Source organism: Streptomyces sp. NPDC041191, from assembly GCF_055591945.1.
This window is the reverse complement of the sequence record NZ_JBVIZC010000005.1, coordinates 228075-284806: the sequence shown is the minus strand read 5'-3', so window position 1 is coordinate 284806 and position 56732 is coordinate 228075. Positions and strand designations below refer to the sequence as shown.

Here is a 56732-nt window from a genome sequence, read left to right as displayed (position 1 = left end):
GTTCGTCCAGGGGCGCGAGGAGGGTCCGGGCGTGGGCGGCGGCCTCGTCCGGGTCCACGAGGGACGCGAGGCCGCCCGGGCGGTGGCGCACGAGCACCGACCGGGTGGCCTCCGCGCGGCGCAGGGCCCGCGCCGCCTGCCGGTCGGCGGCGGGGAGGTCCCCGGCCCCGGCCGGGGCGGAGACGCCCAGAAACCAGCCGGGCCGGGCGGTGACGGGGACGGAAGCGGGCAGGAGGAGCCGTACGGAGGCGGGGGCCGCCCCGGAGACACGGGCCGCTCCTGCCTCCCCAAGGGCCTCCCCGGGCTCCTCTCCCGGGACTGCGGACGGCCCCGTCTCCACCAGCCCCGTCCCCAGCGACGCCGCCAGGTCCGCCGCCGCGAACGGGGTGCCGTCGCCGCCCCTCGCGTGGACCACCGTCCACGGCCCCGGACCCAGGGCGGCCGCCGCCTCCGCCGGGGAGGCGCCCAGGAGCAGCCGGACCAGGGCCCCGTCCCGCGCCGCCGCGTCCGCGCCCCGGTGCGGGGCCGTCAGGAGGGAGAGCAGGACCACCGCGACGCCCGCGACCGTGTGGTCGCCGGGGCCGAGCCGTTCCGTCGCCACACCGAGCGCCGGGCCGTCCCCGCCGCCCAGCGCGTAGGCGGCGAGCCGCAGTCCCTCCGCCTCCCCGCTCGCCGAGGCTGGTCCGCCCGGCCCGCCGGAGACCAGCCCCGCCAGCTCCGCGAGTCTCCCCGCCGCCTCTGCCGGAACCTCCCGGCCGGCCGCCGCCGCCACCGCGCCGTCCGTCCCGAACAGGACCGCCCGGCCGCCCAGCCGCGAGGCGAGCGCGCCGAGGACCGCCGGGACCGGGGCCGGCCGGGCCGCCGCCGTCGCCAGGGACTGCTGCGCCTCCGTCACCCGGCGCAGCTCGCGCAGCCGGGCCTCCGCCATCAGCCGCCACACCGCCCGCGCCACCGCCGTGAACGGGGTGCGCGGCGGGACTTCGAGCAGGGGGAGCCCCGCGCGGGCGCAGGCGTCGACCAGCTCCGCCGGGACCGTGTCGTACACCGGCGTCACCCCGAAGGCGAGCGCCGCCGCCCCGGCCTCCACCACCCGTTCCACGTACCGCGCCGGATCGGCGAGCTGCACGCCCGCCGTCATCAGGAGCTCGCCGCCGAGCAGGTACGGGTACGGGTCGGCCATCTCCGAGGTGTGCACCCAGTGCAGGGGGGCGTCCCCGGGCCCGGCGAGCAGCCGCAGGCCCAGGTCCCGGCGGGCGAGCAGGGCGGCGAGCGGGACCGGGGGAGCGGGCGGGGAGCCGGGGCCGGCGGGGTGGGTGCTCATGGACCCTTCGTACACCAGGCGCTCGTACAGTGGAGGAAACGCACACTTCTGCCCGGCTTTCCCGGCGCCTACCGTCGTGCCGGAGAACCAAGCCGGAGAACCCGTCCGGACAACCCCCTCGCCCCCCCGGAGGACCCGACCATGAGCAGCAGCGACCAGAACGCCTTCCGCGGCCCCATCGACTCGTCCCGCGTCCCGCGGTACGCGGGTCCCGCGACGTTCGCCCGGCTGCCGCGGCTGGACGAGGTCGGCACCGCCGACGTCGCCGTGGTCGGCGTCCCCTTCGACAGCGGCGTCTCCTACCGCCCCGGCGCCCGCTTCGGCGGCAACGCCATCCGCGAGGCGTCCCGCCTGCTCCGCCCCTACAACCCGGCGCAGGACGCCTCCCCGTTCGCCCTCGCGCAGGTCGCGGACGCCGGTGACATCGCCGCCAACCCCTTCCACATCAACGAGGCCGTCGAGACCGTCGAGGCCGCCGCCGACGAGATCCTCGGCACCGGCGCCCGCATGATGACCCTCGGCGGCGACCACACCATCGCGCTCCCGCTGCTCCGCTCGGTCGCCAAGAAGCACGGCCCGGTCGCCCTGCTCCACTTCGACGCGCACCTCGACACCTGGGACACGTACTTCGGCGCCGAGTACACCCACGGCACCCCGTTCCGCCGGGCCGTCGAGGAGGGCATCCTCGACACCGAGGCGCTGTCGCACGTCGGCACGCGCGGCCCGCTCTACGGCAAGCAGGACCTCACCGACGACGAGAAGATGGGCTTCGGCATCGTCACCTCCGCCGACGTCTACCGGCGCGGCGCCGACGAGGTCGCGGACCAGCTCCGCCAGCGCATCGGGGACCGCCCGCTGTACATCTCCATCGACATCGACTGCCTCGACCCGGCCCACGCGCCCGGCACCGGCACCCCCGAGGCGGGCGGCATGACCTCCCGCGAACTCCTGGAGATCCTGCGCGGCCTGTCCTCCTGCAACCTGGTCTCCGCCGATGTCGTCGAGGTCGCCCCGGCCTACGACCACGCCGAGATCACCGCCGTCGCCGCCTCCCACACGGCGTACGAGCTGACGACGATCATGGCCCGGCAGATCGCGGCCGGCCGCGCGGCGCGGTAGCCGACGGACGCGCGGGGCGGGGCGCGACCCCGCCCCGCGCGACACTTGTGGCTGCCGGCCGTACCCGCCCCACCACACCACCGCCCCGAGGGACCCGCCATGACCCACGACCACGACCTGGTCCTGCGCCCCACGCCCGCCCAGACCGAGGCGGCCCTGAACCCGCCCCCGGGGCGGACCGGCGGCGACCTGGTGATCGAGACCCTGGCCGGGCTCGGCGCGACCACCGTCTTCGGCCTGCCGGGGCAGCACGCGCTCGGGATGTTCGACGCGCTGCGCCGCTCCTCCCTGCGGTACGTCGGCCTGCGCGCCGAGAACAACGCGGGCTTCGCCGCCGACGCGTACGGGCGGATCACCGGCGAGGCGGCCCCGCTGCTGCTCTCCGCCGGACCCGGCGCCCTCATGGCGCTCCCCGCGCTCCAGGAGGCCGCCGCCGCCTCCGCCCCCGTCGTCGCGATCGCCGCCCAGGTCCCGGTGGCCGGGCTCGGCGGCGGCCGGCACGGCCACCTGCACGAGCTGCGCGACCAGCGGGCGTCCTTCCGGGACGTCGTGAAGTCCGTCCACACGGCCCGCACGCCGTCCCAGATCCCCTCCGCGATCGCCGCCGCCTGGGAGTCGGCGCTCACCGCCCCGCACGGGCCCGTCTGGGTGGAGGTCCCGCAGGACGTGCTCGCGGCGGAGACGGTCCTGCCGGTGGTCACCGCGATGGACGCCACCCCCGAGGACATCGTCCCGCGCCCCGAGCTGACGGCCCTCGCGGCCCACCTGCTCGCGGGCGCCGAACGGCCCGTGATCATCGCGGGCGGCGGGGTCGTCCGCTCCGACGCGTCGGGGAAGCTGCGGGCCCTGGCCGAACGGATCGACGCGCCCGTGGTCACCACCTTCGGCGGCAAGGGCGCCTTCCCCTGGACGCACCCGCTGTCCCTCCAGTCCTGGCTGGAGGACCGGCACACCACCGACTTCCTGGAGGACGCCGACGTCCTCCTCGTGGTCGGCTCGGGGCTCGGGGAGCTGTCCTCGAACTACCACACCCTCGCCCCGCGCGGCCGGGTGATCCAGATCGAGGCGGACGCGGGGAAGCTGGAGTCCAACCACCCGGCGCTCGGCATCCACGCCGACGCCCGGCTCGCGCTCCAGGCCCTCCTGGAGACGGTCGGGGAGCGCGCCGACCCGACCGCCCCCGAGCGGGTCGCGGCCGTCCTCGGCAAGGTCCGGGACCGGATCGCCGCGCAGGACCTCGACCTGGAGCAGCGGGTCGTCGCCGCCGTGCGCGAGGCGCTCCCGGCGCGGTCCCCGAGCTTCTGGGACATGACGATCCTCGCGTACTGGGCGTGGTCGGCCTTCGACGCCCGGCACCCGAACACCATGCACTCCGCCCAGGGCGCCGGCGGCCTCGGCTACGCCTTCCCCGCCGCCCTCGGCGCGGCCGTCGCGGACCCCTCCCGGCCGGTCCTGGCGGTCTCCGGCGACGGCGGCGCGATGTACTCGCTCGCGGAGCTGGCCACGGCGAAGCAGCACGGGCTCGACGTGACGTGGCTGATCGTGGACGACGGGGGGTACGGCATCCTGCGGGAGTACATGAACGACGCGTACGGCGAGGCCACCGGCACCGAGCTGACCCGCCCGGACTTCGTCGCCCTCGCGGAATCCTTCGGCGTCCCCGGCGTCCTCACCACCCCCGGCACCCTGGCCGCCGACCTCGCGAAGGCCCTCGCGGTCCCGGGCCCCTCGGTGGTCGTCCTCCCGGCGCTCCTGAGGATGTTCGAGCCGACGCACCTGTGAGGCACCGCCCCGGCGCAACCCTCCCGCCTCCTCGCGGGTCCTCCTCCCCGGGGGCCCGCGGGGCCGTGCCGCACGCGAGGGAGGGAACGCCGCATGAGGACCGTCCGCAGAGTGACCAGGGGCGTCAAGGAGTTCCTGCTCGAAACGGTCGGTGAGGCCGTCGCCGAACTGGTCCTCACCGTCCTCGCCTGCGCCCTGCTCGCGGGCCTGCTGCTGCTCGCCGGGCTGAGCTGGTCCTTCAGCCCCCGCCTGACACTCGCGGGCGCCGCGCTGCTCGCCCTGTTCCTCGCCCACGGCGCCTGGACGGTCTTCCGTGACCCCGCGAAGAAGCGCGCCGGGCGGCGACTCGCCGCCGCGAGCACGGCGGGCTTCTCCCTCGCCGCCGGCACGGCCGTGTTCCTCCTCTTCTACGGGACCGGCTGCCCTTGCTGAACGACCGTCCCCACCGCCCTGCGCGGCGCGTTCGCCGCCCCCCGGTTCAGACGACGAGCGCGGCCCACCTCTCGCGGTAGCGGGCGGTCTGCTCCTCGTAGCCCCGCCGGAACTCGGCGATCTCGTCCGGGCTCAGGTTCTTGTCGTGCATCCGCCCCGGCGGCACGAGTCCCATGACGTCCCCGACGAGCATCCGGGCGGCCTCCGCGTGCGTGCCGCCCCGCTCCAGGGCCACGAGCAGGTGGGGCCCGGCCGCCTCCAGCATCCGCAGGACGTGCTTCCGCGGGGTGTCCGTCGTGTTCCTCAGCCGGGCCGGGGCCCTCAGCCCGCTCCTCCCGGTCGCCAGTTCCTCCAGTACGCAGAGGGCCGCGTGCAGCTGCCCCCACCCGTATGCCCGTCCTTTTCCGTCCCGCGTCACGAACTCCCCTTCCGGCCGATCCGTGCGACGACCGCACGCGGTCCTCCTACCCGTCCGCGGGGCCGTTCGCGCGGACGGACGGCGTCCGCCGTGCCGCCCTCCGGGCATCCGCACGGGCGTTCGGGGCCGCCGCCCGCGCACCGGGACGGTCCCCGGGACCGGGACCGGAGACCGAGTCCCCTCCGACTTCCGTCCCGGTCTTCGTAACGGCGGGATGAAATCGCACGTCGGCCGTGTTGGGCCTTCCGGCAGAACAGGACGAACGGGAGGCACCACGTGGCGGCGGTCGGGGAGAAACAACAGGGCTGGGCCCGGCGGCTCGCGGGCTACGCCTGGCGGTACAGGGCGAACGTGATCCTCGCGCTCGGGTCGTCCCTCCTCGGCATGGCGGTGCTCGCCCTCGTGCCGCTCGTCACCAAGGTGATCATCGACGACGTCATCGGGACGAGGACCCGGTCCCTCGCCACCTGGACCGGGTTCCTGATCGCCGCCGCCGTCCTCGTCTACCTCCTCACCTACGTCCGCCGCTACTACGGCGGACGGCTCGCCCTCGACGTCCAGCACGACCTGCGCACCGACATGTACGCCACCATCACCCGGCTCGACGGGCGGCGGCAGGACGAACTGTCCACCGGGCAGGTCGTCGGGCGGGCCACCAGCGACCTCCAGCTCATCCAGGGGCTCCTCTTCATGCTCCCGATGACGGTCGGGAACGTGCTGCTCTTCCTCATCTCGCTGGCCGTCATGGCCTGGCTGTCGGTCCCGCTCACCCTCGTCGCGCTCGCCGTCGCCCCCGCGCTCTGGTACGTCGCCAAGCGCAGCCGTGCCCGCCTCCACCCCGCCACCTGGCACGCGCAGCAGCAGGCCGGCGTCGTCGCCGGCGTCGTCGACGGGGCCGTGACCGGCGTCCGGGTCGTCAAGGGCTTCGGCCAGGAGGACCAGGAGACCGGCAAGATCCGCGAGGCCGGGCGGAAGCTGTTCGCCGGCCGGCTGCGGACGATCCGGCTGAACGCGAGGTACACCCCGGCCCTCCAGGCCGTGCCCGCCCTCGGCCAGGTCGCCGTCCTCGCCCTCGGCGGCTGGCTCGCCTACCGCGGCGAGATCACCCTCGGCACCTTCGTCGCCTTCTCCGCCTACCTGGCCTCCCTCGTCGGCCCGGTCCGCATGCTCGCCATGGTCCTCACCGTCGGCCAGCAGGCCCGCGCCGGCGTGGACCGGGTCCTCGACCTCATCGACACCGAGCCGGTCGTCCGGGACGGCACCGAGGAGCTGCCGGCCGACGCCCCCGCCACCGTCGAGTTCGACGACGTGTCCTTCGCGTACGAGGGCGGCACCCCCGTCCTCGACGGCTTCTCCCTGGAGATCCGCCCCGGCGAGACCGTCGCCGTCGTCGGCGCCTCCGGCTCCGGCAAGTCCACCGTCTCGCTCCTCCTGCCCCGCTTCTACGACGTCTCCCGCGGCGCCGTCCTCGTCGGCGGCCACGACGTCCGCGACCTCACCCTGGACTCCCTGCGCGCCGCCGTCGGGCTCGTCCCCGAGGACTCCTTCCTCTTCTCCGACACCGTCCGCGCCAACATCGCGTACGGATTCCCGGAGGCCACCCAGGAGCAGGTCGAGGCCGCCGCCCGCGCCGCCCGGGCCGACCGGTTCATCGCCGAGCTGCCCGAGGGGTACGACACCAAGGTCGGCGAGCACGGCCTCACCCTCTCCGGCGGCCAGCGCCAGCGCGTCGCGCTCGCCCGCGCGATCCTCACCGACCCCCGGCTGCTCCTCCTCGACGACGCCACCTCGGCCGTGGACGCCAAGGTCGAGCACGAGATCCACGAGGCCCTGAAGTCGGTGATGGCGGGCCGCACCACCCTGCTGATCGCGCACCGCCGCTCCACCCTCCACCTCGCGGACCGCATCGCCGTCCTCGACGGCGGGCGCCTCGCGGACATCGGCACCCAGGCCGAGCTGGAGGAGCGCTCCCCGCTCTTCCGCCGTCTGCTCACCGACCCCGAGGAGCTGGGCGCCGCCTCGCCCGGCCACCCCGCGCCGACCGGGCCCGCCGGGGACGACCACGCGCTGCGGGACGAGCTGGACGCCGAGTTCGACGCCGAGCGGGGCGTCACCCCCGCCCTGTGGGAACGGGACGGGGCCGCGGACCGGGAGAGCGCCCCGCCCGGGGCCACCCCCGAACTGCTCGCCGCCGTCGAGGCCCTGCCGCCCGCCACCGACACCCCGGACGTGGACGAGGCGCGGGCCGTGGCCCCCGAGGAGTCGTACGGACTGCGCCGGCTGCTCCGGGGCTTCGGGCTCCCGCTGCTCGTCAGCCTCGGCCTGGTCGCCCTCGACGCCGGAGCGGGCCTGCTGCTGCCCGTCCTCATCCGGCACGGCATCGACGAGGGCGTGAACCGGCTCGCGATCGGCGCCGTCTGGGCGGCCTCCGCGCTCGCCCTGGTCACCGTGCTCGTGCAGTGGGCCGCGCAGACCGCCGAGATCCGGATGACCGGCCGCACCGGCGAGCGGGTGCTCTACGCGCTGCGCCTGAAGCTCTTCGCCCAGCTCCAGCGGCTCGGCCTGGACTACTACGAGCGCGAGCTCACCGGCCGGATCATGACCCGGATGACGACGGACGTGGACGCCCTGTCCACCTTCCTCCAGACGGGCCTGGTCACCGCCTTCGTCTCCGTCGTGACCTTCTTCGGGATCATGGTCGCGCTGCTCGTGCTCGACCTCCAGCTCGCCCTGGTCGTCTTCGCGACCCTGCCGGTCCTCGCCGTCGCCACGTACTTCTTCCGCCGCTCCAGCGTGAAGGCGTACGAGCTGGCGCGCGAGCGGATCAGCGTCGTCAACGGCGACCTCCAGGAGTCGGTCTCCGGGCTCCGGATCGTGCAGGCGTTCCGCCGCGAGCGGGCGGGCGCGGCCCGGTTCGCCGGGCGCAGCGACTCCTACCGCGAGGCGCGCGTCCGGGGCCAGTGGCTCATCTCGGTCTACTTCCCGTTCGTGACGCTGCTGTCCTCGGTCGCCGCCGCCGCCGTCATGATCGTCGGCGCGCACCGGATCGAGGCGGGCACGCTCACCACCGGCGCGCTCGTCGCCTACCTCCTCTACATCGACCTGTTCTTCGCCCCCGTGCAGCAGCTCTCCCAGGTCTTCGACGGCTACCAGCAGGCCACCGTCTCGCTCGGGCGGATGCGGGAACTCCTCCAGGAGCCGACCTCGACGGCCGCCGCCGACGCGCCCCTGGAGGTGCCCCCGCTGCGCGGCGAGATCGCCTTCGAGGACGTCTCCTTCGCGTACGGGGGAGAGGACGGGGCCACGAAGAAGGAGACCGCCCTCACCGGCATCGACCTCCGCATCCCCGCCGGGCAGACCGTCGCCTTCGTCGGCGAGACCGGCGCCGGGAAGTCCACCCTGGTCAAGCTGGTCGCGCGGTTCTACGACCCGACGGGCGGCCGGGTCACCGTCGACGGCACCGACCTGCGGGACCTCGACCTCGCCGGGTACCGGCACCGGCTCGGCGTCGTCCCCCAGGAGGCGTACCTCTTCGCCGGGACGGTCCGCGACGCCATCGCCTACGGGCGTCCCGGGGCGACCGACGCCGAGGTGGAGGCGGCGGCCCGCGCGGTCGGCGCGCACGACATGATCGCCACGCTGGAGGGCGGCTACCTCCACGAGGTGGCCGAGCGCGGCCGGAACCTCTCCGCCGGGCAGCGCCAGCTCATCGCCCTCGCCCGCGCGGAACTGGTCGATCCGGACATCCTGCTCCTGGACGAGGCCACGGCGGCCCTGGACCTGGCGACCGAGGCCCAGGTCAACCGGGCCACCGACCGGCTCGCGGGGCGCCGCGCCTCCGGTTCCGTGCCGGGCGCGGGGCCGCGCACGACCCTGGTCGTCGCCCACCGCCTGACCACGGCGGCCCGCGCGGACCGGGTGGTCGTGATGGACCACGGCCGGGTCGTGGAGGACGGCACCCACGGCGAACTCCTCGCCCGGGGCGGACGGTACGCGGAGCTCTGGAAGACCTTCGCCGGGGAGCCGGAGCCGGAGCGGGTCCGGGCCTGACGGCGGACGGGCCGAGGGCCGACGGCGGACGGGTCCGGGCCCGGCGGCGGACGGGTCCGAGGCCCGACGGCGAGCGGTCCGAGGCCCGGCGGCGGACGGGTCCGGCCGGTCCCGGGGCAACCGGTCGGGGGCCGGGCGGCCGGTTCCGGGGCAACCGTTCCGGGGCCGGGCGGCCGGTCCCGGGGCAACCGTTCGGGGGCCGCGGGCGTCGTAGAACCGTACGCCTGTACGGCGTTTCGCACGGGAGGGAACCCGCATGGCCATGGACGACACGACCGCACGGCCCGTCCGGCGGTCCGCCGCCAGAGCCCTCGCGCCCCTCCTCGCGGCCCTCGCCCTGATCCTGCTCCCCGTGCCCGGCCCCGGCTCCGGCACCGCCGAGGCCGTCTCCGTCTGCCAGGGGCGGCCCAGCCGGACGGTCGCCTTCCCCACCGGGGAGCTGCGCCTCTACCGGACCCGGCAGTACGTGTGCGCCGTCACCGTCGCCCGGCGCCCCGGCCCCCGGGTGCCGATGGCCGTCTCGCTCCAGCCGCGCGGCGGGCGCGCCGCCGTCCGGAGCGGGCGGTTCGACCGGCAGACCGGGCCCGTCACCGTCCACGCCCTGCACCGCTGCGTCCGGGCGTCGGGCTCGGTGGCCGGGAAGGGGACGTCCACCGGGTGGATTCTGTGCTGATGTGCGGGAACGTCCCGCCGTAAGGACCAACTGGGGCTGGCGGTCCCCACGTTGCCCCCGCTAGGTTCACGTCACCGTTGTGAACCAAGGGGAGGGTGCATGCGCAAGTCGCTCAGGTTGCTGCTGTCGCTTTCGGTGCTCATAGGCACCGTGGGCCCGGCCGGCGTGGCCACCGCCGCGGACACGGACACCGGCAGCACGTCCGTCACCGGCTCGCAGAGCGGGGAGACCGCCGAGGACATCAAGGACCGCATCCTGGCGATCCCCGGGATGACCCTGATCGAGGAGAAGCCGTACGCCGGGTACCGCTTCTTCGTCCTGAACTACGAACAGCCGATCGATCACGCGCGCCCGTGGAAGGGCACGTTCCAGCAGCGGATCTCGGTCCTCCACAAGGACACGGACCGCCCCACCGTCTTCCGCACCAGTGGCTACGGGCTGAGCACCACGCCGAGCCGGTCCGAGCCGACCCGCATCGTCGACGGCAACCAGATCTCCATGGAGTACCGCTTCTTCACCCCGTCCCGGCCGCAGCCGGCCGACTGGTCGAAGCTCACCATCTGGCAGGCCGCCAGCGACCAGCACCGGATCTTCACCGCCCTGAAGAAGATCTACGGCAAGAAGTGGCTCTCCACCGGCGCCTCCAAGGGCGGCATGACCGCCACCTACTACGAGCGCTTCTACCCGCGCGACATGGACGGCGTCGTCGCCTACGTCGCCCCGAACGACGTGGTGGAGAAGGAGGACTCGGCCTACGACCGGTTCTTCGCGAACGTCGGCACCAAGGAGTGCCGCGACCGCCTGAACGCCCTGCAGCGCGAGGCCCTCGTCCGCCGCGCGCCGCTGCAGAAGAAGTACAAGGAGTGGGCCGCGACCGAGGGCGCCACCTTCAACACGGTCGGCACCCTCGACAAGGCGTACGAGGCCGTCGTCCTCGACTTCGTCTGGGGCTTCTGGCAGTACTACGGCGAGGACGTCTGCGACCAGATCCCGGACGCGAGGACCGCGAGCGACGACGCCGTCTACGACACGATCGACGCCTACTCCGGCTGGGCCGCCTACACCGACCAGGGGCTGGAGGGCTACACGCCGTACTACTACCAGGCGGCGACCCAGCTCGGCTCGCCCAGCATCCGGCAGCCGCACCTCGACGGCCTCAGCCGCTACGGCTACCAGCCGGCCCGCAACTTCGTGCCGCGCGAGATCCCCATGAAGTTCCAGCCGCAGGCCATGCGGGACGTCGACAACTGGGTCCGCAACAACGCGCACCAGATGCTGTTCGTCTACGGCGGCAACGACCCGTGGGGCTCCGAGCCGTTCCACCTCGGCAAGGGCGCGCGCGACAGCTACGTCTACACCGCGCCGGGCGCCAACCACGGCGCGAACGTGGCCGGGCTCGTCGACGCCGAGCGCGAGAACGCCACCGCCCGCATCCTGGCCTGGGCCGGCGTCCCCGCCCCGGCCGTCCGGGCGGCGCAGCCGCTGGCACGCTTCGACGCCCGCCTCGACAGGGCGGTCGACGAGGAGGCGACGCGGGAGCACGGCCTGAGGCCGTGATCCCCACCGGAACGGAGTGAGGGGGTGCGCCCGGACGGGCGCACCCCCTCCTCGTCCGTCAGCGGTACGAGAGGCCGTACCCGACCGGGTACAGCGTCCGCTCCGGATCGTCCGCGCTCCGCACCGGCACCGGCAGGCGGCCCCGGGGCTCCGCCCGCCCGGCCAGGACCCGCACGGCGGCCCGGAGCTCCACGTCGGTCCAGGAGTACGTGGCCAGGGTCGCCCGCTGGCCCGTCAGACGGGCGACGTCGTACGGGTTGCGGATCGCGATCGTCACCACGGGCACCCCGGTCGCCACCAGCCGCTCCACCAGGGTGCGCTGGGTGCCGGTCGCGGTGACGTTGTACGTGGCGACGACCACCACGTCCCGGCCGGCCGCCGCCGCCACCGCCTCCTCGATCCGCGCGGCCGTCGGCGCGGTCCCGGTGGAGAGCGCGGTCGCGGTGAACCCCAGTTCGCCCAGGGCCGTCGCCAGGGTGGTGGTGGGCGGCCCGGTGGTGCCGGAGGGCGAGGCCGGATCGGCGCCGACGACCAGGACCGAGCGGTGGCGGGAGGGCCGCAGGGGCAGGAAACCGCCCTCGTTGCGGAGCAGGGTCGTGGTCGCCTCGGCGATCCGGTCGGCCCGCGCCAGGTGGGAACGGGTGCCGACGGTCCGGTCGACGCCCTCCGGCGCCACGTACGCCTGCCGGAACAGGCCCCGCCTCGCCTTCAGGCGCAGGACGCGCAGGATCGATTCGTCGAGCCGGGCCTCCGTCAGCTCGCCGTCCCGCACGGCCTTCAGGACGGCGTTCCAGGCCACGTCCAGCCTCGGCGGGTTGAGGAGCTGGTCCACCCCGGCCTTCAGGGCGAGCACCGGGACCCGCTCGTCGCCGTACTTGGTGCGCACGCCCTCCATGCCGAGCGCGTCGGTCACCACCACGCCGTCGTAGCCCAGCCGTTCGCGCAGGATGCCGGTGAGAATGGGCCGGGACAGGGTCGCCGGGTCCCCGCTCGGGTCGAGCGCGGGGACCACGATGTGGGCGGTCATGATCGAGTCGATGCCGGCCGCGATCGCGGCCCGGAACGGCGGGGCGTCCAGCTCCTCCCACTGCTCCCGGGTGTGGGTGATGGTCGGCAGCCCGTAGTGGCTGTCCACGGCGGTGTCGCCGTGGCCCGGGAAGTGCTTGGCGGTGGCCGCGACCCCGGCGCCCTGGTACCCCCCGACCTGGGCGGCGACGAGACCGGCGACCGCGCCGGGTTCGGAGCCGAAGGAGCGGACGCCGATGACCGGGTTGGCCGGGTTGACGTTCACGTCGGCGTCCGGGGCGTAGTTCTGGCGGATGCCGAGGGCGGCGAGTTCGGCGCCCGCGATCCGGGCGGCCTCGCGGGCGTGGGCGCGCGAGCCGCCGGCGCCGAGGGCCATCGCGCCGGGCAGCAGGGTGGCCGGCTTGCCGACCCGGCAGACGATGCCGTGCTCCTGGTCGGTGGAGATGAGCACCGGGACGGGGCGGGGCCGGGCGAGGGCGGCCCGCTGGATGCCGTTGGAGAGGGCGGCGATCTGGTGCGGGTCGCGGGTGTTGTGGGCCCAGGCGAAGTAGATGATCCCGCCGACGTGGTAGCGCTCGACCAGCTCGGCGGCCGTACGGACCCCGAACTCGGCGAGGTTGGCGTCGGCGTCGGCCGGGTCGGGGTCGGTCGCGGAGTGTCCGTACACCCGCGTCACGAAGAGCTGGCCGACCTTCTCCTCCAGCGGCATGCGGTCGATGATCCGGCGGAGCCCGCGGTCGCTCGTCTCCCCGCGGGCCGCGCGGGCCGCGTGGGCCGCGGGGGCGGTGGCGCCGGTGACGGCGGCCGCGGCCGCCGCGGCGGTCACCGTGAGGAGGGTGCGTCGGGAGGGAGAGCAAGAAGGGGGAGGGGAAGGGGAGGGGGAGGGTGCGGTGGCGCGGTGGTGCACTGGTGCTCCTTCCGGCCGTGCGAGGTTGAAGGAAACTTCCAAGGAGTCACGGATAGCCCGAAAGTAACTGCCAGGTCAAGGATCCGCGCAGGAATCGCCCGCGCGCACCTCACCCGGCGTACGCCCGGCGCGGGGACCGGGGCCGTCCCGGGGGGGGGCGAGCCCGGCGGGCGTGCCGGGCCGCCCCGGAGACGGGTCCGGCGCACGGGCCGGGGCCGTCCGGGGGCCCCGGCAGGCCAATGCGGTTGTCTTTGAGTTGCGGGGGACCGTCACCTTGTCCGTGGCGGAGTAGGGCGCGGGTCGGCAGGTCGGACACGCTCCGTACCATCCCTGGGTGATCAACCCGTTCTTCCACACGCCCAGACGCCGTTTCGTCACCCTGGCCGCGCTGGCTGCCGTCGTCGCCTTCGGGTGGTACGCCGTTCAGCCGGTCTATCCACGATGCGCGACCTACGCAGTCGGCTCAGGGTCCCTCGTGTCCGCCGACACTTCGGCGGAAGGGAGGGAAGCCGTAGCCCGGCAGGCTTACGAGGACGCCTTGGCCGACGGCACATGCGGACCGTCCCACGCCCGATTCCGAGACTGGATCGGCTGACCCGAGCCCGCATCCCCGAAGCGCTGAGGCCCTTGGTTCCCTGGTGGGGGCCTCGGGCTGCAAGCCCGTCAGTGCTGGGAGGCAGACCGCTGTGCATGACTTCGGCGACTGCGCGGGATTACGCCTGGATACGCTCCTCCCGGATGTTCGGCGACGCGATGACGGGCGGATACGGCCTGGCCCTCGTCCACGGCACCACCCCCACCGACGTACTGCGTCTGATGGAGGCCGAGCCGAAGGGCACGGGTGAGGGACTGGACGCTCTGGCCGAGGAGCACCTGGAGCATCGCGCTGCGACGGATTACTGGGACGACTCCTTCGTCGCGGGCGCTTTCACCGTGCCGGGCACAGAGGGCGAGTGGACGCTCGTCTTCGACTTCAACGGGGGCGCAGGGATGTCACGGTTCATGCCGTCCCTGTCGCAGAACGGGCGCGCCGTGTCGCATTCCGCCAACGGGGGCGCGCCGGTCGACCTTTTCGACTGGTTTGAGGACGGTGAGCTGCGGACCGGCTTCGAACGGCCCACGAACAGGTATGGCAGCACCCCGGACGAGCTGGTCCCGATGATGCGTGAGATCGGCTTCGACCTGACCGAGGACGAGGACGACACGGGCCCGGGCACCGATACCAAGGCGGCGGTGCTTGCCCTCACCGAGCGTCTGACGGGCGTACGGCTCACAGAGGAACTTCTCAAAAATGCCGAGTACCACCTCGGACACGTTCCGGAGGCGCCCGCCGCGGAGTGGACCAAGGTGGTCGTCGACGTCACCGGCGCGGACGGGGAACGGTTCTGCGAAGAGGTCACCCGCGAGGAGGTGGAGGCCGCCACTGCCCTCGCCCGGGCCCGAGCCGAGGAACCGATCGTGATCCTCGGTCCCTCGTCACCCACTCCTTGGGCGGTGACGGGGCTCGGGTTCCCCTGAGCACCGGTCTTCCGGCCCGGCGGTTGCTCCTCGGCTTCGTGGTCCGGTTGTGGGCCCAGCGGCCGGGCTGGACCGTGTCTCGTCCGGCCCGGGTCCTCAGGACGGGCCGGCGGTTCGGCTTCTTGCGGCGCGGGCCGGGTTCACCCGGCGGCGGTGATCGCGGGCCACAGCTCCCGGAGCGTGCGGACCGTCTCCCGGATCGCCGGGCGCCGGGCCGCGCCCGTCCGCCACACCGCGTACAGCCGTCGCGTCGGCACCGGGTCGAGCCGCACCGGCACCACCTCCGGCGGCAGCGTCCCCCGGCCCAGGCGCGGCACCAGGGCGATGCCCAGACCGGCCGCCACCAGGGCCACCTGCGTGTGGTTCTCCTCCGCCCGGTGGACGATCAGCGGCTCGTACCCCGTCGCCCGCAGTGTCCGCACCAGCCAGTCGTGGCAGACCGTCCCCGGCGGCTGCGCGATCCACCGCTCCGCCGCCAGCTCCTCCCGGCGCACCGGCCCCCGCGCCGCCAGCGGGTGGTCCCGGTGGACGAGGAGGTCGCACAGGTCGTCCCCGATGACCGCCTGCTCGACCCCCGGGGGCGCCGGGAGCGGTGCGATGTCCCAGTCGTGCGCCACCGCCAGGTCGAGCACGCCCCGCGCCACCAGGTCGACCGAGAGGTGCGGCTCCACCTCCGAGAGGCGGGCGTCGAGCTCGGGGTGGAGCCGGGCCAGTTCCGCGAGTGCCCGGGGCATCAGGCCGCGCGCCGCGCTCGCGAAGCAGCCGATCGAGAGCCGTCCGGCGGGCCGGTCGCGCCGCTCTTCGAGCCGCACTTCGGCCTCCTCGACCAGCAGGAGCAACTCCCTTGCCGTGTCCGCGAGTTGGTTGGCCTCTTCGGTGAGGCGGACACCGCGTCCGCTGCGTTCGAGCAGGGTCGTACGGGTCTCCCGTTCCAGCTTCGCGATCTGCTGCGAGACGGCGGACGGGGTGTAGCCGAGGGCGGTCGCGGCGGCGCCGACGCTGCCGTGGACGGCGACGGCGTGCAGGGCGCGAAGGCGGCCGAGGTCCAGCACGGGCAACTCCCGGACGGAGGAGGTGGATGAAGGAGCGCTTCATTCCACCATGAAGGAACCCGTGCTGGTGCTACACGGTCGGCGGCGGCCATGCTCGACCGCATGCACCCCGCACCCACCGCTCCGGCCGGTTCCGGCCCGGACCGCTTCGCCCCCTCCCACGTCGTCCTCGCCGTCCTGGTCGCCGCCGTCTGGGGCGTCAACTTCGTCGTCATCGAGATCGGCCTCGACCACTTCCCGCCGCTGCTCTTCTCCGCCCTCCGCTTCCTCGCCGCCGCCCTGCCGGCGGTCTTCCTCGTCGGCCGCCCGAAGGTCGCCCCGAAGTGGATCGTGGGCGTCGGACTCGCCCTCGGCGTCGCCAAGTTCGGCCTGCTCTTCACCGGCATGGACCTCGGTGCCCCGGCCGGGCTCTCCTCCCTCGTCCTCCAGGTCCAGGCCGTCTTCACCGCCCTCTTCGCCTTCGCCGTCCTCGGTGAACGCCCGGGGCGGCTCCAGCTCGCCGGGATGGCGGTCGCCCTGGCCGGCATCGGCGTCGCCGCCGTCGACGAGGGGGCGGCGGCCTCCACGACCGGCTTCGCCCTGGTGATCGCCGCGGCGGCCTGCTGGGGCGTCTCCAACGTCCTGACCCGCAGGGCCGCCCCGCCCGACGCGCTCAACTTCATGGTCTGGGTCAGCACGGTGCCGGTCCTGCCGCTGCTGGCCCTCTCCCTTCTCCTGGAGGGACCCGAGCGGGACCTCGAAGCCCTGCGGAACCTGGACTGGGCCGGCGCGGGCGTCATCGTCTACGTCGCCTGGATCACGACCGTCTTCGGCTTCGGCGCCTGGGGCTGGCTCCTCCGCCGCCACCCGGCCTCCTCCGTCGCCCCCTTCTCCCTCCTCGTCCCCGTCTTCGGCATGTCCTCGGCGGCGCTGTTCCTGGGGGAGGGCATGAGCCCGCTCCGCTGGTGCGCGGCCGTCCTGCTCGTGGGAGGGGTGGCGCTGACGTCCGTACGGAGGAAGGCCGTTCGGGGACCGGGGGCTAAGGTGCTGGTGCCGATGCCGAACGGGGGAGCGACACCATGACCCATCCGCAGCCACCGCAGCCGTACGGGCAGCCGGGGCCCCACGGATCTCCGTACCCGCCGCAGCAGCCGTACGGGCAGCCGCCGCAGCCGTACGGGCAGCCGCCGCAGTCCTACGCCTACGCGCCGCCGGGACCTCACGTGCCACCGGGCCCCTACGCGCCGCCGGGACCTCACGGGCAGGGGTACCCGCCCCACGGCGCGGCCGCCCCGGGAGGGTGCGAGGTGTGCGGTGCGGGGCCCGCGGTGGCGGCGACCGTCCGCGCGCACCAGGGCATGATCATCATCATGCGCACGGTCACCCGGCGCGGCGTCTTCTGCCGCACCTGCGGCCTCGCCGTCTACCGGCGGATGACCTCGAACACCCTGGTGACCGGCTGGTGGGGCCTCCTGTCGTTCTTCTTCACGCCGTTCGTCGTCCTCGGGAACGTCTTCGGCGCCCGCGCCGCGTTCCGGCGCCTGCCCGAGCCGTACGGCGCCCTGCGGCCTCCCCTGGACCCGGGCCGGCGGGTGCTGCTCCGCGCGCCCGCCCTGCTGGTGCTCGTCCCGCTCACGCTCCTCGTGGCGGCCGTTCCGGTGCTCGCCCTCATCGGACTGCTCGCGGGCTCCGACGGCGACGGCGGCCGGCCGGGGCTCTCCGTCGGCGACTGCGTGGAGAACACGGTCGACTGGCCCGACCAGGCGCTCCGGAAGGTGGACTGCGGTTCGGCGTCCGCCGAGTACCGCGTCGAGGACGGGCCCTCCTGCGGACCGGGGGACTACCTCCTGCGCCCCGAGTACGTGACCGGCTCCCCGGGGAGGCCGGGCCACTGCGTCAAGCCCCTGTGACCGTGCCCCGCCGGGAGGGGCACCCCGCATGACCTTCGAGAACGTCACCGTCGACAGCGACGCGCCCGCCCCCGGCGCCGTCCTGCCGGTCCTCGCGGCGACGGGCCTGACCGGCGCGGCGAACGCTCCTCAGGGCGACGTGAAGCCGAACGGCCCTGTCGGCCCGTAGCGTTCGCGGACGCCCCGGACGCCCCGGACGCCTTGGGTCGCACCCACCGGCGGGTGCGACGCGCTCAGTCTCCGGAGCGGGGGAAGCCGTCGGTTCGCACGACGATCTCGCGCCCTTCGAGGGGCAGGACGAGGTCCTCGCCGAAGGGGATCGTCTCCCGCCCGGCGTAGACGCCGGTGCGGGCGGGCCTGCTGTGCACGGTGCAGACGTTCTCGGACGGGTCGATGATCACGTAGAGCGGGATCGCGCACTCCGCGTACATCCGGAGCTTCTTCTCGAAGTCGTTGTCTCGCGTACTGAGCGAGATGATCTCCAGCACGGCCTCCAGGCTGTGCCACTCGAAGCGGCCGCGCCTGTTCCGCTCGGAGCCCGGGGCGATGATGGCCAGGTCGGGAGCGTAGCCGTAAAGGCTCGACGGGAAATCGATCATGACGTCGGACAACACCTTGCCATGGCCCGCGAGCTGCTTCTTGATCTGTGGGGCAGCCTCGATGAGGACGTCGGACTGACTCTCGCCCTGGGGCGTCATGATGATCTTTCCGTCCGTGATCTCTACGCGGTAGCCCTTGGGCAGGGAGACGCCGTCCAAGACGTCCCAGGCGCTGGAAAGGTCCATCAGTATGGTCGTCATGCGATCCTCCATGTGGCGCTCGTCACCACGATAACGGCCACCTACTCCCGAGGCGCCCCCGTCGACCCCCGCACCACCAGCTCCCCCGGGACCGTCTCCTCGCCCCCGGCCGGAGGCTCCTCCGTGCCCACCGCCAGGCGGCCCGCGCGGGCCCCCGCCCCGTGCAGGGGCAGCCGTACGGTCGTCAGGGCCGGGACCGCGTCCACCGAGAACGGGAGGTCGTCGAAGCCCGCGACCGACACGTCGCCGGGGACGGACAGGCCCCGCTCCCGCAGGGCCGCGCAGACGCCGAGCGCCACCGTGTCGTTGGCCGCGACGACGGCCGTGAGGTGCGGGTCGCGGGCGAGGAGTTCGGCGACCGCCCCGTGGCCGGAGCGCCGGTCGTACGGCCCGTGGACCGTCGGTCCCTCGGCGACCCCGGCCGCCGCGAGCGCCTCCCGGTGGCCCTCCAGGCGGTGCCGGGTGGTGGTGCGGTCGGCCGGGCCCGCCACGTACCCGATCCGCCGGTGGCCGAGGCCGAGCAGGTGCCCGGTGAGCTGCCGCGCCCCGGCCCGGTTGCCGAAGACGAGCGCCGCCGCGCCGGTGTCGCCCGGTGCCGGGGGCCGCCCGCACAGCACGATCCGCGTCCCGGCCTCCGTCAGCTTCGCCAGTTTCCCGGCCGTCGCCGCGAGGTGGTCCGGGTCCTCCAGGGAGCCGCCCATGAGGATCACGGCCGCGGCCCGCTGCCGCTGGAGCAGGGTGAGATAGGTCAGTTCGCGCTCGGGGGAGCCGCCGGTGTTGCAGACGACGGCGAGCTTCCCGCCCCCGCCGCGCCCGGTGGCGCTCTCCCCGATCGCGCCCTGCGCCGCGCTCGCCATGATCCCGAAGAACGGGTCGGCGATGTCGTTGACGAGCACGCCGACCAGGTCGGAGGTGGCGGCGGCGAGGGAGCTCGCGGGGCCGTTGAGGACGTAGTCCAGTTCGTCCACGGCCCGCAGCACCCGTGCGCGGGTCGAGGCGGCGACCGGGTAGTTGCCGTTGAGGACGCGGGAGACGGTGGCGGGGGAGACCCGTGCTCGGGCGGCCACGTCCGCCAGGGTGACGGTCATCGTGTGCGTACCTCCGGGGCCCTTGTCGGCGGTGATGTCGGCAGGCTAGCGTCATCGCCGATGGAAAACGCTTTCTATCCGAGGATCGGAGGCGCGGAGCACCCCGGAGAGGAACGTTTCGTGACACGCAGGACAGTCCGCATCGCCATGAACGGCGTCACCGGACGGATGGGACACCGCCAGCACCTCGTCCGCTCGATCCTCGCCCTGCGCGAACAGGGCGGCCTCGACCTCGGCAACGGCGACACCCTCTGGCCCGAGCCCGTCCTCGTCGGCCGCCGGGAGCACGCCCTGCGCGCCCTCGCCGAACGCCACGGCCTCACCGAGTGGTCCACCGACCTCGACGCCGTCCTCGCGGACGACACGATCGACGTCTACTTCGACGCCCAGGTCACCTCCGCCCGCGTCGACGCGCTCACCCGGGCCATCGCCGCCGGCAAGCACGTCTACACCGAGAAGCCCACCGCCGCCGACCTCGCCGGCGCACTCGAACTCGCCCGCCTGGCACGGGAGAAGGGCATCAAGCACGGCGTCGTCCAGGACAAGCTCTTCCTCCCGGGCCTGCTCAAGCTCAAGCGCCTGATCGACGGCGGGTTCTTCGGCGAGATCCTGTCCGTGCGCGGCGAGTTCGGCTACTGGGTCTTCGAGGGCGACTGGCAGGACGCCCAGCGCCCCAGCTGGAACTACCGCGCCGAGGACGGCGGCGGCATCGTCGTCGACATGTTCCCGCACTGGGAGTACGTGCTCCACGAGCTCTTCGGCCGGGTCACCGCCGTCACCGCCCACGTCGCCACCCACGTCCCGCGCCGCTGGGACGAGCGCGGAAAGCCCTACGCGGCCACCGCCGACGACGCCGCGTACGGCATCTTCCAGCTGGAGGGCGGCGCCGTCGCCCAGATCAACTCCTCCTGGGCCGTCCGCGTCCACCGCGACGAACTGGTGGAGTTCCAGGTGGACGGTGTGCACGGCTCCGCCGTCGCCGGCCTGCGCGGCTGCCGCGTCCAGCACCGCTCGGCCACCCCGAAGCCCGTCTGGAATCCCGACGTCCCCGTCACCGAACCCTTCCGCGACCAGTGGCAGGAAGTCCCCGACAACGCCGTGTTCGACAACGGCTTCAAGGCCCAGTGGGAACTCTTCCTGCGCCACGTGGTGCTCGACGAGCCGTACCGCTGGGACCTCCTCGCCGGTGCCCGCGGCGTCCAGCTCGCCGAACTGGGCCTGCGCTCCGCCGCCGAGGGCCGCCGCCTGGACGTCCCCGAGGTGACCCTGTGATCCGGCTCCCCGGAACCGGCGGCGGCGTACGGGAGTACGCGCCCCGCGCCGAACCGCTCGCGTTCGCCCCGGCCGCCCCGCCCGCCTCCCGTACGGTCTTCTCCGCCGCGCACGTCGTCGCCGACCCGTACGCCGACACCACCCCCGACGGCCCCGCCGCCGTCGACTGGGACGCCACCCTCGCCTTCCGCCGCCACCTCTGGTCCCACGGCCTCGGGGTCGCGGAGGCCATGGACACCGCCCAGCGCGGCATGGGCCTCGACTGGACCGGGGCCGCCGAACTGATCCGCCGCAGCGCCGCGGAGGCCCGCGCCGCCGGCGGACGGATCGCCTGCGGCGTCGGCACCGACCAGATCACCGGCGGCACCCCGGCCGAGATCCGCGCCGCCTACGAGGAACAGCTCGCGGTGGCCGAGGAGGCGGGCGCCCAGGCCGTCCTCATGGCCTCCCGCGCCCTCGCGGCCACCGCGACCGGCCCCGACGACTACCTCGACGTCTACGGCCACCTCCTGCGCCAGGCGGGCGAGCCGGTGATCCTGCACTGGCTCGGCCCGATGTTCGACCCGGCCCTGGAGGGCTACTGGGGCTCGGCCGACCTGGACGAGGCCACGGAGACCTTCCTCGACGTGATCGCGGCCCACCCCGACAAGGTCGACGGCGTCAAGGTCTCCCTCCTCGACGCCCGGCGCGAGGTCGCGCTGCGCCGCCGCCTCCCGGAGGGCGTCCGCTGCTACACGGGCGACGACTTCCACTACCCGGAGCTGATCGAGGGCGACGACCGGGGCTTCAGCCACGCCCTGCTCGGCATCTTCGACCCCCTGGGCCCGCTGGCCGCGCAGGCGGTCCGCACCCTCGACACGGGCGACACGGCGGCCTTCCGGAAGCTCCTCGACCCCACGGTCGCGCTCTCCCGCCATCTCTTCCACCCGCCGACCCGCTTCTACAAGACGGGCGTCGTCCTCCTCGCCTGGCTCGCCGGCCACCAGGACCACTTCACGATGGTCGGCGGCCTGCAGTCCGCACGCTCCCTCCCGCACCTCGCGCGCGCGTACGAACTGGCCGACGGCCTCGGCCTGTTCCCCGACCCGTCCCTGGCGGAGTCCCGCATGAGGTCCCTCCTCACGGTCCACGGAGTCCCGCAGTGAACCTCGACCGGCTCAGCGTCAACCAGATGACGGTCAAGCAGCTCTCCCTGCCCGAACTGGTCGCGCAGTGCGTCCGGCTCGGCGTCCCGGGCGTCGGCCTCTGGCGCGAACCCGTCCGGGAGTACGGCGTGGAGGCGGCGGCCCGCCTCGTGCGGGAGGCGGGCCTGGAGGTCACCACCCTCTGCCGGGGCGGCTTCTTCACCTCGGACGGCTGGGAGGCGGCCAACCGCGCGGCGGTCGACGAGGCCGTGGCGCTCGGCACCGGCACCCTGGTCCTGGTCTCCGGCGGTCTGACCCCCGCCTTCCCGGACCTCCCCTCCGCCCGCGCCCGCATCGCCGACGCGATCGGCGCGCTCGCCCCGTACGCGGCGGAACGGGGCGTGCGCCTCGCCGTCGAGCCGCTGCACCCGATGTACGCCTCCGACCGCTGCGCCGTCTCCACCCTCGACCAGGCCCTGGACATCGCGGAACGGTTCCCCGCCGACCGGGTGGGCGTGGTGGTCGACACGTACCACCTCTGGTGGGACGACCGGGCCCCGGCGGCGGTGGAACGGGCGGGCGCGGCGGGCCGCCTGCACGCCTTCCAGCTCGCGGACTGGACGACCCCGCTGCCCGCCGGGGTCCTCAACGGCCGGGGCCGGCTGGGCACGGGCGCCATCGACCTCCGGGCCTGGGCCGGCCTGATGGAGCGGGCCGGGTACACGGGCCCGGTGGAGGTCGAACTCTTCAACGACGACCTGTGGGCCCGCGACGGGGTGGAGGTCCTGGAGGAGACGCTGGAGGACTTCCTGGCGGTCTGAGGCCCCCGCCCCGGGACCCGGCGGGGACCCCGCCGCCGGTCATCCCTTCGTCCCGCCGCCCAGCAGGCCGCCGAGGCCGCCCGTCGCGCCGCGCTTCCCCGCGCGCCGGGTGAGGACCGCCAGGACGGCCGGGACGAGGAGTTCGACCGCGCGGTGCGCCGTGGCCGGCGGGATGCCGGTGCGTTTCGCGACGGCGTTCGCCGCAGGCTTCGCCAGCCTGGTGAGCACCCCGGCCATCAGGCCGCCGCTCATCAGCCCGCCGAGCGCGGCGACGCCCCGCAGGGGCGGCTCGGGCGAGGCCACCTCGTCCACGGCGGCGCGCACCTCGTCCGCGCTGCCGGGCTCGGCCGCGGCCCGCCGCAGTTCGCCGGACAGCTCCGCGACCGAGCCGCCCACGATTTCCTGCGCCCCGGCGGCGTCCGTACCGAGCAGCCCGGCGATCTCGTGGAGCCGGTCGGGGCCGAGTTCGTTCAGGACGTCGTCCCGGAAGGAAGGTTCGCTCATGCCGGAAACGCTACGTTCGGCACCTCCGGCCGGCATCCGGAGCCGGTGTCCCCCGCCGCCGCCCGCACTGTCCGTCCCCTTCGCTACGGTCGTCGCATGTCCAACAAAGGGGCCGACGAAGGCCGCGGTCCGGCAGTGGTCGAAGGGGTCCTGGAGCGGATCACCTACGCCAACGAGGAGACGGGGTACACGGTCGCCCGGGTCGACACCGGGCGCGGCGCCGGGGACCTCCTCACGGTCGTCGGCGCGCTGCTCGGCGCCCAGCCGGGGGAGTCGCTGCGGATGGAGGGCCGCTGGGGCTCCCACCCGCAGTACGGCAGGCAGTTCACCGTCGAGAACTACACGACCGTCCTGCCCGCCACCGTCCAGGGCATCCGCCGCTACCTCGGCTCCGGCCTGGTCAAGGGCATCGGCCCCGTCTTCGCCGACCGCATCACCCGGCACTTCGGGCTCGACACCCTCGACATCCTCGAAGAGGCCCCGGGCCGGCTGATCGAGGTCCCGGGGCTCGGGCCCAAGCGGACCAGGAACATCACCGCCGCCTGGGAGGAGCAGAAGGCGATCAAGGAGGTGATGGTCTTCCTCCAGGAGGTCGGCGTCTCCACCTCGGTCGCGGTGCGGATCTACAAGCAGTACGGGGACGCCTCGATCTCCGTCGTGAGGAACCGGCCGTACCGGCTCGCCGCCGACGTGTGGGGCATCGGCTTCCTCACCGCCGACCGGATCGCGCAGGCCGTCGGCATCCCGCACGACAGTCCCGACCGGGTGAAGGCCGGCCTCCAGTACGCCCTGTCGCAGTCCGGCGACCAGGGGCACTGCTTCCTGCCCGAGGAGCGGCTGATCGCCGACTCGGTGAAGCTCCTCCAGGTGGACACCGGCCTTGTCATCGAGTGCCTGGGCGAGCTGGCCGAGGACCCCGAGGGGGTCGTGCGGGAGACCGTGCCCGGCCCCGAGGGGACGCCCGTCACCGCCGTGTACCTGATCCCCTTCCACCGGGCCGAGCTGTCCCTCGCCGGGCAGCTCCGGCGGCTGCTGCGGGCCGAGGAGGACCGGATGCCCGCCTTCCGGGACGTGCCCTGGGACAAGGCCCTGGCCTGGCTCGCGACCCGTACCGGGGCCTCGCTCGCGCCCGAGCAGGAGGAGGCCGTACGGCTCGCCCTGACCCGCAAGGTCGCGGTCCTGACCGGCGGCCCCGGCTGCGGCAAGTCCTTCACGGTCCGCTCCATCGTGGAGCTGGCCCGTGCCAAGAAGGCCAAGGTGGTGCTCGCCGCCCCCACCGGGCGGGCCGCCAAGCGGCTCGCGGAGCTGACCGGCGCCGAGGCGTCCACCGTCCACCGGCTCCTGGAGCTCAAGCCCGGCGGGGACGCCGCCTACGACCGGGACCGGCCCCTGGACGCGGACCTGGTCGTCGTGGACGAGGCGTCCATGCTCGACCTGCTCCTGGCGAACAAGCTGGTCAAGGCGGTGGCTCCGGGCGCCCACCTGCTGCTCGTGGGGGACGTGGACCAGCTTCCCTCGGTCGGCGCGGGCGAGGTCCTGGGCGACCTGCTCGCTCCCGGCAGCCCCGTGCCGGCCGTCCGGCTGACCCGGATCTTCCGGCAGGCCCAGCAGTCCGGCGTGGTCACCAACGCGCACCGGATCAACGCCGGCACGCCCCCGCGCACCGAGGGCCTGCCCGACTTCTTCCTCTTCGCGGAGGAGGAGACCGAGGACGCGGCCCGGGTGGCCGTGGAGGTCGCGGCCCGCCGCATCCCGGCCAGGTTCGGCCTCGACCCCCGCCGGGACGTGCAGGTCCTCGCCCCCATGCACCGGGGCCCGGCGGGCGCGGGCGCGCTCAACGGCCTCCTCCAGCAGGCCATCACCCCGGCCCGCCCCGACCTCCCGGAGAAGCGGTTCGGCGGCCGTGTCTTCCGCGTCGGCGACAAGGTCACCCAGATCAGGAACAACTACGACAAGGGGGAGAACGGGGTCTTCAACGGCACCGTCGGCGTCGTCACCGCCCTGGACCTCGTCGAGCAGCGCCTGACCGTGCGGACGGACGAGGACGAGGAGGTGCCGTACGACTTCGACGAGCTGGACGAGCTGGCCCACGCGTACGCGGTCACCATCCACCGCTCGCAGGGCAGCGAGTACCCGGCGGTGGTCATCCCGGTCACCACGAGCGCCTGGATGATGCTCCAGCGGAACCTGCTCTACACGGCCGTCACCCGGGCCCGGAAGCTGGTCGTCCTCGTCGGGTCCCGCCGGGCGATCGCCCAGGCGGTGCGGACGGTCTCGGCGGGCCGCCGCTTTACCGCACTCGCCCACCGGCTCACAGGACCCGCCCTCGTGTGAAAGATCACGGAGGGGTACCGGAACCGGGGCGAACGGGGCAGGATATGAAGGTTGGCGGCACTGAGTGCCGCCGATTGGCCCAATGGTCGACCCCGAGTGCACTCTCCTGAGCCAAATGGGGGATGGTAGAGACAGTCAGGGCACCTCGAAGAAGAGGCACTACGTCGGTGAGGGATGACGTGAGCGACAACTCTGTAGTACTGCGGTACGCGGACGGTGAATACACCTACCCGGTGGTCGAGAGCACCGTCGGCGACAAGGGCTTCGACATCGGAAAACTCCGGGCCCAGACCGGACTGGTCACCCTCGACAGCGGATACGGCAACACCGCCGCCTACAAATCCGCGATCACCTACCTCGACGGTGAGCAGGGCATCCTGCGGTACCGCGGCTACCCCATCGAACAGCTGGCCGAGCGCTCCACCTTCCTCGAGGTGGCGTACCTGCTGATCAACGGTGAGCTGCCCAAGGTCGACGAGCTGGCGACCTTCAAGAACGAGATCACGCAGCACACGCTGGTCCACGAGGACGTCAAGAACTTCTTCCGCGGCTTCCCGCGGGACGCCCACCCGATGGCGATGCTGTCCTCGGTGGTCTCCGCGCTGTCCACCTTCTACCAGGACAGCCACAACCCGTTCGACGAGGAGCAGCGCCACCTCTCCACGATCCGGCTGCTGGCCAAGCTGCCGACGATCGCGGCGTACGCGTACAAGAAGTCGATCGGTCACCCGTTCGTCTACCCGCGCAACGACCTCGGGTACGTCGAGAACTTCCTGCGCATGACCTTCTCGGTCCCGGCGCAGGAGTACGAGCTCGACCCGGTCGTCGTCTCGGCGCTCGACAAGCTGCTCATCCTGCACGCGGACCACGAGCAGAACTGTTCGACCTCCACCGTGCGCCTGGTCGGCTCGTCGCAGGCGAACATGTTCGCCTCGATCTCCGCCGGCATCTCGGCCCTCTGGGGTCCCCTGCACGGCGGCGCCAACCAGTCGGTCCTGGAGATGCTGGAAGGCATCAAGGCCAACGGCGGCGACGTCGACTCCTTCATCCGCAAGGTGAAGAACAAGGAGGACGGCGTCCGCCTGATGGGCTTCGGCCACCGGGTGTACAAGTCCTTCGACCCGCGCGCCAAGATCATCAAGGCGGCGGCGCACGACGTCCTCTCGGCGCTCGGCAAGTCCGACGAGCTGCTGGACATCGCGCTCAAGCTGGAGGAGCACGCGCTCTCCGACGAGTACTTCGTCTCGCGCAACCTCTACCCGAACGTGGACTTCTACACGGGCCTGATCTACCGCGCCATGGGCTTCCCGACCGAGATGTTCACCGTGCTCTTCGCGCTCGGCCGCCTTCCCGGCTGGATCGCCCAGTGGCACGAGATGATCAAGGAGCCGGGTTCCCGCATCGGCCGCCCGCGCCAGATCTACACGGGCGAGGTCCTGCGCGACTTCGTGCCGGTCGAGGGCCGCTAGTCCGGCGGTCCCCGGTAGTCCTCGGTAGGCCGGTGGTCCCCGGTGGTCCGGTGGCACCGGCCGTCCGGTAGCCCCGGCAGCCTCGCGGAAGCGAAAGAGAAAGCGCCCCGCCGCCGATCCCCCCACGGGTCGGCGAGCGGGGCGCTTTCCATATCCCCGGTGCGGATTCCCCCCACGGGATCCGGGCCGGGCGTCTGCCGGCGTCGGCCGGAGGCCGCGCGGTCGGGCGCGACGCGGTCCGCCGGGGTACGTACGGGAGGGCCGCTCAAAGCTCCCCGGTGCACGTGCCCCGGCCGACGCTTGCCTGGAACGTCCCCCAAGACATCCCACGAACGTCCCCCAAGACGTTCTTCGGCGTCGTCCACTTAGACCCACGAACAGCCCAGATGGTTACCCCACAATATCTGTGATCTAGATCTCGGTGTGAAGGTTCTGTGCGTCACACCGAGATGAATTCGCGTGAACCACCGGGGTCGTGAGCCGCAGGACGCGACGAAGGCGGACGAAAGGGCCGTCGCGCCCCGCGCCCGTCGCGGAGCGGGCGATCCGGCCGTCCGTGCGCCTGCCGGTGCGGCGGTCGCGGATGCCGGGGCGCCTCCCCCGAGGGCCCCTACGGGAACGGGGCCGCACCCGGACGACGGTGTACGGCCCCGCGCGGTGTTCGCGCCCGGACGGTCAGACCAGCTCGTAACCGGCCTCGTCCACGGCGGCGCCCACGGCCTCGCGGTCGAGCGGCGCGCCGGAGACGACGGTGACCTCGCCGGTCGCGGCGACGGCCGTGACGGAGGTGACGCCGGGGAGGGCGGAGATCTCGGCGGAGACGGCGCCCTCGCAGTGCCCGCAGGTCATCCCCTTGACCTGGTAGACGGTGGTGACTTCGTTCTTCGTCTCTGCGGCCATGGCGCTGCTCCTTCTGGGGGTTCGGGCCGTACCGGATCAGGTTATACCCCTAGGGGGTATGAATTCCACTCGGGACGGGATCAGTCGCGCCGGGCCCGGTTGCCCGGCCGGCTCGCGACCCAGGCGCGGATCGTGCCCGCGTACCAGAAGGGCCTGCCCGACTCGACGTGGTCGGGCGGCAGGAGCAGCCCGTACTTCCGGCAGGAGCGGACCGTGTCCGGCCGCACCTGGATGTGCGCCGCGATGTCCTTGTACGACCAGAGTCTTCTGTCCGTCATGCCTGGAGCCTCCCCGCGCACCGCGCAGCGGCGGCGGGGTGCCGTTCGGGGGCGCTGCGGGCGGGCGTCGGTGATCACAGGCCCCCTGCCCCTCGCGGCGGTCCCCTCGGACGGGAGGAGAGCGGTTGTCGGGCACCCGTGACGGGAAACCCGCGCAACGGAGACACGGGTGACGGAAGAGAGAGGAACGTGACAGAAGCGGAGCGGTACGACTCCGGCGTGTCCGCGCGTGCCGTCACGGTCCGGGAGGGTATGCGCCGGCGGTACGCGCGCGCCGTCCGGGGGAGCCCGCGCGCCGGGGAGCGGGAGGAGCGCCGGGCGTGGCGCGATCGGTCCGGTCGTTCGGATGTCCGAACATGTCGTTGACACGCCTCCCGGTGGACGGTTAGACCGGACGGTCGGACCTGGGGCGGGCCCGAGGCGGAAGGTGACGCGTGGAGACCGAACCGTACGACCTGATCACCATGGGGCGCCTCGGCGTGGACCTGTACCCGCTCCGGGCGGGGGTCGGGCTCGACCGGGTCGAGACCTTCGGCAGGTTCCTCGGCGGCTCCCCGGCCAATGTCGCCGTCGCCGCCGCCCGGCTCGGCCGCCGCGTCGCGCTCGTCTCCCGCACCGGCGCCGACCCCTTCGGCACCTTCCTGCGCCGGGCGCTCGGGGAGTTCGGCGTGGACGCCCGCTGGGTGACCGAGGTCGCCGCGTACCCCACCCCCCTCACCTTCTGCGAGGTCTTCCCGCCCGACGACTTCCCCCTCCACTTCTACCGGCTGCCCAAGGCCCCGGACCTGGAGATCCACCCGCACGAACTGGACCTCGACGCGATCCGGGCCGCCCGGGTCTTCTGGGCCACCGGCACCGGCCTGTGCGCCGAGCCGAGCCGCGGCGCGACCCTGGAGGCCCTGCGGGCCAGGTCCGGCCGGGGGACGACCGTCCTCGACCTGGACTGGCGGCCGGCGTTCTGGACCGACCCGGCGGAGGCCCGCCCGTACTACGCCGAGGCCCTGCGCCACGCCACCGTCGCCGTCGGCAACCCCGACGAGTGCGAGGTCGCGACGGGGGAGCGGGACCCGGAGGCCGCCGCCCGCGCCCTGCTCGCCTCCCCCGGCGGCACCGTCCGGCTGGCCGTCGTCAAACGGGGCCCGAAGGGCGTCCTCGCGCTCGCCGCCGACGGGACCCGCGCCGAGGTGCCGCCGCTGCCGGTGGAGGTCGTCAACGGCCTGGGGGCGGGCGACGCGTTCGGCGGGGCGCTCGTCGACGGCCTCCTCGCCGGCGGGGACCTGGAACGGACCCTGCGCCGCGCCAACGCCGCCGGGGCGATCGTCGCGGGCCGGCTGGCCTGTTCCTCCGCGATGCCGGACCCGGCGGAGATCGCGGAGGCGCTGGCCCGGGGCACGGGCACGATCCCGGAGAAGGGGTAGGGGGAAGGGATGTCCGGCACGAGCCCGCACCCCGAACGCCCCTCCGTCCCGGAGGGGCCCTCCGCCCCCGAGCGTCCCTCCGTCTCCGAGCACCCCTCCGCCCCCGAGCGCCCCGCCGCCCTCCACCTTCCCGCCGGGACCGCCGCCCGGGGCCCGTACGCGGTGGACATCGACCCCGGGCGCGCCGGATGGACGTACTCCGCGCTCCGGGTCCTCGTCCTCGGACCGGGGGAGAGCCACTCCTTCGGGAGTGGGGATTCCGAATGGACGGTGCTTCCCCTCGCCGGTGCCTGTAGCGTGCGCGTCGACGGGGAGACCTTCGAACTCCGGGGCCGCGCGGGCGTGTTCGACGGGGCGAGCGACTTCGCCTACGTACCGCGTGACGCCCACGCCCAGATCGCCTCCGGCGCGGGAGGCCGCTTCGCTTTGGCAGGAGCGAAGTGCGAGCGACGACTCCCCGCCCGCTACGGCCCCGCGCCGGAGGTTCCCGTCGAGACCCGGGGCGGCGGCAACCGCGCCCGCGAGGTGCGGAACTTCGCCTCCGCCGACGTCTTCGCCTGCGACCGGCTCATCGCCGTCGAGGTCGTCACGCCCGGCGGCAACTGGTCCTCCTATCCGCCGCACAAGCACGACGAGCACCTCCCCGGCGCCGAGTCGGTCCTGGAGGAGATCTACTACTACGAGGTCGCCGGCTCGCACGGCCTCGCCTACCAGCGGATCTCCCCCTCCCGGCCCGGCGGCGCGGACCTGCTCGCCGAGGTCCGCGACGGCGACGCCGTCCTCGTCCCCGACGGCTGGCACGGCCCCTCGGTCGCCCAGCCGGGCCACGACCTCTACTACCTCAACGTCATGGCGGGCCCCGGGCCCGAACGGGAGTGGAAGATCCGCTTCCACCCGGAGCACCCGGAGGGGTACGCATGAGACTCACCGTCGCCCAGGCCCTCGTCCGCTTCCTCGCCGCCCAGTACGCGGAACGCGACGGCGAACGGCACCGCCTGATCGCCGCCACCTGGGGCGTCTTCGGCCACGGCAACGTGGCCGGGATCGGCCAGGCCCTGGTCGAGAACGCCCCGCGCATGCCCTTCCACCAGGGCCGCAACGAGCAGGCCACGGTGCACGCCGCCGTCGGCTACGCCCGGCAGTCCAACCGGCTCTCCGCGCACGCCGTCACGACCTCCATCGGCCCCGGCGCCACCAACCTCGTCACCGGCGCCGCCCTCGCCACGATCAACCACCTGCCGGTCCTGCTCCTCCCCGGCGACACCTTCGCCGGCCGCCCCGCCGACCCCGTCCTCCAGCAGCTGCAACTTCCCCGCGCGGGGGACGTGTCGGTCAACGACTGCCTGCGCCCCGTCTCGGTGTACTTCGACCGGATCACCCGCCCCGAGGCCCTGGTCCCGGCCGCCCTCGAAGCCGTACGGGTCCTGGCCGACCCCGCCGCGACCGGCGCCGTGACCCTCGCCCTGCCCCAGGACGTCCAGGCGGAGGCGTACGACTGGCCCGAGGAGTTCTTCGCCGACCGGACCTGGCACGTCCGCCGCCCCCGCCCCGACACGGCCGAACTCGACGCGGCCGCACGGGCGGTGAGGTCCGCCGTCCGCCCGCTGGTCGTCGCGGGCGGCGGAGTGCGGTTCAGCGGCGCCGAGGACGCCCTGCGCGCCTTCGCCGAAAGCACCGGCATCCCCGTCGTCACCACCCAGGCCGGCAAGGGCGTCCTGCCGTACGACCACCCCTGCGAGGCCGGCGGCGTCGGCCACACGGGCAGCTCCACCGGCAACGCCCTGGCCCGCACCAGCGACCTGGTCATCGGCGTCGGCACCCGCTACACCGACTTCACCACCGCCTCCGGCACCCTCTTCCCGGCGGGCACCCGTTTCCTCAACCTCAACATCACCGCCTTCGACGCCCACAAGCAGAACGCGCTGCCGCTCGTCGCCGACGCCCGCGAGGGCCTGACCGCCCTCACCGGGGCGCTCGGCGGCCACCGGCAGGACATGTCGCAGTGGATCTTCTCCAAGCGGGAGTGGCAGGAGCACGTCGACGCCGCCTACGCCGTCCCCGACGAGGACGCCCGCCCCACCCAGGCCCAGGTCCTCGGCGTGCTCGACACCCTGGTGGACGGGAGCGACATCCTGGTCAACGCCGCCGGCTCGCTCCCCGGCGACCTCCACCGGCTGTGGCGGACCCGGTCGTCCGACCAGTACCACGTCGAGTACGGCTACTCCTGCATGGGATACGAGATCCCCGCCGCGATCGGCGTCCTCCTCGCCGCCCCCGGCCGGCCCGTCTGGGCGCTCGTCGGCGACGGGACGTACCTGATGAACCCCACCGAGATCGTCACCGCCGTGCAGGAACGCCTCCCGCTGAGGCTGGTCGTCCTCCAGAACCACGGCTACGCCTCCATCGGCGGCCTCTCGGAGGCGGTCGGCGCCGAGCGGTACGGCACCGACTACCGGTACCGGGACGCGGACGGCGGCTTCACCGGACCGCCGCTCCCCGTCGACCTCGGCGCCAACGCGGCCTCCCTCGGCATGCGGGTGCTGCGCCCCCGCACCGTGCGTGACCTGCGGCAGGCCCTCGCGGACGCGCGGGCCGCGACGGTCCCCACATGTGTCTACGTCGAGACCGAAACGGCAGACACAGTGTCGGGCCCGCCCTCCGCCCGGGCGTGGTGGGATGTGCCCGTGGCCGAGACCTCGACCCGCCCGTCGGCGGTCAAGGCCCGGGAGGAGTACGACCGGCACGCCGCCGCCCGGCGCCGCCATCTCTGAAGGAGCATCTCGTCATGACGCACACCGTCAAGACCGTCGGCCACTGGATCGGCGGCAGGGCCGTCGAGGGCACGTCGGGCAACTGGGGGCCGGTCACCGACCCGGCCACCGGCGCCGTGACCACCCGGGTCGCGCTCGCCTCCGTCGAGGAGACCGACGCGGCGGTGGCCGCCGCCAAGGCCGCCTTCGCCACCTGGGGCACCTCCTCCCTGGCCCAGCGCACCACGATCCTCTTCAGGTTCCGCGCGCTGCTCGACGCCCACCGCGACGACATCGCCGCACTGATCGTCGCCGAGCACGGCAAGGTGCACTCGGACGCGCTCGGCGAGGTCGCCCGCGGCCTGGAGATCGTCGACCTGGCCTGCGGCATCACCACCCAGCTCAAGGGCGAGCTCTCCACGCAGGTGTCGAACCGCGTGGACGTGGCGTCGATCCGCCAGCCCGTCGGCGTCGTCGCCGGCATCACGCCCTTCAACTTCCCGGCCATGGTGCCGATGTGGATGTTCCCGATCGCCATCGCGACCGGCAACACCTTCGTCCTCAAGCCGAGCGAGAAGGACCCCTCCCCGTCCCTGAGGATCGCGGAACTCCTCGCCGAGGCGGGCCTCCCGGACGGCGTCTTCAACGTCCTGCAGGGCGACCGGACGGCCGTGGACCGGCTCCTGGAGCACCCGGACGTCTCCGCCGTGTCCTTCGTCGGCTCGACCCCGATCGCCCGGCACATCCACACCACCGCCTCCGCCAACGGCAAGCGCGTCCAGGCGCTCGGCGGCGCGAAGAACCACATGCTGGTCCTCCCGGACGCCGACCTCGACGCGGCGGCCGACGCGGCCGTCTCGGCGGCGTACGGCTCCGCGGGCGAGCGCTGCATGGCGATCTCGGCGGTCGTCGCCGTCGGCTCCGTCGGCGACGAGCTGGTCGAGAAGATCCGCGAGCGCGCCGAGAAGATCAAGATCGGTCCCGGCACCGACCCGGCCTCCGAGATGGGCCCGCTCATCACGGCCGCCCACCGCGACAAGGTGGCCTCCTACGTCCGGGGCGCGGCGGACGAGGGCTGCGAGGTCGTCCTCGACGGCACCGGGTACACCGTCGAGGGCCACGAGGACGGCCACTGGATCGGCCTGTCCCTCCTGGACCACGTGCCGACCACGGCCAAGGCCTACCGGGACGAGATCTTCGGCCCGGTGCTCTGCGTGCTGCGCGCCGGGACGTACGAGGAGGGCCTCGCCCTCATCAACGCCTCGCCGTTCGGCAACGGCACCGCGATCTTCACCCGCGACGGCGGCGCGGCCCGCCGCTTCCAGCTGGAGGTCGAGGCCGGCATGGTCGGCGTCAACGTCCCGATCCCGGTGCCGGTGGGCTACCACTCCTTCGGCGGCTGGAAGGACTCGCTCTTCGGCGACCACCACGTCTACGGCAACGACGGCGTGCACTTCTACACCCGCGGCAAGGTCGTCACCACCCGCTGGCCCGACCCCTCCGAGGCCCCGGCCGGCGTCGACCTGGGCTTCCCGCGCAACCACTGACGACGCGGACGGACGACGACGGGCGACGGCCCCGGGGCGCACCGCGCTCCGGGGCCGCCGCCGTGCCGCGACCGCGCGGGAGGCGCGGGAAGCCGGGCGTTCCGGCGGGGCGCCCGTGCCGGGCCCCGGGCCCCGGCCGCGTTCCGCCGGGCACCGCCTAGGCTCGGCGGCATGCGACTCCGACTTCCCCGGTGGGCCGCGGTCACCGCCGTGCTCACCGTCCTCGCGGGTGCCGGCACCTGGACCGCCGTCGCCTCGGACGATCCACCGCCCGTGCACCGCGCGGACCGGACGCTCGACGGCGACGGCGTACGGCTCGACACCTCGTACTTCACCGGCGACGGGGACGGGCGCAGGCCCGCCGTCCTCCTCGGGCACGGTTTCGGCGGCTCCAAGGAGGACGTCCGCGCCCAGGCCGAGGGGCTGGCCCGGGACGGATACGCCGTTCTCACCTGGTCCGCCCGGGGGTTCGGCGCCTCGACCGGCGAGATCGGGCTCAACGACCCCGCACACGAGGTCAGGGACGTCAGCCGGCTGATCGACTGGCTCGCCGCCCGCCCCGAAGTCCTGCTCGACAAGGCCGGTGACCCGCGCGTCGGCGTCACCGGCGCCTCCTACGGCGGCGCGATCTCCCTCCTCGCCGCCGGGCACGACCCGCGCGTGGACGCGATCGCCCCCCGGATCACGTACTGGAACCTCGCCGACGCCCTCTTCCCGAACGGCGTCTTCAAGAAGCTCTGGGCCGGGATCTTCTTCTCCTCCGGGAACGGGGCGGGGGCCGGAGCCGCCGGCCGGACCGGCACGGACCCCGATGCCGGAACCGGCACCGGGCCGGGGGAGGCCCCGGGCCCCGGTACCGGTTCCGGCACCGGGTCGGGGGAGGCCCCGGCCTCCGGGGCCGGAAAGGCCCCCGCTCCCGGAAAGCCCGCCGCCTGCGGGCGGTTCACCGCCGAGCTCTGCTCCCTCTACCAGCGCGTCGCCGTCTCCGGGAAGCCCGACGCCGCCGCCCGCGCGCTCCTCGAAGCCCGCAGCCCCTCCGCCGTCGGTTCCCGCATCAAGGTGCCCGCCCTCCTGGTCCAGGGACAGACCGACTCCCTCTTCACCCTGGCCCAGTCCGACGCCATGGCCCGCGCCCTCACCGCCAACGGCGCCCCCGTCGCCGTCGACTGGATCGCCGGGGGCCACGACGGCGGCGACGGCGAGACCGGGCGCGTCGAACGGCGGATCGGCGCCTGGTTCGACCGCTGGCTGAAGCGGGACGCCTCCGCGGACACCGGCCCCGCCTTCCGCGTCAGCCGCACGGGCGGCGTCGACTCCACCGACGGCCGGGCCACCCTGCGCGCCGCGACCGCCGACCGCTACCCGGGACTCGCCTCCGCCCCCATGAACCTCCCCCTCGGCGGGAGGCCGCAGACCTTCGCCAACCCGCCGGGCGCCGCGCCGCCCGCCGTCTCGGCCGTCCCCGGTCTCGGCGGCGGACTCTCCGGCCTCTCCTCCGTCGGCGTCGGCCTCTCCCTCGACTTCCCCGGCCAGCACGCCCGCTTCGACACGGCGCCGCAGACGGAGATGGTCCGGATCACCGGCACGCCGACCGTCCGCGTCAAGGTCGCCTCGACCGCCGAGGACGGCTCCGCCGTGCTCTTCGCCAAGGTGTACGACGTCGGTCCCGACGGGCGGCACCAGGTGCTGCCCGCCCAGCTCGTCGCCCCCGTCCGCGTCGAGGACGCCGGCGCGGGCCGCGAGACCACCCTGACGCTGCCCGCGATCGACCACGAGGTGGAGGCCGGGCACCGGCTGCGCCTCGTCGTCGCCGCCACCGACCTCGGCTACGCCTCCCCGGCCGCCCCGGCCGCGTACACCGTCGCCGTCGAGGGGCCGCTCGCCGTCCCCACCGCGCCCGGCCTCACCACCCGGGCCGCCGCCCTGCCGTGGTGGGTGTGGGGCCTCCCGGCGATCGGCCTCGCGGTCGCCGCCGCCCTGCTGCTCACGGCCCGCCGCAGGACCGCCGCCCCCGCGCCCGATCCGGAACTCGCCGCCGTACCGCTCCGGATCACCGGCCTGTCGAAGAAGTACAAGGGCGGTGAGCGGTACAGCGTCGAGGACCTCTCCTTCCGCGTCGAGCGGGGACAGGTCCTCGGCCTCCTCGGCCCGAACGGCGCCGGCAAGACCACCACCCTGCGCATGCTGATGGGCCTCATCACCCCCGACGAGGGCGAGATCCGGGTCTTCGGCCAGGCGATCCGTCCCGGCGCCCCGGTCCTCTCCCGCGTCGGCGCCTTCGTCGAGGGCGCGGGCTTCCTGCCGCACCTGTCGGGCCGGGAGAACCTCGACCTGTACTGGAAGGCCACCGGCCGTCCCGCCGGGGACGCCCACGTCGACGAGGCGCTGCGGATCGCGAACCTGGGCGGCGCCCTGGAACGCGCCGTGCGGACCTACTCGCAGGGCATGCGGCAGCGGCTCGCCCTCGCCCAGGCCATGCTCGGCCTGCCGGACCTGCTGATCCTGGACGAACCGACCAACGGACTCGACCCGCCGCAGATCCGCGAGATGCGGGAGGTGATGATCCGGTACGCGGCCGGGGGCCGTACCGTCATCGTCTCCAGCCACCTCCTGGCCGAGGTCGAGCAGTCCTGCACCCACCTCGTCGTCATGGACCGGGGGCGACTGGTGCAGGCCGGGCCGGTCGCGGAGATCACCGGCTCCGGGGACACCCTCCTCGTGACCCTCGCGGAGGACGGACCGGACGGCGCCCCCGTCCCCGACGCCCTGGTCGAGAAGGTCGGGGCCCTGCCCGGCGTCGGCTCGGCCGTCCGCACCGACGGCGGACTCCTGGTCCGCCTCGACGGCGCCGACGCGACCGCCCTCATCACCGAACTCGTCCGGCTGGAGGTGCCGGTGACCGGGGTCGGTCCGCACCGGCGCCTCGAAGACGCGTTCCTGACCCTGATCGGAGGAGGAGCCGCATGAGCAGCACCGTCCCCAGCGCCCCGCCGTCCGGGAGCCCCGCCGGCGCGGCGGAGTCCGCCCCCGGTTACCGGCCCGGACGCACCCTGCCCCTGCGCGTCGAGGCCCTGCGCCAGTGGAAGCGGCGCCGCACCCTGGTGATGGGCGCGGTCCTGGCCGCCCTGCCGTTCGTCCTGATCGCGGCCTTCGCGATCGGCGGACCCGGGGACGACGGCCGCGCCGGCCGCGTCACCCTGATGGACACGGCGACGGCCTCGGGCGCCAACTTCGCGGCCACCTGCCTCTTCGTCTCGGCGGGTTTCCTCCTCGTCATCCCCGTGGCGCTGTTCTGCGGGGACACCGTCGCCTCCGAGGCGAGCTGGTCCTCCCTGCGCTACCTCCTCGCCGCGCCCGTGCCCCGGTCCCGGCTGCTCGCCTCCAAACTGGCGGTCGCCCTCGGCTACAGCGCCGCCGCGATGGTCCTCCTCCCGCTGGTGGCCCTGGCGGCGGGCACGGTCGCCTACGGCTGGGGACCGCTCCGGCTGCCGACCGGCGGCGCGGTGCCCGCCGGTGACGCGCTGCTCAGGATCGCCGTCGCCGTGGCCTTCGTCCTCGCCTCCCAACTGGTCACGGCCGGGCTCGCCTTCTGGCTGTCCACCCGCACCGACGCCCCGCTCGGCGCGGTGGGAGGCGCCGTCGGCCTGACCGTCGTGGGCAACGTCCTGGACGCCGTCACCGCGCTCGGCGACTGGCGCGAGTTCCTGCCCGCGCACTGGCAGTTCGCCTGGATCGACGCGCTCCAGCCCCAGCCGGAGTGGGGCGGCATGGTGAAGGGCGCGGCGGTCTCCCTGACGTACGCCCTGGTCCTCTTCGCCCTCGCCTTCCGGGGCTTCGCCCGCAAGGACATCGTGTCGTAGGGCCCGGTCCGGAGCCCGGTCCGAAGACCCCGGGTCGTGAAGGTCCGAGGGGCCGGGGACGCGAAGGCCCGGGGCGTGAAGGCCCGACGGCTCGAAGGGCCGTCACAGCCACCCTCTCCGGGCCGCTTCCGCGCCCGCGCGGAAGCGGCTCGTCGTGCCGAGGGCCGCCATCAGCTCGCCCACCCGCCGGCTGTACGTCCGCGCGGACATGCCGAGCCGGGTCGCCGCCGCCTCGTCCGTGAGCCCCGACAGGAGGGCGTCGAGCACCGGGCGGAGCTGGGGCGGCAGGTCGTCCGGCGGCGGGGACGGGGACGGCACCGGGGACGACGGTTCTTCGGCCATCGACCAGCAGACGCGGTGGACCCGGACGAGGGCCCGCACCACCACCGGGTCACGGATCAGCAGCAGGCCGTTGTAGAGCAGTTCCAGATCGAGCGGGATCGCCGCCACCGTCCGGTCGACCAGGATCATCTTGAACGGGATCGACTCCAGCAGACGGGCCCGCCCGGGAAGCCGGGGCCCTCCTTCGAGCCGGGGCAGGGCGTGTCGCGGAACGATTCGCCTCACCTCGTCGGCCCGCTCCGCCGCGGACCGCATGCACGCCGCCGCCAGCTCCAGGAACGGTTCGGGGATCGCGTACGCGGTGGACGCCACCGGGTCGTCGAAGGTCAGCAGTTCGTGCCGGGTGGAAGCGGCCAGTCCGGCGAGCGCGGCACTGATGCGCCGCGCGCCCCGGACCGGCCGTCCCGCGGGCCGCTGCCCCTCGGCCGTGGCCCGGTTCATCGCCGAACGGGCGAGTGTCACGGAGCCCGCGCTCTCTGCCACCGGTGACCTCCCCCGTCGATCGATGTCCACTCCATGTACGCATGTGACTGCACACGGTGACAACCCCTGTTGGGGAGGATGGCGAATCCATGCCACGGGGGCCCCGGCCGTCGCGGTGGGAACCCCTCTTCCCCCGCTCCGCCGTCCCTTCCCGGCGGCGTGCCGTTCTCGGGGTCAAGTGCCTTGCGGAGCAAGGTAGATGGCGGGCCGCCGTGCGGTCCGTGAGCACCCGGCGCAGCCGGAAACGGTCTCCTACCACGGACGCGGGGCCGCCCGGCCGGGAGTTCGGTCCGTACGGAACGGGGGCGGCGTCGGAACCGCACAACCGTCGCATCGGGTGACGCGTACGGCTGACGCGCGGCTGACGCGCGGCTGACGCGCCGGGCGGGACGCGGGCGATCGCGGGCGATTGTCGCCCGGCCGGGTCGCCCCTGCGCGGTTACCCCTGGCCGGGTCGTCCCTGCCCGGTCGCCCCTGGCCGGGGCGTCCCTGCCCGGGCGTCCGACGTGCCGCCCGGCTCCCGGATTGACGCGTACGGATCACAAAGGGGGCTGGTGGCGGCCAGAATGACCGCATGCCCACCCTCCTCCTCGCCCTCGCCGTCGTCTCCACCGGCCTCTACGCCGGATTCATGCTGATCTTCCTGACCGGGATCATGCCCGCGCTCGCCCGGCTGGCGGACGCCGAGTTCGTCACGGCGATGCGCGGGATCAACGAGTGCGTGCCGAGGGCGGCGTTCCTCTCCGTCTTCCTCGGCGCGGTCGCCTTCCCCGCCGCCGCGTTCCTCGTCCCCGCCGACGGACGCACGGACGCGCAGGGACGGCTCGTCCTCGCGGGGCTCGTCTGCGCGGTCCTCAACCACCTGGTCACCCTCGGCGGCAACATCCCCCTCAACGCGGCCCTCGCCGCCTCCGGGAACGCCACCGGAGGCGCCCCCGAGGGCGATCCGTCGGCGGCCCGGACCGTCTTCGAGGCGCGGTGGAACGGCTTCCACCGCGCCCGCACCGTCCTGATCGTCCTGTCCTTCGGTCTGCTCACCGCCGCCGCCGTGCTCTAGGCCGTGTCCGGAAAGTCCCGCCCGGCCCGCGACACCCGGCCCGCGACCCGGCCCGCGACCCGGCCCGCGCGCCCGCCGCGTCGCCGCCGGCCGCTCCCGCCCCGGCCGGCGAGGGCCGGGCCCCCGGCCCCGGCCCGAAACCGACCGCGGCGGCTGTTCCTGGCGCGAACCGGCCTTCCCCGGCCCCTCCGTGTCCCACGGAGATCGCTCGAAAGCGTACCTGCGAGTCCGGAAACCATCTTTCGAGACGGCGCGATCTGAGCCAGTGACGAAAACGTGTCGCCTCCATAGACGGACATAGGGGGTGAATGACCCCGATATCCGGGAACACGGTTCCGTACCTCACGGTTTCTTATTGACATGCCTACGGGGGTCTTTTCTAATCATCGGGAGTCATCCCGCGCGCAGGCACCGCACAGGCACTGAGGGGGCAAGGTGGACGTCCGGATTCTGGGGGGACTGTCGGTCCGTGAGAACGGGGTGTCGATCACCCCGACGGCCGCCGCTCCCCGCCAGCTGCTCGCCCTGCTCACGGCCAGCGCCGACCAGGTCGTCCCCGTGACGGTCCTGACCGAGGAGCTGTGGCCGTCCGGCGCGCCGCGCGGGGCCCGCGCCGAACTCCAGTCCCACATAGCCGGGCTGCGCGCGCTCATCGCGGGCGCCCTGCGCGGGGCCGCCCCCGCCGAACCGCGACCCGGCTGGTCCGACCGGCGCACCGCCGAGGCGATCCTCGTCTCCCAGCCCGGCGGCTACCGGCTCGACACCGGCGGCGGCGCCCACGACCTCTGGCAGTTCGAGCGCGCGGCCGGCGCCGGCTACCGGGCCATGGAGGCCGGCGACCTCCCGCGCGCCGCGCTGCGCCTCGGCGAGGCCCTGACCCTGTGGCGCGGCGACCCGTACGCGGGCGTCGCCGCCGGACCCCGCCTCCGCAGGGAGATCGAGCGGCTCAAGACCTCCCGGCTCAGCGTCCTCGACCAGTGGATCGAGGCGCAGCTGGGCCTCGGCCGGCACGCCGAACTCGTCCCGGAGCTCACCGGCCTCGTCGCCCGCCACCCCACCAACGAACCCCTCCACGCACACCTCATGGCCGCCCTGACCCGCTGCGGCCGGCACGACGAGGCCCTCACCGCGTACGAGCGGCTGCGCCTCGCCCTCCAGGGGGAGGGCGGCATGGAGCCCTCGGCGCGGCTGCGCCGCCTCCAGCGCTCGGTCCTGGCCGTGCGGGACGCCGAGGCGCGCCCCGTGTTCGGCTTCCGCGTCCCCGGCCAGTACGCCCCCGCCAGGCCCCGGCCCGTCCCGGCCGGCGCCTTCGGCTGACCCCCGGACGGGAGCCGTCCCCGGCCCGGCCGCACGGCCCGCCGGGAACCGGCGCACGACCCGGCGGACGCCCCGGCTCCCGGCCGCCGGGCGGTCGTCCCGGACGCCGCGCGGCCGCTCCCCGGAGCGCCAAACGGAATGAAGTGCCGCAACTCACCGTTGACCCGTCTCCGAAGCCGAATTAGTTTCGGCGGGCAGGACGGGTTTCCTCCCAGGTGCCCGATTTCGCTCGATCACGGGGGTCCGGACCATGACCACGCACGGCGCGGACGGGACCGGTGGTGCCGACGCGCTGCTCACGGTCCTCGAACTTCTCGCCGGGCAGGCCCCGCCCGCCCGCTTCGACGCGCTCCTGGACGGGGCCCGGCGCGACGGCCTCGACGACGACGGCCTCGACCGCCTGGAGCGGGCCGTCGCCCTCGCCGGCCGGGTCCACGCCGAACGCGCGCACGCCGCGCGGCGCGAGGCCGGACTCACCGCCCTCGCCGACACCGCCCGGGACCTGACCCTCTCCTACGACCTCGACGGCCTGCTGCGCGTCATCACCCGCCGCGCCCGCCGGCTCCTCGGCCTCGACCTGGCGTACATCACGCTGAGCGGCCCGCACGGCGCCTCCTACGTCCACACCACCGAGGGCACCCGCGCCGGCCGCGCCGAGGGCCCGCGCCTCGCCCCCGGGCTCAGGATCGCCGAGGGGTACGGGCTCGGCGGCGCCGTCCGGCTGCACGGCGAACCCGTCTGGACCCCGGACTACCTCGCCGACGAGCGGTTCGCCCCCTCCGGCTCCCTCGACGCGGGCGTCCACGCCCCCGCCTTCGACGAGGCCGCCGAGTCCGCCCTGCGCGCCGAGGGGCTGCACGCGATCGTGGCCGTTCCGCTGCGCAGCGGCGACACCGTCGTCGGCACCCTGTTCGGGGCGGACCGGCGCGTCCGCCACCACACCTCCGAGGAGATCGGACTCCTCGCCGCGCTCGCCGACCTCGCCTCCCTCGCCGTCGAGAAGGCCGGCCTCCTCGACCGGACCCGGGCCGAACTCACGGAGCTGGAACGGGACAGCGCGCGGGCGCGCACCCGGCTCGCCCGCGTGCGGCACATCAGCGAGACCCACGGCCGCATCATGAACCTCGTCCTCGCGGGCGGCGACCTGTGCAACGTGGCCAAGGCCGCCGCCGACGCCCTCGACGCGACCGTGCTGGTCCGCGACCCCGGCGGCCGGTGCCTCGCCGCCGCCGGGGACATCCCCGGCCTGGACGAGGAGGCCGTCGCGAAGGCGTCGCTCGACGCCCACGCCCGCCGCCGGCCGGTCCCCGCGGGGGACGACACCTGGGTCGCCCCGGTCATCGCCGGCTCCGAGGACCTCGGCGGCCTCGTGGTCCACGCCGCCACCGGGCTCACCGGCGAGGACGAGAGGCTCCTCGAACTCGCCGCCCAGGCCGTCGCCTTCCTCCTCCTCATGCGGCGCTCCACGGCCGTCGCCGAAGGACCCGTCCGCGACGAACTCCTCGACGACCTCATCGCGGACCCGCCGCACGCGCCGCAGCAGATCGCCCAGCGGGCCCGCCGCCTCGGCGTCGACCTGCGCCGGCCGCACGTCCTCGTGCTCGCCCGGCCGGAGGGCGGCGAGCAGGGCCGGGCGGTCGTGTGGGCGTCCTCGTACGCGTACCGCCTCTCCGGACTGAAGACCGTGCAGGGCGGCTGCATCGTGCTGCTGCTGCCGGGCGTCGACGCCTCGGCCGCCGCGAAGGCCGTCGCCGCCGAACTGTCCCCGCTGCTCGGGCACCCCGTCTCCGTCGCCTCCGCCGGTCCCGGCTGGAGCCCCGACGGCGTCGGCCGGATGCACCGGGAGGCCGGGCGCTGCCTCGACGCGATGAGCGCCCTCGGCGGGACCGGTTCGGCGGCCTCCGTGCAGGACCTGGGCTTCCTGGGGCTGCTGCTCTCCGACGACAACGACGTGGACGGCTTCGTGGAGGCGGCGATCGGGCCCGTACTGGACTACGACGCCGAGCGGTTCACCGACCTCACGCGCACCCTGGAGGCGTACTTCGCCTCCGGCGGCAGCCCGACGAACGCGGCCGAGGCGCTGCACGTCCACCCCAACACGGTCTCCCGCCGCCTGGAGCGGATCGGCGAACTCCTCGGCCCCGAATGGCAGAAGCCCGGCCAGGTCCTGGAGGTGCAGCTCGCGCTGCGCCTCCAGCGCACCCGGGAGGTCCTGGCCCGGGGCCGGGTCGCCCCCGAACGGCCCCGGCCGCCGGCCGCCCCGCCGGAGCCCGCCCCCTGACGGCCGGGCGGGCCCCCGGCCCTCAGCTCGCGGAGCGCCGCGCCCCGTAGCCGGGGACGCCGTACCCGGACCCGCGGTGGTGGTCCGCGGCCCGTCCGGCCGCCAGGACCGTCGCCGCGTGGGCCGCCGAGGCCAGGGTGATGTGACGGTGCCAGCCGCGGAACGAGCGGCCCACGAAGTCCCGCAGCCCCGCCCCCTCCCCGATCTCCGCGAAGTCCCGCTCCACCCGGCGGGCCAGCTTCGTCAGACGCAGCAGGGAACCGACCGGAGAACCCGTCAGATCGCTGATCCACACCCGGGACGGGGGCCGCCGGGGGTCGTCCCACTCGCCGAGCAGGACGAGCGGACGCATCCGCTCCCCGCCCGGCGAGGGCAGCGCGACCCGGACGGCCGCCGCCAGCGAGGTCCGCGAGGTCCGCGTGCCGCTCACCGTGTCCACCCAGCTCACCGGCCTGCGCAGCCCCTTGAGGGACTCCAGTATCTGGGCGGCGGGGAGCGGGCCCGCCCCGAAGCCGGGCAGCGAACGGTCCGCGATCGCCAGCCGGGAACCCGGCCCGATCCGGGCCACGACCGGCACCCCGGCCCCGGCGAGCCTGGCCAGGGCCGACCGGCCCGCGCCGCCCCGTATGTCGATGAGGACCGGCCTGCGGGTGACGTCGGGCCAGCGGGCGGTGTCGAGCGCCGCCGCGACCGCGCACTCCTCCAGGGTCTCCCCGCCCGCCTCGTCGGGAACCTCGGCGCGGTCGCGCCGCGTGCGGTCGTTCACCCAGGGGTCCGGCAGGAAGAGGCGCCAGTTGACCGGGACGCTCAGCTCCTCCCCGGCGAACCACACCCCGAACGCCTGCTGGCCGTGGAAGACCTGCCCGCGCTCCGGGTCGAAGCGCCGGACCACGCCCACGGAGTGCTCGCCGGCCTTCGGGATCGGCATGGGCCGCACCACCCACGCCTGCGGGTGACCGGACCGCTCCAGGTACCGGGCGAGCGCCGCCCGCATCGGCTGCCAGTCCCAGGTCGAGCTGGAGACGAAGTGGTGCAGGCTCTGCTCGACCGCAGGTCCGCCGATCTGCGCGGCGATGTTCCGGATCGACTTGCGGCCCTGCGCCGTGAGCAGGCCGTGCAGGTACTGCTCGGCCTTCAGGCGCTGGTCGCGGCGCGGGAAGCCGGAGAAGAGCGTGGCACACAGCTCGGCGTAGACGTCCCCGCGCGGGCCGGCCGGCCCGGCGACGCCCAGGGGCACGGCCGGGGCGACGACCCCGGTGACGGCACTGCGCTTGCTTGCGACGGATGTACTCACGACACTCCTGCCCGAAGATTGAGCAGCTCCCTCCCGCTGCCCCACCACCGTCGCCCGCCGCCGCCCCCGGAGGCGAGGTGTACCCGGCACCCGAATCGGCCCCCGGATGGTGGCCGGACCACCTACCCCCGTCTCCGCGCAGGTCAGAGCCCTCCCCGCCACCTCCCGGCGGACCCCGCCGAGGCCGTCGGGAACGCCCCCGGCGGATCTGACGGACTCGCCGTCCCGGCTTTGACCCGTCGCCCTGCGTGGCCGGACCATCGCGGAGCGAGGCGATACGGGCCGGCCGCGGTCAACGCCCCGGTCCGGGAGCCGTGCCCGTACGTCTCGCCCCGCCGCCTTCCGGCGAGCGCGGCCGTACGTCTCCGCGCGCCCCCGCGCTCCTTCTCGTACGCACCCGCCCCGGAGCCGGCCGCCGCCCGTCAGCGCCCCGGCAGCACCCGCGTCTCGGCCGACGGAAGCCCCTTGGCCCACCAGTGGTCGTAGCGGCGGTGGACGAGCGGGTCCCGGGCGGCGAGGAGCCCGGCCAGCGCCCCGGCCTCGGCCGCGATCCCCTCCCAGACCCCGGCGGGCAGCGGGTGGAAGGCCGAGACCTCGATCCCCTCGCCGGACGGCCGCCAGACCCCGGCCACGTACCCGTCGACCAGGAGCGTCGGCAGGGTGTCGCCGTTCACGCGGATCACCTGCCGGCGGTACGCGGGCGGGATGATCCGGGCGCGGTCCGCGTACGCCAGCAGGGTGCTGTCCCACATCGCCATCAGGCGCGGCGGGGCCGGGGCCTCCTCGTCGGGGAGCGGCGCCCCGGGCACGTCGTACAGCACCGTGCCGCCCTCCCCCTCCCTCCGCTCCAGTTCCCCCTCCAGGGTCCGCACGGCCTCGCGCACCAGGCGTCGGGGCGCGAGCGTGAACTGCGCCATGTCCGCCACGGACGCCGGGCCGAACCCCTCCAGGTAGCGCCGGACCAGGACGGCCAGACCGGCCGCGGACGCCTCCGGGTCGGCGAGCGCGACCGGTCCGGCCGCCGCGACGAAGGACGGCGCGGTCCCGAACGACCACGGCGGACCCGAGGGCACGTGCCACAGCGGCGCGTACTGCCGCACCATCCGCCACACCACGGACTCCACCGGCCCGTCCCGGCCCCGCCCGACCAGCTCCCGCAGCTCGGCCCCGGTCCGCGCCTCCCCGGCGTGCGCGAGCAGCCCGGGGAGCAGCGCGTCGGCGTCGGCGGCGGTGAACCCCGCCGCGACGAACCGGGGATCGTGCAGCCGCGAGCCGCGCAGCGACGGCTCCATGGCCTCCCGGAAGGACCGGTAGTCCCCGGCGTGCACCAGGTGCAGGGTCAGCCGCATCAGCGTCGACCGGACCACCCGGAAGCCGTCCACGGCCCGGTCGAGCTCCTCCGGGTCGAAGTCCGCGACCCTGTTCCACAGCGCCACGTACGGCGAACCCGGCAACTGCGCCTGGAGGGCCACCACCCGCCGGACGGCCTCCTCGACACCGACCGGTTCACGGGAGAGGAGCAACTGCCGTGCCAGAGTGGCCCGGTTGAGCGCGCGTGCGGTGATCACCATGGCCCGATTCTGCCTCCCCGGCGCGCGGTGGGGCACACCGTTAGGGTCGGGCCCATGGAACTCGCGCCTCCGTCCACCCCGCCCGGCCCGCCCAACGGGACCGTCGGCGGCGTGCCGCGTCCGCGCGGGGAGACGCCCGGACCGCCGGAGGAGACGGGGGACGGGCCCCGGGGCCGCCGGGACGGGGTCCCGCTCCCGCGCCTCCCGCGCCTTTCGCGCCGCCGGAGCGCGGCCCCCGCCCCCGCCCCCGCCACCGGCGGGGGCGCGGCCCCGGCCGCCGGCCGTCGTGGCGCGTTCCCGCTCCTCCGCCGCCGGGGCGCGGCCCCGACCCTCCTCTGCTTCCTCGTCTGCGCGGGCCTCGGCCTGCAGTCGTGGACCGCGCTGCGGGCCACCGGCTTCGACCTCGGCATCTTCGACCAGGCGGTACGGGCCTACGCCCACTTCGAGTTGCCCCGGTCACCGATCAAGAACACCCACCACGAGTTCCCGCCCGGGTTCTCGCTCCTCGGCGACCACTTCACGCCCGCGCTCGCGCTCCTCGCACCGCTCTACTGGCTGTGGGACGACCCCCGGGTCCTGATCCTCGCGCAGGCGGCGCTGTTCGCGGCCGGCGTGCCGGTGGTCCGGCGCATCGCCCGGCACTCCTTCGCGGACGCCGGACCGGCCGCCGCCCGCCGCGCCGCCGACCTCGGCGCGCTGGTGTACGCGGTGGGCTGGCCGCTCCTGAACGCCTCGTACAACGGCTTCCACGAGGTCGCCTTCGCGGTGCCGTTCACGCTCCTGATGCTGGAGCGGGGCCTCGCCCACCGGTACGGCGCGGCGGCCTGCTGGGCGGCGGCCCTGTGCACGGCGAAGGAGGACATGGGCCTGGTCGCCGGCGCGTTCGGCCTCGTCCTCGCGGTGCGCGCGCACCGCGCGGGCCACCGCCGGGGCCGCGCCACGGGGGCCGTCCTCGCCGTGGCCGGGCCGCTGGTGTCGGCGGCCGCGATCACCTGGTTCCTGCCCGCGATGGGCGGACCGGAGGGCTACTACTGGTCGTACGGGCGGCTCGGCGCCGACCCGGGCGCGGCCCTGGCCCACGTCGCCACCGCCCCCTGGGTCCTGCTCCAGGTCGCCGTCACGCCCTTCGTGAAGGTCGCCATGACGGCCTGGATCCTGGGCACCCTCGCCCTGCTCCCGCTGGGCTCCCCGACGTTCCTGCTCGCCGTGCCCCTCCTCGCGGAACGCGTCCTCTCCGACAACCCGAACCACTGGCCGGTGATCAACCACTACGACGCCTTCCTCTGGCCGGTCCTCCTCACGGCGGCCCTGGAGACGCTGGGGAGGGCGTACGGAAAGCGCGCCGCGTCCCGCCCGGCCGGGGGCGGGGCGTCCGCCGCCGTCCGGGGCCGGACCGCCGCCGCGGTCGTCCTCTCCTCGGCGGCGGCCGTGCTCCTCGGCCTCGGGCTCCTGGTCCGGCCGGACTCCTGGCGGCCGTCCCCGGACAAACGCCCGCTCGCCGCGGGGGCGGAACTCGTCCCGGACGGCGCGACCGTGGAGGCGGACAACGCCGTCGCCCCCCGGCTGACCGCCCGTACACACGTGGTGATCGCCGACGAGACCCCCCGGGGCGCCGACTGGGTCCTCCTCCGCACGGAGAACAGGACCTTCCCGTTCGCGTCGACCGGCGACCAGCGGCGGCGCGTCGCACTCCTTCTGGCCCACGGCTACACGGAGGTCTGGCGGCAGGACGGGACGGTCCTCCTCCACCGCACCCGACACGTCCCGATCCCCGGCATGCGCCGCCCCGGCCCCGGCAGCACACCGATCCGCGAGGCCGTCCCCCGGGACGTCGGCACGAACCTGCTGCTGCGGTAGCGGGGCCCGTCCGTCGGGCTCCGGTGCGTTCTCGCCCGTCGGCTCCGGTGCGTTCCCGCCCGTCGTGCCAGGCCGCTCCCGTCCGTACTCCCGGCCCGCTCCCGCCCGCCGGGACCCGGTCCGCCCCCGTCCCCCGCGCCCCGGTCCGCTCCCGTCCCCGCGCCCCGGTCCGCTCCCGGACGCCCCCGGTTCACCGGCGCCACGCCCCGGCGCCACGCGGTCCTCACCCGGCCGCGTGAGGATCACCGCATGACCCTCACCTCGCGGGCCCCGCGCCCCGCCGCCTCCGCCGTCGTCCTCGCCGCCGCCGCGGCGCTCCTCGCCCCGGCCGCCCCGGCGCACGCCGCCCCCGCCGTCCCGACGTACGAGGTGAAGATCAACCTCACGGCGGCGGCCCTCGACGCCTCCCACGCGCCGAGCGCGGCCGTGAAGGCGGCCTTCGGCATCACCGGCTCCGCCAAGGCCCGTTCGTACGCCTACTACGACACCGACGGCCTCGCCCTCGACGCCCAGGGGTGGAGCGTCCGGCTCCGTCACAAGGACGGGTCGTCGTTCGAGGAGACGTACAAGAAGCGCTTCCCCGTCACGAACGGCGACATCGGGGCCGCGCTCGACGCGGCCGAGGCGGCCGGGTTCGACAGCGGCGACACCGCCTACAAGGCCGAGGTCGACTGGGGCTACGCCAAGCAGACCCTCAGCTTCAGCACCGAGAAGAGCCACAGCGCCAAGGGCTACGCGGGCACCACCCTCCCCACGAGCACCACCGGCCGCGGCTGGCTGGTCAACGACGTCCCCGGCGAACTGGCGGACTGGGGCAGCGCCGGCTGGGGCAAGGGCGTCCTCCAGCAGTCCCGCGCCCACGGACCGGTCACCGCCCAGGTGTACGGCGGGGCGTGGGGCGCCTCCGACGACGCGAGCATCGAGGTGCTGCCGGTGGTCGGGGCGGACGGCACCGGCACCGAGTACGTCGTGGAACTGTCCCTCAAGACCGACTCCGCCGCCGACGCCGCGGACCTGCACGCGGACGCCGTCGCCCTCGCCGACTCCAAGGGCTGGCTGTACCACGGCGACATCCTCAAGACGCGGCTGATCCTCGACCGCTACTGAGGCGCGCCGGGAGCGTCCCGGTGGCGGGCCCCGGCGTCCGGCCACCGCCTCCGGCGCACCGCCCCGGAGGCGCCACCCCGGACACCCCGGGCGTTCACCCCGGGCGTTCACCCGGGGCTCGCCCCGGCGTCGCGGGCGCGTCGCCCCGCGTTGTGGCCGGAAACGGACCATGGGGTCGTCGTCACCGACGACCACCATGTGTCCAAGGGAGTTCACCCAGATGATTCCGCGCCTTCCGCGCCGCCGACCCGCCGCCGTGGTCCTGCCGCTGTCCGCCGCGCTCGCCCTCGCGGTGGTCGGGGGCACGGCGGACGGGGCGTCGGCGCACCGCGGCCACACCGGCCCCGCCGGCCGCGTCGTCTCCACCGCGACCCTGCCCGACATCCCGCTGGCCGCCTTCAGCAACGGCCTGGTCCGGGGCAGCGTCACGGACGACCGGGGCGTGGACCTCGGCGGTATCGGCAGCGACCTCTACCCGGCCGGGCGGCGCGGCGAGTACTGGACCGTCACCGACCGGGGCCCCAACGGCCAGATAGCCGTCGGCAAGGACAAGCGCCGCACCTTCCCCGTGCCCGGCTTCGACCCGGCCCTCGTGAAGGTCCGCGCCACCGGCGGCCGCCTCCGGGTCCTGGAGGCCGTCCCGATCACCACCACCCACGGCGCCCCCGTGACCGGCCTGCCCAACCAGCCCGGCCGCGACGAGGCCCCGTACACGTACGACGCCTCCACCCCGCTCCCGTACAACCCGAACGGCCTCGACACCGAGGGCATCGTGCGGGACCGGGACGGCGGTTTCTGGCTGGTGGACGAGTACGGCCCCTCCCTCGTGCACGTCTCCGCGAAGGGCCGGGTCCTCGCCCGCCACGTCCCGAAGGGCCTGAACCTCACCGGCACCGACTACCCGGTGGTCGAGTCGCTGCCCGCGGTCTTCCTCCAGCGCAAGGTCAACCGCGGCTTCGAGGGCCTCGCGCTGCTCCCCGGCGGCGACCTCGTCCTCGGCCTGCAGAGCCCGCTGCTCAACCCCGACAAGGCCGCGGGCGAGGAGTCCCGCACCACCCGCCTGCTGCGCTTCTCCCCGCGCGAGAACCGGATCACCGCCGAGTACGCCTACCGCTTCGACCCGGTCGGCACGGTCGAACCCGGCCAGACCAAGACCTCCGAACTGAAGCTGTCCGCGCTCGTCGCGCTCGGCGGCGACCGCCTCCTCGTCCAGGAGCGCACCGACAAGGCCGCCCGCCTCTACGAGGTCCGCCTCCGCCGCTCCGACGACATCCTGGGCTCCCCCTGGGACACCGCGAACGCGCCCACCCTGGAACAGCTCGACGACCGGGCGGCGGCGCGCGTGGTCCTGAAGAAGGACCTGGTGATCGACCTCAACACGGTGAAGGGCGTCCCCGGCAAGATCGAGGGCGTCGCGGTGGAGGGCCCCTCGACCCTGGTCCTGCTCAACGACAACGACTTCGGCATGACGGACGGCCCCGGGGCCTTCGACGCCCAGGGCCGCCTGGTCGACAGCGGCGTGGAGACCACCCTCGTCGAGGTGAGGCTGAACCGCCCCGTCCGCTGAACCGGGCCGTCCGCTGAACCGGACGGTCGGCCGAACCGGGCCTTCGCCGAACGGCGCCCGTCGTACCGGCCGCCGTCCGCCACCACCGCGCGGGGACGCCTCCTACCGCGAGGCGCCCCCGCGCAGCGGATCGGGCAGAGGCACGACACGGGCGTCGGCCCCGCCCGCGTCCAGCCGGCGCAGCAGCAGGCTGGCCTCGGCGGGCACGTGGGGCGCGTCGAGGAGCGCACGCACCTCAGCGAGACCGCCGTGCTCCGCCGCGTACCTGGCGAACACCGCAGGGGCCAGTGCCCACAGCTCCATGCGGGGGGACCACTCGTTGCTGGGGACAGTGACGTCGGCCTGGGGACCACCCCCGCATGCGCGGGGACCACCTGGTACCTGCCCGAGGGCGGAACCTCGATGATGGGACCACCCCCGCATGCGCGGGGACCACGATCCGTTCGGCGCGCACGGTGGCCAGGACGCGGGACCACCCCCGCATGCGCGGGGACCACGTATCTGGTCGACGGCGTCCGGCGACAGGGCCGGGACCACCCCCGCATGCGCGGGGACCACCCCGGCGTCTGGGTGGCACCGATGGTGGTCTCGGGACCACCCCCGCATGCGCGGGGACCACTCAACTCGTTCTCCCTTCCCAACAGCCGAGAAGGGACCACCCCCGCATGCGCGGGGACCACGCCCGCGCCCACAAGTACGCCCTCCTGCTGAAGGGACCACCCCCGCATGCGCGGGGACCACAGGACCCGACCTGCGGCTTCACAAGCAAGGACAGCGGATTTTACCCACTTTACCAAGGACCGACTTAACGCGGATAAGGGATTTAAGGCGCATCCCCATACCTCCTTCCCCTCGCCCGGCCGGCTCGTTCCCCCGTTCTGTCCCGCCCCGTTCCGCTCCGCCCGAGACAGCTCGATCCGATCGTAACGGGCCTCCCCCGAGGCGGTATTGGCCAGGAGCAGCCGACCGGTGGAAGGCGAGGCCCACCCCGGTGCGCCTCGACGGCACGGCCGGGGCGGGGGAGCGGAGAGGGGGTTCCGTCCACCGGGCCCGCTGGTGGACGGGGTCCGGTTCACCGCAGGGTGAGCGGGGTCTCGGACGTGACGCGGGTCAGTTTCTCGGGGTTGCGGACGTAGTACAGGGCCGTGACGCGGGCGTTCTCGACCCGGATCGTCATGACGCCGTCGAACTCCCCGTCCAGGAGGACGGCGAGCGCCGGGCTGCCGTTGACCTCGGTGGGTTCGCAGGTGACCGTGAACCCGGCCCTGCGGGAGCCGCCGAGGTAGAAGCGGGCCACCTTGTCGGCGCCGACGACGGGCCGTACCGCGGCCCGTTTGACGCCGCCGCCGTCGCTCACCAGGACGACGTCGGGGGCGAGCACGTCGAGGAGGCCCTGGAGGTCCCGCATCTCGAGGGCGCGCCGGAACGACTCCGTGGCCTCCCGGGCCTCGCGCGGGGAGACCACCCGGCGCGGGCGGCGCGCGTCCACGTGCAGGCGGGCCCGGTGTGCGACCTGGCGGACGGCGGCGGGGCTCTTGCCGACGGCGGCGGCGATCTCGTCGTACGCGACGTCGAAGACCTCGCGCAGGACGAAGACGGCGCGTTCGGTCGGCGACAGCGTTTCGAGGACGAGCATCATCGCCATCGACACGCTCTCCGCGAGTTCGACGTCCTCGGCCACGTCCGGTGCGGTGAGCAGCGGTTCGGGCAGCCACTGGCCGACGTACGCCTCCCGGCGGCGGCTCGCCGCGCGCAGCCGGTTGAGTGCCTGCCGGGTCGTGATCCGGACCAGGTAGGCGCGCCGGTCGCGGACCCGCTCCGGATCGACCTCGATCCAGCGCAGCCAGGTCTCCTGGAGGACGTCCTCGGCGTCGGCCGCCGAGCCCAGCATCTCGTACGCGACGGTGAAGAGCAGGTTGCGATGGGCGACGAACGCCTCGGTCGCGGGATCGGTCGCGGGAGCGGTGGCGCGATCACCCGTGCCCGTGCCCCTGCCCCTGCCCGTGTCCGTGTCCGTGTTCATGTCGTGTTCTTCGCGCTTCCCGCCGTACGTCTCCTCGTCCGTTCCCTCCGTGCCCGGCTCCGCGTCCTTCACGTCCGATCCCGTCCCCTTCATGCCCGGCTCCGCCCGTCGGCGCCCTCCCGGAGGGCGTCCGCGCCGCGATCCTTCTCCCGGAGGGGCGCGGGGACAAGCTCCGCCTCTCCGGCCCGCAGCAGCCGGCGGCGCCTCGTGCCGCCCGGGAGGCGGTGCAGGCGGTACGAGCCGGGCTCGGCCGCCTCACCGGCCAGGTGCTCGACGACGCCCGCGCACACGGTCTCCTTGAGCTTCGCGCCGGGACCGCCGTCGATGTGGAACCACATCGCGGTGTCGTCGCGGGCGAACTGGAAGATGCCGTCGTGCCGGCCCAGGCTGACGCACTGCCCGGCGAACAACTCGCGGAGCGGGCCGGGCCGTTCCCCCGCGATCCGGGCGAGCACCGTGTCGGCGGCCCGCGCGCCCAGCGGGATCGCGGCCTGGCAGCTCATCCGCAGTGGCAGGCCCGACGGTGCCGCCGAGTCCCCGGCCGCCACGACGCGCGGGTCGTCCACGCTGGTCAGCGTCTCGTCCGTGAGCAGCCGGCCCAGGGCGTCGGTGCTCAGCCCGCTGCGCGCCGCCAGGTCCGGCACGCCGAACCCGGCCGTCCAGACGGTCACCGCGCTCGGCAGCTCGCGGCCGTCGGCGAGCCGCACGGCGTCACGGGTCACCGCCGTCACCCTCGTACCGGGCCCGTCGAGCACGGTCACCCCGAGCCGGGCCAGCCGCCGGGCGACCGACCGCCGGCCCCGGGGGTGCAGGTACGGTCCGAGCGCCCCGCCGCAGACCAGGGTCACGGCGCGCCCGGCCTCCGCCAGTTCGGCGGCGGTCTCGATGCCGGTCGGGCCGCCCCCGACCACGACCACCCCGGCCGTCGCGGGCGCCGCGCCGAGCGCGGGCCGCAGCCGTTCCGCCTCCTCCAGGGAGGCGAGGGGAAGGGCGAACTCGGCCGCCCCGGGCACCCGGGGGCCGGCGCTCCCGCTGCCCACCGCGTAGACCAGGTAGTCGTAGCCGACGGTCCCGCCGTCCGCCAGCGTCACGGTGCGTCCGGCCGCGTCGATCCGTACCGCCGTGTCCACCACCAGCCGGACCCGCCCGTTCAGTACTTTCCGGTACTCGACGACGGCCTCGCCGGTCCCGCCCACCAGCTGGTGCAGGCGTACCCGGTGCACGAACGAGGGGCGGGGGTTGACGAGCGTCACCGCCACGTCGCCGCGCAGCGTCAGGCGGTTGGCCGCCATGACACCGGCGTACCCGCCGCCGATCACGACCACGTCGGTGTTCTTCGCGTTTCCGGTGTTCTCGCTCATGGTGTCTCCTCCGCTCCAGGGGGTTCGGCATCAAGACACCACCCGGCCGTTCCCTGTGACGGGGAGTGGCGCGGATCACTCCGGCGGACGCGGACGCCCCCGTCCCCCCCGTACCCGCCACGGCAGTCGCGACCGCCGTGGCCGCCGCGACAGTCGCGACCGCCGCGGCCCGGCCCCGGTGCAGGCGGGGGCCGGGCCGCTCGGGGTTTCCGGGCGGGCCGTTACTCCGGCATGAGGACGGTGTCGACGATGTAGACGTTGGCGTTGGCCGTCCTCACGTTGCCGCACACGACCTTGGAGGTGTCGTTGACGGTGTAGTCCTCACCGGAGCCCTTCGTGGTGATCATGCCCTTCTGGAGGGTCCCGAAGGAGCCGTTCTCCAACTGCTTCGGGGCGAGCCTCTCGCCGACGACGTGGTAGGTGAGGATCTTGGTGAGCGTGGCCTTGTCGGCGAGGACCTTGTCGAGGTCGGCCTTCGGGATCTTCGCGAAGGCGTCGTTGGTCGGCGCGAAGACCGTGATGTTCTGCGCGTTGTTGAGCGTGTCGACGAGACCCGCCTGCTTCACCGCCGTGACCAGGGTGGACAGGGCCGGGTTGTTCGACGCGGCGGTCGCGACGGGGTCCTTGGCCATCCCGTCGAAGGAGCCCGCCCCGTTCTTCGGCACGCCGGCGCAGGCCGGACCGAAGGGCTCGTCCATCGCCGTCGCGTCCTTCTGCGGGGGCGTGCCGGTGGCCGGGTCGGCGGTGGCCGAGGCGGGGGGCGCGGCCTTGGTGTCGCTGCCGGAGTCCGAACAGGCGCTGAGCGAGAAGGGGAGGACGACGGCGGCGGTCACGGCGAGCGCGCCGTGGCGGATGCGCAGGGTGTTCATGCGAGTTGCTCCTCGGTGTTTTCCTCGCCCCGGAGGGCTCCGGGGCGGAAGCCGGGCGGCTTCCGGTGGATCGGGGTGCTGCTGTCCGACCGGCGCGTACGGGGCCGGTGCGGTGGTTCGGAGGCGGTCCGGTGGTGGACCGGAGGGGGGCTGACGGGGGTCTTGTGGCGGACCGGAGGGGGGCCGATGGCGGTCCGGCGGCGCCCGGGGGTGGCTCGGCGCCGGTCTAGGTCACGGTGACGAAGACGCTGTGCCGGCCGCTGGCGCCGTCGGGGACGGTGCCGGTGCGTCGTGCGGTCTGGACCTGCCCGGTGCCGTCGACGGCGCGGACGGTGATCGTGTGACCGCCGGGGGTGGCGTTCCAGCGGTGGGACCACTGGCGCCAGGTGTCGGCGGTGTCCTGCGCGGCGAGCTCGGCGTCCTCCCAGGGGCCGTCGTCGACCTGTATCTGGACGCGGTCGATGCCGCGGTGCTGGGCCCAGGCGACACCGGCGACCGTGACCGTGCCGGCGGCCGGGCGGGCGAAGGGCCTGGGGGTGTCGATCCTGGCCTGGGTCTTGACCGGCGCCCGGCGGGCCCAGCCGCGCTTCACCCAGTACGGGTCGTAGGCGTCGAAGGTGGTGAGTTCGATGTCCTCGATCCACTTGCAGGCCGACACGTAGCCGTACAGGCCGGGCACGAGCATGCGGACGGGGAAGCCGTGCTCGAAGGGGAGGGGTTCGCCGTTCATGCCGACCGCGAGCATCGCGTCTCGCCCGTCCATGACGTCCTCCACCGGCGAGCCGAACGTCATGCCGTCCACGGAACCGGCCACGAGCTGGTCGGCCCTGCCGCCCTTCGACGGCGGCCTCACCCCGCACTCCGCCAGCAGACCGGCCAGGGGGACGCCGAGCCAGCGGGCGTTGCCCGCGTAGGGACCGCCGACCTCGTTCGACACGCAGGTGAGCGTGATGTCCCGTTCGACCAGGGGGCGGGCGAGGAGGTCGGCGAGGGTGTAGACGCGGGCGCGGGAGACGCCCTCGCCGTGGATCCGCAGCCGCCAGGCGCCGGCGTCGACCCTCGGGACGACGAGGGCGGTGTCGACGCGGTAGAAGTCGGCGTTCGGCGTGACGAAGGGGCCGGCGCCGGGGACCGCCGACCGGGCGCCCGCGGGCGGCGCCGGGGCGGGCGAGGCGGGCGGGGGCAGGACGAGGTCGTCGCGCGAGGCGACGGCGCTCCGGGCCTGCCGTCCGCCGAGGAGCCGGCCGAGAACGCCGGCGCCCGCGGACGCCCCGGCCGTGACGGCGGCGGCGGTGAGGAAACCGCGCCGGTCCCAGCCGCCCCCGCCGCCCCCGCTTTCCGGCGGGGCGGTGCCGGCTCCGGGGGACGCCTTGGCCGCCAGCGGGTACAGGGCCGCGGCCCCCGCCAGGGCGCCGATCACGGACGGCAGTACGTCGAGGGGGCCGGCGTCCGGGCGGCTCAGGGCCGCCACCGCCCCGACCGGGCCGAACAGCAGGATCACGGCCGCGCACGCGCGCCGGTGGCGCGGGGCCGCCAGGCCCAGGCCGGTCGCGACGAGGGCGAGGACGGCGAGGATGCCGAGCAGCAGGACCGTCTTGTCGTCCTCGCCGAACGTGCGGATCGCGAAGTCCTTCACGGCGGCCGGTGTCCTGTCGATCACCGCCCCGCCCACCACCGTGACCGGCCCGGCCGCC

General features: G+C 74.6%; 45 protein-coding genes and 1 CRISPR repeat array (2 of these 46 cut by a window edge). Of the genes, 28 read left to right on the top strand and 17 right to left on the bottom strand.

Going from position 1 to position 56732, the window contains the following annotated elements; genetic code table 11:
* Positions 1-1321, bottom strand: partial view of a PucR family transcriptional regulator ligand-binding domain-containing protein gene (locus ACZ6AQ_RS12405; RefSeq protein ID WP_468759569.1) — the 5' portion only. The gene continues 185 nt to the left of window position 1, outside the view; 1321 of the gene's 1506 nt are visible here — the first part of the coding sequence; its start codon is at positions 1319-1321; its stop codon lies beyond the left edge, outside the window.
* 141 nt (positions 1322-1462) lie between these two features.
* On the opposite strand from ACZ6AQ_RS12405, the gene speB reads away from it, so the two are divergent.
* From speB to ACZ6AQ_RS12390, 3 genes are all read left to right on the top strand, one after another.
* Positions 1463-2440, top strand: coding sequence for an agmatinase (speB, locus tag ACZ6AQ_RS12400; protein WP_468759568.1), 978 nt, complete (start codon positions 1463-1465; stop codon positions 2438-2440).
* A gap of 99 nt (positions 2441-2539) precedes the next feature.
* Positions 2540-4222: a thiamine pyrophosphate-binding protein gene (locus ACZ6AQ_RS12395; protein ID WP_468759567.1), complete on the top strand. Its 1683-nt coding sequence runs from the start codon at positions 2540-2542 to the stop codon at positions 4220-4222.
* Positions 4223-4315: 93 nt separating this feature from the next.
* On the top strand, positions 4316-4654 hold the full coding sequence (locus tag ACZ6AQ_RS12390) for a lysine transporter LysE (RefSeq protein ID WP_468759565.1): 339 nt from the start codon (positions 4316-4318) through the stop codon (positions 4652-4654).
* A gap of 46 nt (positions 4655-4700) precedes the next feature.
* Here the strand turns inward: ACZ6AQ_RS12390 and ACZ6AQ_RS12385 are convergent, their stop codons facing one another.
* Positions 4701-5072, bottom strand: coding sequence for a hypothetical protein (locus tag ACZ6AQ_RS12385; RefSeq protein ID WP_468759563.1), 372 nt, complete (start codon positions 5070-5072; stop codon positions 4701-4703).
* A 276-nt stretch (positions 5073-5348) separates the two neighbouring features.
* Between ACZ6AQ_RS12385 and ACZ6AQ_RS12380 the strand changes: the two genes are divergently transcribed.
* The 3 genes from ACZ6AQ_RS12380 (at position 5349) to ACZ6AQ_RS12370 (ending at position 11352) form a co-directional block, all read left to right on the top strand.
* Positions 5349-9122, top strand: coding sequence for an ABC transporter ATP-binding protein (locus ACZ6AQ_RS12380; RefSeq protein WP_468759562.1), 3774 nt, complete (start codon positions 5349-5351; stop codon positions 9120-9122).
* Between the two features lie 256 nt (positions 9123-9378).
* Positions 9379-9795, top strand: coding sequence for a hypothetical protein (locus ACZ6AQ_RS12375; RefSeq protein ID WP_388692939.1), 417 nt, complete (start codon positions 9379-9381; stop codon positions 9793-9795).
* 99 nt (positions 9796-9894) lie between these two features.
* The gene (locus ACZ6AQ_RS12370) at positions 9895-11352 is read left to right on the top strand and encodes an aminopeptidase (RefSeq protein ID WP_468759560.1); all 1458 of its coding nucleotides are present in this window, start codon (positions 9895-9897) and stop codon (positions 11350-11352) included.
* A gap of 58 nt (positions 11353-11410) precedes the next feature.
* Here ACZ6AQ_RS12370 and ACZ6AQ_RS12365 read toward each other — a convergent pair whose 3' ends face one another.
* Positions 11411-13285 (bottom strand): glycoside hydrolase family 3 protein, encoded by a 1875-nt coding sequence (locus tag ACZ6AQ_RS12365; RefSeq protein ID WP_468759558.1) that lies wholly within the window; start codon positions 13283-13285, stop codon positions 11411-11413.
* A gap of 334 nt (positions 13286-13619) precedes the next feature.
* Between ACZ6AQ_RS12365 and ACZ6AQ_RS12360 the strand changes: the two genes are divergently transcribed.
* Together ACZ6AQ_RS12360 and ACZ6AQ_RS12355 are read left to right on the top strand one after the other, a co-directional pair.
* Entirely contained in the window at positions 13620-13880 is a 261-nt protein-coding gene (locus tag ACZ6AQ_RS12360; protein ID WP_468759556.1) for a hypothetical protein, read from the top strand.
* Between the two features lie 95 nt (positions 13881-13975).
* Entirely contained in the window at positions 13976-14803 is an 828-nt protein-coding gene (locus ACZ6AQ_RS12355; protein WP_468759555.1) for a DUF6461 domain-containing protein, read from the top strand.
* A 140-nt stretch (positions 14804-14943) separates the two neighbouring features.
* Here the strand turns inward: ACZ6AQ_RS12355 and ACZ6AQ_RS12350 are convergent, their stop codons facing one another.
* The gene (locus ACZ6AQ_RS12350) at positions 14944-15855 is read right to left on the bottom strand and encodes a LysR family transcriptional regulator (RefSeq protein WP_468759553.1); all 912 of its coding nucleotides are present in this window, start codon (positions 15853-15855) and stop codon (positions 14944-14946) included.
* Between the two features lie 102 nt (positions 15856-15957).
* Between ACZ6AQ_RS12350 and ACZ6AQ_RS12345 the strand changes: the two genes are divergently transcribed.
* Genes ACZ6AQ_RS12345 through ACZ6AQ_RS12335 form a run of 3 tightly spaced genes read left to right on the top strand, consistent with a single transcriptional unit; the run spans position 15958 to position 17913 of the window.
* The gene (locus ACZ6AQ_RS12345) at positions 15958-16917 is read left to right on the top strand and encodes an EamA family transporter (RefSeq protein WP_468759551.1); all 960 of its coding nucleotides are present in this window, start codon (positions 15958-15960) and stop codon (positions 16915-16917) included.
* Positions 16914-17744, top strand: coding sequence for an LppU/SCO3897 family protein (locus ACZ6AQ_RS12340; RefSeq protein ID WP_468759549.1), 831 nt, complete (start codon positions 16914-16916; stop codon positions 17742-17744). Before ACZ6AQ_RS12345 ends, ACZ6AQ_RS12340 begins: the two co-directional genes overlap by 4 nt.
* A 28-nt stretch (positions 17745-17772) precedes the next feature.
* Positions 17773-17913 (top strand): hypothetical protein, encoded by a 141-nt coding sequence (locus ACZ6AQ_RS12335; protein WP_468759547.1) that lies wholly within the window; start codon positions 17773-17775, stop codon positions 17911-17913.
* Between the two features lie 64 nt (positions 17914-17977).
* Here ACZ6AQ_RS12335 and ACZ6AQ_RS12330 read toward each other — a convergent pair whose 3' ends face one another.
* Together ACZ6AQ_RS12330 and ACZ6AQ_RS12325 are read right to left on the bottom strand one after the other, a co-directional pair.
* Positions 17978-18544, bottom strand: coding sequence for a Uma2 family endonuclease (locus ACZ6AQ_RS12330; protein ID WP_468759545.1), 567 nt, complete (start codon positions 18542-18544; stop codon positions 17978-17980).
* A gap of 41 nt (positions 18545-18585) precedes the next feature.
* The gene (locus ACZ6AQ_RS12325) at positions 18586-19632 is read right to left on the bottom strand and encodes a LacI family DNA-binding transcriptional regulator (protein WP_468759543.1); all 1047 of its coding nucleotides are present in this window, start codon (positions 19630-19632) and stop codon (positions 18586-18588) included.
* Positions 19633-19752: 120 nt separating this feature from the next.
* Between ACZ6AQ_RS12325 and ACZ6AQ_RS12320 the strand changes: the two genes are divergently transcribed.
* From ACZ6AQ_RS12320 to ACZ6AQ_RS12310, 3 genes are read left to right on the top strand one after another with little or no spacing between them, the layout of a single operon-like run.
* The gene (locus tag ACZ6AQ_RS12320; protein ID WP_468759541.1) at positions 19753-20904 is read left to right on the top strand and encodes a Gfo/Idh/MocA family protein; all 1152 of its coding nucleotides are present in this window, start codon (positions 19753-19755) and stop codon (positions 20902-20904) included.
* Complete coding sequence (locus tag ACZ6AQ_RS12315) at positions 20901-22049, top strand: dihydrodipicolinate synthase family protein (protein ID WP_468759539.1); 1149 nt, start codon at positions 20901-20903, stop codon at positions 22047-22049. The genes ACZ6AQ_RS12320 and ACZ6AQ_RS12315 overlap by 4 nt, the downstream gene beginning before the upstream one ends.
* A gap of 26 nt (positions 22050-22075) precedes the next feature.
* On the top strand, positions 22076-22849 hold the full coding sequence (locus ACZ6AQ_RS12310; protein ID WP_468759818.1) for a sugar phosphate isomerase/epimerase family protein: 774 nt from the start codon (positions 22076-22078) through the stop codon (positions 22847-22849).
* Positions 22850-22888: 39 nt separating this feature from the next.
* On the opposite strand, the gene ACZ6AQ_RS12305 is transcribed toward ACZ6AQ_RS12310, so the two are convergent.
* A complete protein-coding gene (locus tag ACZ6AQ_RS12305; protein WP_468759538.1) occupies positions 22889-23353 on the bottom strand; it encodes a DUF937 domain-containing protein in 465 nt (154 codons plus the stop codon).
* Positions 23354-23449: 96 nt separating this feature from the next.
* On the opposite strand from ACZ6AQ_RS12305, the gene recD2 reads away from it, so the two are divergent.
* Together recD2 and ACZ6AQ_RS12295 are read left to right on the top strand one after the other, a co-directional pair.
* Positions 23450-25687, top strand: coding sequence for an SF1B family DNA helicase RecD2 (recD2, locus tag ACZ6AQ_RS12300; RefSeq protein WP_468759536.1), 2238 nt, complete (start codon positions 23450-23452; stop codon positions 25685-25687).
* A 179-nt stretch (positions 25688-25866) separates the two neighbouring features.
* Positions 25867-27156 (top strand): citrate synthase, encoded by a 1290-nt coding sequence (locus tag ACZ6AQ_RS12295; RefSeq protein WP_388692963.1) that lies wholly within the window; start codon positions 25867-25869, stop codon positions 27154-27156.
* A 675-nt stretch (positions 27157-27831) separates the two neighbouring features.
* Here the strand turns inward: ACZ6AQ_RS12295 and ACZ6AQ_RS12290 are convergent.
* Both ACZ6AQ_RS12290 and ACZ6AQ_RS12285 read right to left on the bottom strand, forming a co-directional pair.
* Positions 27832-28056, bottom strand: coding sequence for a heavy-metal-associated domain-containing protein (locus ACZ6AQ_RS12290; protein WP_468759534.1), 225 nt, complete (start codon positions 28054-28056; stop codon positions 27832-27834).
* An 80-nt stretch (positions 28057-28136) separates the two neighbouring features.
* Positions 28137-28334: a MarR family transcriptional regulator gene (locus tag ACZ6AQ_RS12285; protein WP_468759532.1), complete on the bottom strand. Its 198-nt coding sequence runs from the start codon at positions 28332-28334 to the stop codon at positions 28137-28139.
* A 464-nt stretch (positions 28335-28798) separates the two neighbouring features.
* On the opposite strand from ACZ6AQ_RS12285, the gene iolC reads away from it, so the two are divergent.
* The 6 genes from iolC to ACZ6AQ_RS12255 all read left to right on the top strand — a co-directional run bounded on the left by iolC (position 28799) and on the right by ACZ6AQ_RS12255 (position 37909).
* The gene (gene iolC, locus ACZ6AQ_RS12280; RefSeq protein WP_468759816.1) at positions 28799-29752 is read left to right on the top strand and encodes a 5-dehydro-2-deoxygluconokinase; all 954 of its coding nucleotides are present in this window, start codon (positions 28799-28801) and stop codon (positions 29750-29752) included.
* Between the two features lie 9 nt (positions 29753-29761).
* Positions 29762-30673 (top strand): 5-deoxy-glucuronate isomerase, encoded by a 912-nt coding sequence (gene iolB / locus ACZ6AQ_RS12275; protein ID WP_468759530.1) that lies wholly within the window; start codon positions 29762-29764, stop codon positions 30671-30673.
* A complete protein-coding gene (gene iolD / locus ACZ6AQ_RS12270) occupies positions 30670-32523 on the top strand; it encodes a 3D-(3,5/4)-trihydroxycyclohexane-1,2-dione acylhydrolase (decyclizing) (RefSeq protein ID WP_468759529.1) in 1854 nt (617 codons plus the stop codon). The genes iolB and iolD overlap by 4 nt, the downstream gene beginning before the upstream one ends.
* A 14-nt stretch (positions 32524-32537) precedes the next feature.
* Positions 32538-34049: a CoA-acylating methylmalonate-semialdehyde dehydrogenase gene (mmsA, locus tag ACZ6AQ_RS12265; protein WP_468759527.1), complete on the top strand. Its 1512-nt coding sequence runs from the start codon at positions 32538-32540 to the stop codon at positions 34047-34049.
* A 171-nt stretch (positions 34050-34220) separates the two neighbouring features.
* Entirely contained in the window at positions 34221-37016 is a 2796-nt protein-coding gene (locus tag ACZ6AQ_RS12260; RefSeq protein WP_468759525.1) for an alpha/beta fold hydrolase, read from the top strand.
* Complete coding sequence (locus ACZ6AQ_RS12255) at positions 37013-37909, top strand: ABC transporter permease (protein ID WP_468759523.1); 897 nt, start codon at positions 37013-37015, stop codon at positions 37907-37909. Before ACZ6AQ_RS12260 ends, ACZ6AQ_RS12255 begins: the two co-directional genes overlap by 4 nt.
* Positions 37910-38011: 102 nt before the next feature.
* Here the strand turns inward: ACZ6AQ_RS12255 and ACZ6AQ_RS12250 are convergent, their stop codons facing one another.
* Positions 38012-38734 carry a helix-turn-helix domain-containing protein gene (locus ACZ6AQ_RS12250; protein WP_388692978.1) on the bottom strand — a complete coding sequence of 241 codons (723 nt, stop codon included), beginning with the start codon at positions 38732-38734 and terminating at the stop codon, positions 38012-38014.
* Positions 38735-39308: 574 nt separating this feature from the next.
* Here ACZ6AQ_RS12250 and ACZ6AQ_RS12245 point away from each other — a divergent pair.
* The 3 genes from ACZ6AQ_RS12245 (at position 39309) to ACZ6AQ_RS12235 (ending at position 43389) form a co-directional block, all read left to right on the top strand.
* The gene (locus ACZ6AQ_RS12245; RefSeq protein WP_468759521.1) at positions 39309-39791 is read left to right on the top strand and encodes an anthrone oxygenase family protein; all 483 of its coding nucleotides are present in this window, start codon (positions 39309-39311) and stop codon (positions 39789-39791) included.
* Between the two features lie 435 nt (positions 39792-40226).
* Entirely contained in the window at positions 40227-41108 is an 882-nt protein-coding gene (locus ACZ6AQ_RS12240) for an AfsR/SARP family transcriptional regulator (RefSeq protein WP_468759519.1), read from the top strand.
* A gap of 250 nt (positions 41109-41358) precedes the next feature.
* Positions 41359-43389, top strand: coding sequence for a helix-turn-helix domain-containing protein (locus ACZ6AQ_RS12235; protein WP_468759517.1), 2031 nt, complete (start codon positions 41359-41361; stop codon positions 43387-43389).
* Positions 43390-43411: 22 nt separating this feature from the next.
* Here the strand turns inward: ACZ6AQ_RS12235 and ACZ6AQ_RS12230 are convergent, their stop codons facing one another.
* Together ACZ6AQ_RS12230 and ACZ6AQ_RS12225 are read right to left on the bottom strand one after the other, a co-directional pair.
* Positions 43412-44683, bottom strand: a complete 1272-nt coding sequence (locus tag ACZ6AQ_RS12230) for an IS701 family transposase (RefSeq protein ID WP_468759515.1) — start codon at positions 44681-44683, stop codon at positions 43412-43414.
* A 422-nt stretch (positions 44684-45105) separates the two neighbouring features.
* The gene (locus tag ACZ6AQ_RS12225; protein ID WP_468759514.1) at positions 45106-46254 is read right to left on the bottom strand and encodes a winged helix DNA-binding domain-containing protein; all 1149 of its coding nucleotides are present in this window, start codon (positions 46252-46254) and stop codon (positions 45106-45108) included.
* A 54-nt stretch (positions 46255-46308) separates the two neighbouring features.
* On the opposite strand from ACZ6AQ_RS12225, the gene ACZ6AQ_RS12220 reads away from it, so the two are divergent.
* From ACZ6AQ_RS12220 to ACZ6AQ_RS12210, 3 genes are all read left to right on the top strand, one after another.
* Complete coding sequence (locus ACZ6AQ_RS12220; RefSeq protein WP_468759512.1) at positions 46309-48111, top strand: DUF2079 domain-containing protein; 1803 nt, start codon at positions 46309-46311, stop codon at positions 48109-48111.
* Between the two features lie 249 nt (positions 48112-48360).
* Complete coding sequence (locus ACZ6AQ_RS12215; protein WP_468759510.1) at positions 48361-49218, top strand: hypothetical protein; 858 nt, start codon at positions 48361-48363, stop codon at positions 49216-49218.
* Positions 49219-49438: 220 nt separating this feature from the next.
* The gene (locus ACZ6AQ_RS12210) at positions 49439-50785 is read left to right on the top strand and encodes an esterase-like activity of phytase family protein (protein ID WP_468759508.1); all 1347 of its coding nucleotides are present in this window, start codon (positions 49439-49441) and stop codon (positions 50783-50785) included.
* 102 nt (positions 50786-50887) lie between these two features.
* On the opposite strand, the gene ACZ6AQ_RS12205 is transcribed toward ACZ6AQ_RS12210, so the two are convergent.
* The 5 genes from ACZ6AQ_RS12205 to ACZ6AQ_RS12185 all read right to left on the bottom strand — a co-directional run.
* Positions 50888-51088, bottom strand: coding sequence for a hypothetical protein (locus ACZ6AQ_RS12205; RefSeq protein ID WP_468759507.1), 201 nt, complete (start codon positions 51086-51088; stop codon positions 50888-50890).
* A 42-nt stretch (positions 51089-51130) separates the two neighbouring features.
* Positions 51131-51526: a CRISPR direct-repeat array (repeat unit 29 nt; unit sequence GGGACCACCCCCGCATGCGCGGGGACCAC).
* A gap of 331 nt (positions 51527-51857) precedes the next feature.
* Entirely contained in the window at positions 51858-52808 is a 951-nt protein-coding gene (locus ACZ6AQ_RS12200) for an RNA polymerase sigma-70 factor (protein WP_468759814.1), read from the bottom strand.
* Between the two features lie 89 nt (positions 52809-52897).
* Complete coding sequence (locus ACZ6AQ_RS12195; RefSeq protein ID WP_468759506.1) at positions 52898-54169, bottom strand: NAD(P)/FAD-dependent oxidoreductase; 1272 nt, start codon at positions 54167-54169, stop codon at positions 52898-52900.
* A 221-nt stretch (positions 54170-54390) separates the two neighbouring features.
* Complete coding sequence (locus ACZ6AQ_RS12190) at positions 54391-55038, bottom strand: fasciclin domain-containing protein (RefSeq protein ID WP_468759505.1); 648 nt, start codon at positions 55036-55038, stop codon at positions 54391-54393.
* 226 nt (positions 55039-55264) lie between these two features.
* Positions 55265-56732 carry the 3' portion of a molybdopterin-dependent oxidoreductase gene (locus tag ACZ6AQ_RS12185; protein ID WP_468759812.1) on the bottom strand. Its footprint extends 122 nt past the window's final position, so only the last 1468 of its 1590 coding nucleotides appear in the window; the start codon falls outside the window, past its right edge — the gene reads right to left on this strand; its stop codon occupies positions 55265-55267.

Bases quoted from the DNA above. Each gene is read 5' to 3' on its own strand.
- speB (WP_468759568.1), top strand. From the start codon at position 1,463: ATGAGCAGCAGCGACCAGAACGCCTTCCGCGGCCCCATCGACTCGTCC.
- ACZ6AQ_RS12395 (WP_468759567.1), top strand. From the start codon at position 2,540: ATGACCCACGACCACGACCTGGTCCTGCGCCCCACGCCCGCCCAGACC.
- ACZ6AQ_RS12390 (WP_468759565.1), top strand. From the start codon at position 4,316: ATGAGGACCGTCCGCAGAGTGACCAGGGGCGTCAAGGAGTTCCTGCTC.
- ACZ6AQ_RS12375 (WP_388692939.1), top strand. From the start codon at position 9,379: ATGGCCATGGACGACACGACCGCACGGCCCGTCCGGCGGTCCGCCGCC.
- ACZ6AQ_RS12370 (WP_468759560.1), top strand. From the start codon at position 9,895: ATGCGCAAGTCGCTCAGGTTGCTGCTGTCGCTTTCGGTGCTCATAGGC.
- ACZ6AQ_RS12355 (WP_468759555.1), top strand. From the start codon at position 13,976: ATGACTTCGGCGACTGCGCGGGATTACGCCTGGATACGCTCCTCCCGG.
- ACZ6AQ_RS12345 (WP_468759551.1), top strand. From the start codon at position 15,958: ATGCACCCCGCACCCACCGCTCCGGCCGGTTCCGGCCCGGACCGCTTC.
- ACZ6AQ_RS12340 (WP_468759549.1), top strand. From the start codon at position 16,914: ATGACCCATCCGCAGCCACCGCAGCCGTACGGGCAGCCGGGGCCCCAC.
- ACZ6AQ_RS12335 (WP_468759547.1), top strand. From the start codon at position 17,773: ATGACCTTCGAGAACGTCACCGTCGACAGCGACGCGCCCGCCCCCGGC.
- ACZ6AQ_RS12330 (WP_468759545.1), bottom strand. From the start codon at position 18,544: ATGACGACCATACTGATGGACCTTTCCAGCGCCTGGGACGTCTTGGAC.
- ACZ6AQ_RS12325 (WP_468759543.1), bottom strand. From the start codon at position 19,632: ATGACCGTCACCCTGGCGGACGTGGCCGCCCGAGCACGGGTCTCCCCC.
- ACZ6AQ_RS12310 (WP_468759818.1), top strand. From the start codon at position 22,076: ATGACGGTCAAGCAGCTCTCCCTGCCCGAACTGGTCGCGCAGTGCGTC.
- ACZ6AQ_RS12305 (WP_468759538.1), bottom strand. From the start codon at position 23,353: ATGAGCGAACCTTCCTTCCGGGACGACGTCCTGAACGAACTCGGCCCC.
- recD2 (WP_468759536.1), top strand. From the start codon at position 23,450: ATGTCCAACAAAGGGGCCGACGAAGGCCGCGGTCCGGCAGTGGTCGAA.
- ACZ6AQ_RS12290 (WP_468759534.1), bottom strand. From the start codon at position 28,056: ATGGCCGCAGAGACGAAGAACGAAGTCACCACCGTCTACCAGGTCAAG.
- ACZ6AQ_RS12285 (WP_468759532.1), bottom strand. From the start codon at position 28,334: ATGACGGACAGAAGACTCTGGTCGTACAAGGACATCGCGGCGCACATC.
- iolC (WP_468759816.1), top strand. From the start codon at position 28,799: ATGGGGCGCCTCGGCGTGGACCTGTACCCGCTCCGGGCGGGGGTCGGG.
- iolB (WP_468759530.1), top strand. From the start codon at position 29,762: ATGTCCGGCACGAGCCCGCACCCCGAACGCCCCTCCGTCCCGGAGGGG.
- iolD (WP_468759529.1), top strand. From the start codon at position 30,670: ATGAGACTCACCGTCGCCCAGGCCCTCGTCCGCTTCCTCGCCGCCCAG.
- mmsA (WP_468759527.1), top strand. From the start codon at position 32,538: ATGACGCACACCGTCAAGACCGTCGGCCACTGGATCGGCGGCAGGGCC.
- ACZ6AQ_RS12260 (WP_468759525.1), top strand. From the start codon at position 34,221: ATGCGACTCCGACTTCCCCGGTGGGCCGCGGTCACCGCCGTGCTCACC.
- ACZ6AQ_RS12255 (WP_468759523.1), top strand. From the start codon at position 37,013: ATGAGCAGCACCGTCCCCAGCGCCCCGCCGTCCGGGAGCCCCGCCGGC.
- ACZ6AQ_RS12245 (WP_468759521.1), top strand. From the start codon at position 39,309: ATGCCCACCCTCCTCCTCGCCCTCGCCGTCGTCTCCACCGGCCTCTAC.
- ACZ6AQ_RS12235 (WP_468759517.1), top strand. From the start codon at position 41,359: ATGACCACGCACGGCGCGGACGGGACCGGTGGTGCCGACGCGCTGCTC.
- ACZ6AQ_RS12225 (WP_468759514.1), bottom strand. From the start codon at position 46,254: ATGGTGATCACCGCACGCGCGCTCAACCGGGCCACTCTGGCACGGCAG.
- ACZ6AQ_RS12220 (WP_468759512.1), top strand. From the start codon at position 46,309: ATGGAACTCGCGCCTCCGTCCACCCCGCCCGGCCCGCCCAACGGGACC.
- ACZ6AQ_RS12215 (WP_468759510.1), top strand. From the start codon at position 48,361: ATGACCCTCACCTCGCGGGCCCCGCGCCCCGCCGCCTCCGCCGTCGTC.
- ACZ6AQ_RS12210 (WP_468759508.1), top strand. From the start codon at position 49,439: ATGATTCCGCGCCTTCCGCGCCGCCGACCCGCCGCCGTGGTCCTGCCG.
- ACZ6AQ_RS12205 (WP_468759507.1), bottom strand. From the start codon at position 51,088: ATGGAGCTGTGGGCACTGGCCCCTGCGGTGTTCGCCAGGTACGCGGCG.
- ACZ6AQ_RS12200 (WP_468759814.1), bottom strand. From the start codon at position 52,808: ATGAACACGGACACGGACACGGGCAGGGGCAGGGGCACGGGCACGGGT.
- ACZ6AQ_RS12195 (WP_468759506.1), bottom strand. From the start codon at position 54,169: ATGAGCGAGAACACCGGAAACGCGAAGAACACCGACGTGGTCGTGATC.
- ACZ6AQ_RS12190 (WP_468759505.1), bottom strand. From the start codon at position 55,038: ATGAACACCCTGCGCATCCGCCACGGCGCGCTCGCCGTGACCGCCGCC.